The organism is Marinococcus sp. LNHM5E3-2.1 (genome assembly GCF_056034365.1).
The window spans coordinates 115,343-173,013 of record NZ_JBQLIB010000006.1; the positions used below are offsets into that span (position 1 = coordinate 115,343).

Annotated in this window: 57 protein-coding genes (2 of these 57 running past the window's edge); 19 read left to right on the forward strand and 38 right to left on the reverse strand. The window is 46.3% G+C overall.

The features are described from left to right. The 4 genes from ACTRXH_RS09050 to ACTRXH_RS09065 all read right to left on the reverse strand — a co-directional run. Nucleotides 1-1,142, reverse strand: the 5' portion of a protein-coding gene (locus ACTRXH_RS09050) for a transglutaminase TgpA family protein (RefSeq protein ID WP_474281785.1). Its footprint begins 1,012 nt before the window's first position; only the first 1,142 of its 2,154 coding nucleotides appear in the window; it begins with the start codon at nucleotides 1,140-1,142; its stop codon lies off the left edge, out of view. 15 nt (nucleotides 1,143-1,157) lie between these two features. Then, nucleotides 1,158-2,342, reverse strand: coding sequence for a DUF58 domain-containing protein (locus tag ACTRXH_RS09055; RefSeq protein ID WP_474281787.1), 1,185 nt, complete (start codon nucleotides 2,340-2,342; stop codon nucleotides 1,158-1,160). Next, a complete protein-coding gene (locus tag ACTRXH_RS09060; RefSeq protein ID WP_474262584.1) occupies nucleotides 2,339-3,298 on the reverse strand; it encodes an AAA family ATPase in 960 nt (319 codons plus the stop codon). Before ACTRXH_RS09060 ends, ACTRXH_RS09055 begins: the two co-directional genes overlap by 4 nt. A 90-nt stretch (nucleotides 3,299-3,388) precedes the next feature. After that, nucleotides 3,389-3,838: an Lrp/AsnC family transcriptional regulator gene (locus tag ACTRXH_RS09065; protein WP_474281789.1), complete on the reverse strand. Its 450-nt coding sequence runs from the start codon at nucleotides 3,836-3,838 to the stop codon at nucleotides 3,389-3,391. A gap of 153 nt (nucleotides 3,839-3,991) precedes the next feature. Here ACTRXH_RS09065 and ACTRXH_RS09070 point away from each other — a divergent pair, with 153 nt between their 5' ends. Further along, complete coding sequence (locus ACTRXH_RS09070) at nucleotides 3,992-4,627, forward strand: YitT family protein (RefSeq protein WP_474281791.1); 636 nt, start codon at nucleotides 3,992-3,994, stop codon at nucleotides 4,625-4,627. 34 nt (nucleotides 4,628-4,661) lie between these two features. Here the strand turns inward: ACTRXH_RS09070 and ACTRXH_RS09075 are convergent, their stop codons facing one another. After that, nucleotides 4,662-5,234, reverse strand: coding sequence for a Fic/DOC family protein (locus tag ACTRXH_RS09075; RefSeq protein WP_474278825.1), 573 nt, complete (start codon nucleotides 5,232-5,234; stop codon nucleotides 4,662-4,664). Between the two features lies 1 nt (nucleotide 5,235). Continuing rightward, the gene (locus ACTRXH_RS09080; protein ID WP_474262484.1) at nucleotides 5,236-5,442 is read right to left on the reverse strand and encodes a hypothetical protein; all 207 of its coding nucleotides are present in this window, start codon (nucleotides 5,440-5,442) and stop codon (nucleotides 5,236-5,238) included. Between the two features lie 243 nt (nucleotides 5,443-5,685). Here ACTRXH_RS09080 and ACTRXH_RS09085 point away from each other — a divergent pair, with 243 nt between their 5' ends. Next, entirely contained in the window at nucleotides 5,686-6,594 is a 909-nt protein-coding gene (locus tag ACTRXH_RS09085; protein WP_474281793.1) for a VOC family protein, read from the forward strand. 56 nt (nucleotides 6,595-6,650) lie between these two features. Here the strand turns inward: ACTRXH_RS09085 and ACTRXH_RS09090 are convergent, their stop codons facing one another. The 5 genes from ACTRXH_RS09090 to ACTRXH_RS09110 form a co-directional block, all read right to left on the reverse strand. Next, complete coding sequence (locus tag ACTRXH_RS09090) at nucleotides 6,651-8,171, reverse strand: glycoside hydrolase family 32 protein (protein WP_474281795.1); 1,521 nt, start codon at nucleotides 8,169-8,171, stop codon at nucleotides 6,651-6,653. Next, complete coding sequence (locus tag ACTRXH_RS09095) at nucleotides 8,168-9,847, reverse strand: glycoside hydrolase family 13 protein (protein WP_474281797.1); 1,680 nt, start codon at nucleotides 9,845-9,847, stop codon at nucleotides 8,168-8,170. The genes ACTRXH_RS09090 and ACTRXH_RS09095 overlap by 4 nt, the downstream gene beginning before the upstream one ends. Nucleotides 9,848-9,893: 46 nt before the next feature. Beyond that, the gene (locus ACTRXH_RS09100) at nucleotides 9,894-10,715 is read right to left on the reverse strand and encodes a carbohydrate ABC transporter permease (RefSeq protein WP_474262586.1); all 822 of its coding nucleotides are present in this window, start codon (nucleotides 10,713-10,715) and stop codon (nucleotides 9,894-9,896) included. A gap of 5 nt (nucleotides 10,716-10,720) precedes the next feature. Next, nucleotides 10,721-11,581 carry a carbohydrate ABC transporter permease gene (locus tag ACTRXH_RS09105; protein WP_474262488.1) on the reverse strand — a complete coding sequence of 287 codons (861 nt, stop codon included), beginning with the start codon at nucleotides 11,579-11,581 and terminating at the stop codon, nucleotides 10,721-10,723. 71 nt (nucleotides 11,582-11,652) lie between these two features. Further along, on the reverse strand, nucleotides 11,653-12,927 hold the full coding sequence (locus tag ACTRXH_RS09110; protein WP_474281799.1) for an ABC transporter substrate-binding protein: 1,275 nt from the start codon (nucleotides 12,925-12,927) through the stop codon (nucleotides 11,653-11,655). 267 nt (nucleotides 12,928-13,194) lie between these two features. On the opposite strand from ACTRXH_RS09110, the gene ACTRXH_RS09115 reads away from it, so the two are divergent. The 4 genes from ACTRXH_RS09115 (at nucleotide 13,195) to ACTRXH_RS09130 (ending at nucleotide 17,265) form a co-directional block, all read left to right on the forward strand. After that, complete coding sequence (locus ACTRXH_RS09115; RefSeq protein WP_474262490.1) at nucleotides 13,195-14,187, forward strand: LacI family DNA-binding transcriptional regulator; 993 nt, start codon at nucleotides 13,195-13,197, stop codon at nucleotides 14,185-14,187. Between the two features lie 163 nt (nucleotides 14,188-14,350). Beyond that, nucleotides 14,351-15,391: a FecCD family ABC transporter permease gene (locus ACTRXH_RS09120; RefSeq protein WP_474262491.1), complete on the forward strand. Its 1,041-nt coding sequence runs from the start codon at nucleotides 14,351-14,353 to the stop codon at nucleotides 15,389-15,391. Then, entirely contained in the window at nucleotides 15,392-16,426 is a 1,035-nt protein-coding gene (locus ACTRXH_RS09125; protein WP_474262492.1) for a FecCD family ABC transporter permease, read from the forward strand. A gap of 29 nt (nucleotides 16,427-16,455) precedes the next feature. Then, nucleotides 16,456-17,265 (forward strand): ABC transporter ATP-binding protein, encoded by an 810-nt coding sequence (locus ACTRXH_RS09130; RefSeq protein ID WP_474281801.1) that lies wholly within the window; start codon nucleotides 16,456-16,458, stop codon nucleotides 17,263-17,265. Between the two features lie 37 nt (nucleotides 17,266-17,302). On the opposite strand, the gene ACTRXH_RS09135 is transcribed toward ACTRXH_RS09130, so the two are convergent. The 4 genes from ACTRXH_RS09135 to ACTRXH_RS09150 form a co-directional block, all read right to left on the reverse strand. Beyond that, the gene (locus ACTRXH_RS09135) at nucleotides 17,303-17,776 is read right to left on the reverse strand and encodes a GNAT family N-acetyltransferase (protein ID WP_474262494.1); all 474 of its coding nucleotides are present in this window, start codon (nucleotides 17,774-17,776) and stop codon (nucleotides 17,303-17,305) included. Continuing rightward, nucleotides 17,773-18,621 (reverse strand): phosphotransferase family protein, encoded by an 849-nt coding sequence (locus tag ACTRXH_RS09140; protein WP_474278837.1) that lies wholly within the window; start codon nucleotides 18,619-18,621, stop codon nucleotides 17,773-17,775. Before ACTRXH_RS09140 ends, ACTRXH_RS09135 begins: the two co-directional genes overlap by 4 nt. Before the next feature lie 124 nt (nucleotides 18,622-18,745). After that, on the reverse strand, nucleotides 18,746-19,054 hold the full coding sequence (locus tag ACTRXH_RS09145) for a hypothetical protein (protein WP_322526122.1): 309 nt from the start codon (nucleotides 19,052-19,054) through the stop codon (nucleotides 18,746-18,748). A 175-nt stretch (nucleotides 19,055-19,229) separates the two neighbouring features. After that, complete coding sequence (locus tag ACTRXH_RS09150; RefSeq protein ID WP_462865071.1) at nucleotides 19,230-19,541, reverse strand: hypothetical protein; 312 nt, start codon at nucleotides 19,539-19,541, stop codon at nucleotides 19,230-19,232. Between the two features lie 213 nt (nucleotides 19,542-19,754). On the opposite strand from ACTRXH_RS09150, the gene ACTRXH_RS09155 reads away from it, so the two are divergent. Both ACTRXH_RS09155 and ACTRXH_RS09160 read left to right on the forward strand, forming a co-directional pair. Then, nucleotides 19,755-20,759: an acyltransferase family protein gene (locus ACTRXH_RS09155; RefSeq protein ID WP_474281803.1), complete on the forward strand. Its 1,005-nt coding sequence runs from the start codon at nucleotides 19,755-19,757 to the stop codon at nucleotides 20,757-20,759. Between the two features lie 103 nt (nucleotides 20,760-20,862). After that, nucleotides 20,863-21,849, forward strand: coding sequence for an alpha/beta hydrolase fold domain-containing protein (locus ACTRXH_RS09160; protein WP_474281805.1), 987 nt, complete (start codon nucleotides 20,863-20,865; stop codon nucleotides 21,847-21,849). Between the two features lie 73 nt (nucleotides 21,850-21,922). On the opposite strand, the gene ACTRXH_RS09165 is transcribed toward ACTRXH_RS09160, so the two are convergent. From ACTRXH_RS09165 to ACTRXH_RS09225, 13 genes are all read right to left on the reverse strand, one after another. Beyond that, the gene (locus ACTRXH_RS09165; protein ID WP_474281807.1) at nucleotides 21,923-22,624 is read right to left on the reverse strand and encodes an SDR family NAD(P)-dependent oxidoreductase; all 702 of its coding nucleotides are present in this window, start codon (nucleotides 22,622-22,624) and stop codon (nucleotides 21,923-21,925) included. Nucleotides 22,625-22,748: 124 nt separating this feature from the next. Beyond that, nucleotides 22,749-23,048, reverse strand: a complete 300-nt coding sequence (locus tag ACTRXH_RS09170) for a hypothetical protein (RefSeq protein WP_474281809.1) — start codon at nucleotides 23,046-23,048, stop codon at nucleotides 22,749-22,751. A 42-nt stretch (nucleotides 23,049-23,090) separates the two neighbouring features. Further along, entirely contained in the window at nucleotides 23,091-25,970 is a 2,880-nt protein-coding gene (locus tag ACTRXH_RS09175) for a DEAD/DEAH box helicase (protein ID WP_474262501.1), read from the reverse strand. 29 nt (nucleotides 25,971-25,999) lie between these two features. Next, nucleotides 26,000-26,386: a (deoxy)nucleoside triphosphate pyrophosphohydrolase gene (locus tag ACTRXH_RS09180; RefSeq protein ID WP_474262502.1), complete on the reverse strand. Its 387-nt coding sequence runs from the start codon at nucleotides 26,384-26,386 to the stop codon at nucleotides 26,000-26,002. A gap of 124 nt (nucleotides 26,387-26,510) precedes the next feature. Next, nucleotides 26,511-27,497 (reverse strand): ring-cleaving dioxygenase, encoded by a 987-nt coding sequence (locus tag ACTRXH_RS09185; RefSeq protein ID WP_474262503.1) that lies wholly within the window; start codon nucleotides 27,495-27,497, stop codon nucleotides 26,511-26,513. A 71-nt stretch (nucleotides 27,498-27,568) separates the two neighbouring features. After that, a complete protein-coding gene (gene wrbA, locus ACTRXH_RS09190; protein WP_474262504.1) occupies nucleotides 27,569-28,186 on the reverse strand; it encodes an NAD(P)H:quinone oxidoreductase in 618 nt (205 codons plus the stop codon). 132 nt (nucleotides 28,187-28,318) lie between these two features. After that, nucleotides 28,319-28,927: an alpha/beta hydrolase gene (locus ACTRXH_RS09195; protein WP_474262505.1), complete on the reverse strand. Its 609-nt coding sequence runs from the start codon at nucleotides 28,925-28,927 to the stop codon at nucleotides 28,319-28,321. Nucleotides 28,928-28,939: 12 nt separating this feature from the next. Then, nucleotides 28,940-29,863: a ring-cleaving dioxygenase gene (locus ACTRXH_RS09200; protein ID WP_474281811.1), complete on the reverse strand. Its 924-nt coding sequence runs from the start codon at nucleotides 29,861-29,863 to the stop codon at nucleotides 28,940-28,942. Between the two features lie 68 nt (nucleotides 29,864-29,931). Further along, complete coding sequence (locus ACTRXH_RS09205; RefSeq protein ID WP_474281814.1) at nucleotides 29,932-30,384, reverse strand: MarR family winged helix-turn-helix transcriptional regulator; 453 nt, start codon at nucleotides 30,382-30,384, stop codon at nucleotides 29,932-29,934. A 192-nt stretch (nucleotides 30,385-30,576) separates the two neighbouring features. After that, complete coding sequence (locus ACTRXH_RS09210) at nucleotides 30,577-30,828, reverse strand: hypothetical protein (protein WP_462865091.1); 252 nt, start codon at nucleotides 30,826-30,828, stop codon at nucleotides 30,577-30,579. Between the two features lie 67 nt (nucleotides 30,829-30,895). Next, the gene (locus tag ACTRXH_RS09215; protein WP_474281816.1) at nucleotides 30,896-32,101 is read right to left on the reverse strand and encodes a LysM peptidoglycan-binding domain-containing protein; all 1,206 of its coding nucleotides are present in this window, start codon (nucleotides 32,099-32,101) and stop codon (nucleotides 30,896-30,898) included. Between the two features lie 228 nt (nucleotides 32,102-32,329). Next, nucleotides 32,330-33,343 (reverse strand): UDP-glucose 4-epimerase GalE, encoded by a 1,014-nt coding sequence (gene galE / locus ACTRXH_RS09220; protein ID WP_474278853.1) that lies wholly within the window; start codon nucleotides 33,341-33,343, stop codon nucleotides 32,330-32,332. Nucleotides 33,344-33,453: 110 nt separating this feature from the next. Further along, nucleotides 33,454-34,140 (reverse strand): glycoside hydrolase family 191 protein, encoded by a 687-nt coding sequence (locus ACTRXH_RS09225; protein WP_474281818.1) that lies wholly within the window; start codon nucleotides 34,138-34,140, stop codon nucleotides 33,454-33,456. A gap of 382 nt (nucleotides 34,141-34,522) precedes the next feature. Between ACTRXH_RS09225 and ACTRXH_RS09230 the strand changes: the two genes are divergently transcribed. Genes ACTRXH_RS09230 through pelG form a run of 5 tightly spaced genes read left to right on the forward strand, consistent with a single transcriptional unit; the run spans nucleotide 34,523 to nucleotide 41,389 of the window. Further along, complete coding sequence (locus ACTRXH_RS09230; RefSeq protein WP_474281820.1) at nucleotides 34,523-35,758, forward strand: hypothetical protein; 1,236 nt, start codon at nucleotides 34,523-34,525, stop codon at nucleotides 35,756-35,758. Beyond that, entirely contained in the window at nucleotides 35,748-36,683 is a 936-nt protein-coding gene (locus tag ACTRXH_RS09235) for a tetratricopeptide repeat protein (RefSeq protein ID WP_474281822.1), read from the forward strand. The genes ACTRXH_RS09230 and ACTRXH_RS09235 overlap by 11 nt, the downstream gene beginning before the upstream one ends. Then, the gene (locus ACTRXH_RS09240; protein WP_474281824.1) at nucleotides 36,680-38,518 is read left to right on the forward strand and encodes a DUF2194 domain-containing protein; all 1,839 of its coding nucleotides are present in this window, start codon (nucleotides 36,680-36,682) and stop codon (nucleotides 38,516-38,518) included. Before ACTRXH_RS09235 ends, ACTRXH_RS09240 begins: the two co-directional genes overlap by 4 nt. After that, nucleotides 38,515-39,936, forward strand: a complete 1,422-nt coding sequence (gene pelF / locus ACTRXH_RS09245; protein WP_474281826.1) for a GT4 family glycosyltransferase PelF — start codon at nucleotides 38,515-38,517, stop codon at nucleotides 39,934-39,936. Before ACTRXH_RS09240 ends, pelF begins: the two co-directional genes overlap by 4 nt. Next, a complete protein-coding gene (pelG, locus tag ACTRXH_RS09250) occupies nucleotides 39,917-41,389 on the forward strand; it encodes an exopolysaccharide Pel transporter PelG (RefSeq protein ID WP_474278863.1) in 1,473 nt (490 codons plus the stop codon). The genes pelF and pelG overlap by 20 nt, the downstream gene beginning before the upstream one ends. A 48-nt stretch (nucleotides 41,390-41,437) precedes the next feature. On the opposite strand, the gene ACTRXH_RS09255 is transcribed toward pelG, so the two are convergent. From ACTRXH_RS09255 to ACTRXH_RS09280, 6 genes are all read right to left on the reverse strand, one after another. Continuing rightward, nucleotides 41,438-42,853 carry a right-handed parallel beta-helix repeat-containing protein gene (locus ACTRXH_RS09255; RefSeq protein ID WP_474281828.1) on the reverse strand — a complete coding sequence of 472 codons (1,416 nt, stop codon included), beginning with the start codon at nucleotides 42,851-42,853 and terminating at the stop codon, nucleotides 41,438-41,440. A 91-nt stretch (nucleotides 42,854-42,944) separates the two neighbouring features. Next, a complete protein-coding gene (locus ACTRXH_RS09260) occupies nucleotides 42,945-43,373 on the reverse strand; it encodes a hypothetical protein (RefSeq protein ID WP_474281830.1) in 429 nt (142 codons plus the stop codon). Between the two features lie 24 nt (nucleotides 43,374-43,397). After that, nucleotides 43,398-43,880, reverse strand: coding sequence for a DUF4188 domain-containing protein (locus ACTRXH_RS09265; protein WP_474281832.1), 483 nt, complete (start codon nucleotides 43,878-43,880; stop codon nucleotides 43,398-43,400). After that, nucleotides 43,870-44,037, reverse strand: a complete 168-nt coding sequence (locus tag ACTRXH_RS09270; RefSeq protein ID WP_474281835.1) for a hypothetical protein — start codon at nucleotides 44,035-44,037, stop codon at nucleotides 43,870-43,872. The genes ACTRXH_RS09265 and ACTRXH_RS09270 overlap by 11 nt, the downstream gene beginning before the upstream one ends. After that, complete coding sequence (locus tag ACTRXH_RS09275) at nucleotides 44,018-45,064, reverse strand: GGDEF domain-containing protein (RefSeq protein WP_474281837.1); 1,047 nt, start codon at nucleotides 45,062-45,064, stop codon at nucleotides 44,018-44,020. The genes ACTRXH_RS09270 and ACTRXH_RS09275 overlap by 20 nt, the downstream gene beginning before the upstream one ends. A 216-nt stretch (nucleotides 45,065-45,280) precedes the next feature. Further along, nucleotides 45,281-46,360, reverse strand: a complete 1,080-nt coding sequence (locus tag ACTRXH_RS09280; protein WP_474281839.1) for a citrate synthase — start codon at nucleotides 46,358-46,360, stop codon at nucleotides 45,281-45,283. 114 nt (nucleotides 46,361-46,474) lie between these two features. Here ACTRXH_RS09280 and ACTRXH_RS09285 point away from each other — a divergent pair, with 114 nt between their 5' ends. After that, entirely contained in the window at nucleotides 46,475-47,338 is an 864-nt protein-coding gene (locus ACTRXH_RS09285; RefSeq protein WP_474281841.1) for a LysR family transcriptional regulator, read from the forward strand. Nucleotides 47,339-47,380: 42 nt separating this feature from the next. On the opposite strand, the gene ACTRXH_RS09290 is transcribed toward ACTRXH_RS09285, so the two are convergent. After that, nucleotides 47,381-48,706, reverse strand: a complete 1,326-nt coding sequence (locus ACTRXH_RS09290; protein WP_474281843.1) for a DUF2252 domain-containing protein — start codon at nucleotides 48,704-48,706, stop codon at nucleotides 47,381-47,383. Between the two features lie 154 nt (nucleotides 48,707-48,860). Here ACTRXH_RS09290 and ACTRXH_RS09295 point away from each other — a divergent pair, with 154 nt between their 5' ends. Continuing rightward, nucleotides 48,861-49,964, forward strand: a complete 1,104-nt coding sequence (locus tag ACTRXH_RS09295; RefSeq protein WP_474281845.1) for an AbrB family transcriptional regulator — start codon at nucleotides 48,861-48,863, stop codon at nucleotides 49,962-49,964. Between the two features lie 46 nt (nucleotides 49,965-50,010). Here ACTRXH_RS09295 and ACTRXH_RS09300 read toward each other — a convergent pair whose 3' ends face one another. Continuing rightward, nucleotides 50,011-51,957, reverse strand: a complete 1,947-nt coding sequence (locus tag ACTRXH_RS09300; protein WP_474281847.1) for a DNA/RNA helicase domain-containing protein — start codon at nucleotides 51,955-51,957, stop codon at nucleotides 50,011-50,013. A gap of 59 nt (nucleotides 51,958-52,016) precedes the next feature. Continuing rightward, complete coding sequence (locus tag ACTRXH_RS09305) at nucleotides 52,017-52,622, reverse strand: TetR/AcrR family transcriptional regulator (RefSeq protein ID WP_474281849.1); 606 nt, start codon at nucleotides 52,620-52,622, stop codon at nucleotides 52,017-52,019. Nucleotides 52,623-52,824: 202 nt separating this feature from the next. Here ACTRXH_RS09305 and ACTRXH_RS09310 point away from each other — a divergent pair, with 202 nt between their 5' ends. Beyond that, nucleotides 52,825-53,586: an SDR family oxidoreductase gene (locus tag ACTRXH_RS09310; RefSeq protein WP_474262544.1), complete on the forward strand. Its 762-nt coding sequence runs from the start codon at nucleotides 52,825-52,827 to the stop codon at nucleotides 53,584-53,586. A 66-nt stretch (nucleotides 53,587-53,652) separates the two neighbouring features. Here the strand turns inward: ACTRXH_RS09310 and ACTRXH_RS09315 are convergent, their stop codons facing one another. After that, nucleotides 53,653-54,525, reverse strand: coding sequence for a YihY/virulence factor BrkB family protein (locus tag ACTRXH_RS09315; protein WP_474281851.1), 873 nt, complete (start codon nucleotides 54,523-54,525; stop codon nucleotides 53,653-53,655). A 749-nt stretch (nucleotides 54,526-55,274) separates the two neighbouring features. Between ACTRXH_RS09315 and ACTRXH_RS09320 the strand changes: the two genes are divergently transcribed. The 3 genes from ACTRXH_RS09320 to ACTRXH_RS09330 form a co-directional block, all read left to right on the forward strand. Next, nucleotides 55,275-55,973, forward strand: coding sequence for a Na-translocating system protein MpsC family protein (locus ACTRXH_RS09320; protein ID WP_474262548.1), 699 nt, complete (start codon nucleotides 55,275-55,277; stop codon nucleotides 55,971-55,973). Between the two features lie 287 nt (nucleotides 55,974-56,260). Further along, complete coding sequence (locus tag ACTRXH_RS09325; protein ID WP_474281853.1) at nucleotides 56,261-57,328, forward strand: ATP-grasp domain-containing protein; 1,068 nt, start codon at nucleotides 56,261-56,263, stop codon at nucleotides 57,326-57,328. Between the two features lie 52 nt (nucleotides 57,329-57,380). Beyond that, nucleotides 57,381-57,671: the 5' end (the start) of a M20 family metallopeptidase gene (locus tag ACTRXH_RS09330; RefSeq protein WP_474281855.1), read on the forward strand. Its footprint extends 807 nt past the window's final position; only the first 291 of its 1,098 coding nucleotides appear in the window; its start codon is at nucleotides 57,381-57,383; the stop codon falls past the right edge of the window.

Here is a 57,671-nt window from a genome sequence, read left to right on the forward strand (position 1 = left end):
ACGGGGAAATCCGCCGTTTCATACGCCACCGTATAATTCGTTAACGACGCCGGCTCCCCGCCAGTCTCAAATTCCGCCTGGGTTGTCCAGGTATCTACCGATGCTTCTATGTCTTCTTCAATAGAAAGAAACGAACCCGGATAAAAGGCAAAATCAAATTCCTGGGTTTCTGCCATTTCAACGTTTACTTCCTGTTCTTCCGTCTCGATACCCTCATTATATAAGCCGGCCTCAGAAGACGTCTCATCAGGGGCATCCACTTCCCACCCAAGACCGGTGTAAACATTTTTAGCTTCGCCCCGCCAGTAGCCGTTAATATCACCGGAGGCAGTAAACACCGGCATATCACTCATTTGAAATCCGCCGCCCAGGCGTTGATCGGTATCGTCATAGCCAATCTTCTGTACGCCCTGGCTGCTTCCGGTGCTGCTTTCTCCCCACGTTAAAAACGGAACGGGGTCAGGCCACCTTGGTTCACTTTTGGGAGCAAGCACGCCAACGCCCCCGGCGATAATCAAAAAGACAGCCATAATCAGCATCCACCGGCTAAAGACCTTTCTCTGTGCCTGCCTGTCTTCCGCACGTGATACGATACGATCCCACTGAAGCAGTCCTAAAAGCAAAAATCCTATAACAAACGTACGGATTACCGCAAACATTCCATCGTATTCGAAAAAAGTATCCATCACGCCAATATAAATTATTGTAAACGTCAGAAAAAATAAAATTCGGCGGGATTGAACTACCCAAAAATAAATCAAATAGCTCATAATAGCGAGCAGAAGCATAAACAACACACTGCGGAACATATCAGTTAATGCGTACCACTGGCCGCTGATAATATAACCAATATTTGTCTGTACTTCTGCAGCCAGGGAAACCAGCCAGCCCGGCTGCAGCAGCGACTCCTCATAAAAAACAGTGTTTATGCCCGTCAGTATAACCAAAAGTACGATGCCAATAATCGTCCACCAGGGTGGACGCAGATAAATGACAACAAAAAAGGCGGCAGAAACAACCATAAATACAGTAACTGAACCTGTCCCGGTAGCTTCCGGCAGAGGCAGCAGCCATTCTGCCAGCAGGAAATAACCAAGAATATAAACAATCAACTTTTTCCAGGTATGCTCCGGTTTAACCAAATAATTATGCCTCCTCTATAACAATTCAAAACCAGCCTCGCCCGGCTGAATATAGTAGATATGAATATTGGTATGCCGCAGTGCTTCCACACCTTCGCGGCGCGAGACTCCGCTCTCATCAGAAAGCAGCGCTACAATGATGGAACGCTTCTGGCCGGCCCACTGTTTTAATTCTTTAATTCTAATTTCAGAAAGTACCGGGGTAACATAAATTAATGCTTCAAGCCCCGGGGCCTGGCGTAAAAACGGTGAGGTCCCTGCTTCTGTATTCAATTCTACATACGCCAGACTCTGATAAATACGCTGAAAATGCTCTTTCGAGGTTCCTGGTTGCTGCAGGACCTGTTCGGAAGCCGTGACCCCGCAGCCAATCGGCATTTTCATCTGATAGGCATACTCCGTCAAAGAAGCAGCAAATTCCACCGCGGTTTCAAATAATTCAGACGTTATATCAACGGCGTTTTCAAGCAGCAGAAAATAACCCTCTCCTTTTTCGGATTCAAATTCTTTCGTGACAAGCTTTCCGGCCCGGGCCGTTACCTTCCAGTCAATGTTTGCCATCCGGTCCCCGGGGGTGTAATCGCGAACTCCTGCTACATTCACAGATTCGCTTTGCAGCCGCTGCGACAGCGATACTGCTTCCGAGGAGTTATCTGCCGCTGTATTCCAGTTCGCTAATTTTCTCATTCTTGGAAGCACCACTACCGTGGAAGAAACTGGAATATCATAATCCTTTTCCACAAAGCCAAACAGATCACCGGAGCGGACGCGGAGATAGTCGATGGTGTGCTTTCCCCGCCGTCTGCCCCTAATACTATAAGAATAGGAGGCCTCTCTTTGAAAAAAAGGGAACACCAGAGTTTCAGCGGACGTTTCCCAGTCCCTGATTCCGTACGGCTGGTGATCCCGGATTTTTACATATATCAGTGGAAATGGAATTCTTTTTTTCAGCGTAACCTCGACTTCTGCAGAGCCGTTAAATGAAAGCATCTCAGCTGTCAGCCTGCGCTCTGCCTTTAAAGAACGAAGTGGATAAATTAACAATAATAATTGCATTACCGCAAGAGTTGTCACACTGTAAAATAAAAACCAGCTGACAAAGCCTCCCTGAAACATAGCGTAAATAAATAATACAGCTAATGCAGCCACAACAGCTGCCAGCTGCATTACTTTTCTTCCGATTTTTAAAAACCGAGTCATGGGCGTACCGCCGAATCACTGTCTGATGCCGGCACACGCACACTCGATAAAATGTCCCGCACTACAGTTTCCCCGTCTTTATCCGCCATCTGCTGGTCTGTCTGCAGAATAAGACGGTGACCCATAACAAATGGCGCAAGATACTTCACGTCATCCGGAGTCACATAGTCTCTTCCTCTCACAAAAGCATATGCCTGTGACACCTTCATCAGCGCAATTGACCCTCTTGGACTGACGCCAAGATAAATATCGCGGTGGTTTCTGCTTTCCCGCACGATGGAAACAATATACTGTTTCACTGACTGGTCTACATGCACGTTTTTCACGAGTTCCTGAGCCTTTAAAACGTCTTCAAGACTCATTACAGAGGAAAGCTCGTCAATCGGATGGGTGAATTCCACGCGCTCGAGCACTTCTATCTCCTGCTCTTCTGTCGGATAACCGAGCCGGAGCTTAAACAGGAAACGATCGAGCTGGGCTTCCGGCAGAGGATACGTCCCCCCGTACTCTACCGGATTCTGTGTGGCCATTACAAAAAATAAACGTTCGAGGCTTCTCGTTTCGCCGTCCACTGTTACGCTTTTTTCCTCCAGCGCTTCGAGAAGGGCTGACTGCGTTTTCGGGGAAGTACGGTTAATCTCGTCTGCGAGCAGAACGTTTCCCATTAATGGACCGGGACGGAATTCAAACTCCATCGTCCGCTGGTTATATATAGACACACCTGTAACATCTGATGGGAGGAGGTCCGGGGTGAATTGTATCCGTTTAAAACTCGCGCCAATGGATTTGGCAATTGCCCGCACCATCATCGTCTTTCCCACGCCAGGCACATCTTCAAGCAGGATATGCCCACGGGCCAGGAGCGCTGTCAGGCTTAATTCAATTTCAGCTTTTTTTCCGACCACGACCTGCTGCACGTTTTCGATGACACGCTGCAACGCTTCACGTTCGTTCACCAATATCTTTCTCCCCCTACTTTATATGCTCTCGCTCTCTAAATTATATTAATCTTATCACAATTACCCACCCCCTAGAAAGAAAACCGACTATCCCTGCTCCCGGTTTTCGGGCAGTATTTTTCTTCGCTCCACCGGTGATTTCAACACAATTGACGTATTAATATTTCCGTAGGAAATCAGGGTATCAACAAGCTCTCTCAGGCTGTCCATTCCTTCTACCGCTGCTTTAATAAAATAGCTTACTTCCCCAGTTACCCGGTGGCATTCCAGTACCCGTGTATCCTCTGCAATCATTTTTTCAAAACGGGGGATCGTATCCTTCAGTTCGCTCACCTGGATCATCAGAAGCGTATCCCGGCCCACAGCTTCTGGGGAAACCACTGCACTGAAGTGATCAATAATTCCTCTCTCCTGCAGCCTTATCATTCGTTCAGAAACACTTGGACGGCTTAAGTTTAATTTCTTGGATAAATCACTTACTGATATTCTTCCATCCTCCTGAAGTATCTCGAGCATTTCAACATCAATATGATCCATTCAAACGCACTTCACCTTTCTTTTTGAATGTAAATTATATGATATGTATTCATTTTTAATATTTTTAAGCTTTTTATCCTTCATATAATTATTCAACCTTGGAATCTTTTTCCTTATACTAGAAGTATCCTATTGTTGAAGGGGAGACGACCGTTGATAAACATAACCAACATACTACAAGTCCTGGCCGGATGTTTGTTAGCTGCCTTCGGCATTACTCTGCTCCAGCACGCTGATTTAGTCACCGGAGGCACGGCAGGCCTGGCGCTCGGCTTGACTTACATTCTGCCGCTGTCTTTTTCGGCTGTATTTTTTATCATTAACCTGCCATTTTATGTGTTTTCTGTTGTGCATATGGGATGGAAATTCACGCTGAATACAATCGCCGCAGTGTCTCTGCTTTCCGCGCTGACAAGCCTGAGTTACTTTCTTCCTGCTTTCAGCATCCATCCGGCTGCTGGAGCCATTTTCGGCGGTGTCAGCATAGGCGCGGGCATATCGATACTATTTATGAACAACACCTCGCTCGGCGGCGCTAACATTCTCGCATTATTTCTTCAGCGCCGGCTCCAGTGGAATCCCGGCAAAGTCAATTTATCCTTTGATGTACTCGCTGTAGCCGTTGGGCTTGCTTCTGTCGGTTTAATCGCAGGCGCTTATTCCACACTATCCATTATTGCTACTGCTTTTGTGCTCAGCATAGCTAAAGGAAAGATCGCCGCTTCAAGGCCCGTTCCTAAAGCGAAGCCCCGTTCCTCACGCCAGGGTGCACTGATCGAAAAACAATAAATCAAAAGCAGCTTCCCCGTGGGAGGCTGCTTTTTCAGCTTTCAGTCAGGCCCTCCGCCAGTGCTGCAGCTGCTTTCTTTTCATCATCAGCCACAGAAGCTTCAAACAGCTTTTCCTGCTGAAGCGGCGTGTACTTCATGTCAAAGCCATGGTGCCAGGCAATTTGGCGAACGAACTCCCGCTGTGTTCTGCCATTTCCTTCACGGAATGGATGAATGTGATTAAGGTCATTATAAACTGGGGCAAAGGCTTCGGCGAAAGCTTCTCTGTCTCTGTACGTCAGTTTATTTTTTTCCTGGACGGAGTCTCTTAGATGACGCAGACCTCTGTCGATAAATGCTGCAGGCAGAAAGGATGTTCTTCCTTTAGCAAGATCCACCGTCCGAAATTCTCCAGCCCAGGCGTATACATCAGAAAACAGCCGCCGGTGAATACGCCGTATATGCTCTTCGTCAAAGGAGCCAAGCACCTTTTTTGCCGTCATCATCTGCTGCAGACGGTACGTTGTAATAATCTGCTCGATTTTCTCTGCCTTGGCTGCTTCCCGAAAATTCATTTTGTTTATAAGCACTCCGCTGTCTCCATACGTGTAATAGGATTCGCTCATATTATAAACGCCCTTCCGCTACAGAAGCTGTCACTTCTTTAATCGTCATTTGCCCGTCGCGAAGCTTCCGCACGGCTTCGATATCTTTTTCTGAAAAAACAAAACCTTCTACTTCTGCAGAAACAATCGCGTTCTTAAGCTCCTGTTCTTCGGGCGTATCCGGGAAATCGTATTTGTCCACTGCGGACAAGCCGTGTTTTTCATGCATTGTTTGCCCTCCCCTGCCTGTAATGAAACTATTTTGCTTTCTTCTCGTTTCCTCCCGCTCTCTCCTGCCCAGGGTAAAAGAAAATCCTTTTTTTGAGCGGTTTTTCAGGTGCGGCCTTCGTTAGTATCGTTTGGGATACTATACCACTTTAAAGTGGGTACTTCCATGCCTGAGCCTTTTCCTAGTATGATGAACTCTACATACACCTGCATACTATAATAAAAATTAGAGGAGTGTTTACGCATGACTAATGTGATTGATCCCGCTGTTTCTGTCGGGCCTGTGCAGCTCCGCGTGCAGGATATCGGACGGGCCGCTGCTTATTACGAAAACGTGATCGGCCTCCGGATACTCAGACGCTCATCTTCTGCCGCAGTTCTCGGCGTGCCGTCAGACGAACTCCCTCTCGTCATGCTTCGGGAAGTGGAGGGTTCGATCACTCCCCCGCGCACATATGCCGGGCTGTACCACTTTGCTGTTCTTCTTCCGGACCGTGCGTCCCTGGGAGCTTTCATCCGTCATCTGCACAGCATTGGTGAGCGGTTCGGAGCCTCTGATCACAGTGTCAGCGAAGCTCTCTATCTGACTGATCCGGACGGAAACGGTATCGAGGTTTACCGTGACCGCCCCCGAACAGAATGGCTATATGACAGCAACGGATTCGTGCACATGACCGTGGAGCCCCTTCATGAACAACAGCTGCTTCAGGCGGGAAAAAATACGCAGTGGCACGATATTCCTGCCGGAACTGTGATGGGACATGTTCATCTTCATGTGCACGACATGGAGGAGGCTTATCATTTTTATGTAGAAGTGCTTGGACTTGGACTGACCGCCGACCCGCAGAAATTCCCTGCTTTTTTTGTTGCTGCCGGCGGCTATCATCACCATATCGGGCTTAATCCATGGGCAGGAGCACAGGCTCCTAAAGCATCTATACGAAATACCGGCATCGATATGTACACACTTGCGCTTCCCTCTGACCGGGCTCTGAAGTCTGTTGCCGACAGGCTGGAGGCCGCCGGTTATCCTTTTCACCGCGAAAAACATGCTTTTTACGTTACCGATCCTTCGGGCATTGTCGTATGCCTTACCGTAAATTCCCCGAATACCGCCCTGTCTTCTGCTAAGATAGTCCAGCTGACTGAATAACCTTTCGCAGTGCGCACGATAAAAAGCAGCCGCATCTAAAAATACGGCTGCTTTTATTATTCATTTTTTGATAACAGCTGCATATCAAATGCTGCGGCCGATATACTTTTTGAAAGCTCCCATTTCCGGATTTCAACCAGCTCTACTGCCCTGTCACTGAAAAAGCGGATGCCGGTAGAAGCTTCTGCCGGGTAAACGCGGGCACTCATCACCTTTTCCCCGTCCTGCATAAATACTTCTACCGTGGAGTGATCGATAAAAATATGCAGATACAAGAGGCCTTTTTCCAGAACAACGTCTGTCGTTCTTGTTCCTCCGGGCCCCCTGCCGGACTTTTCACGATCAAGCGTTATTTTTTGCTCGTGTGTATTATATACAAGCTTCGTTTTTTCCCCTGTACCTTCATTTGCGAGAATGTCCAAACCACATTCTTCTGCCTTTAGCGGATCTATGACAACCTGAAGCTCCAGACAGTTTCCTTCGACACCTTCCATCTGTCCTTCATCTTCAATGATGACGCCGCGGTGTTTCACTTCTTCTCCGCGCAGGTCTGCCAATTCCGGCAGAGGCCGGCTTTTCCATAGGCCCGCTTCACAGGACAAAACGCGCGGCAGGCTCATCGCGCCAGCCCACAATTCTTCTTTTTCCGGCATATCACTTTCCCACATCGCAAACCATCCGATAACGATTCTGCGCCCAAAGCGGTCCAGCGTTGTCTGCGGGGCGTAAAAATCAAAACCATGATCGAGCGGGTGGAACACGTCAAAATCAAACGTTCCCTCCTCGAGGTCCAGGTCACCTACGGCAAACACCGCCTGGTGCAGATTATGATACCGTTCCCCTTCCGGGAGCACGCCCTGCGGGGAGATCACAAGCACCTCAAAGCCGTCAAGCCGTAAAAGATCCGGACATTCCCACATATAGCCCATATTTCCCCGGCCTGCTGCCAGTATGTTCACGAATTCCCAATCCAGAAGGTCTTCTGACCGGTAAAGAAGCACCTGGCCGACGTTATCTTCTGTCCGGGAGCCAAGCACTGCATAATAATAATCATTTTCTCTCCACACTTTTGGATCCCGGAAATGATTCGGATGTACTCCTCCTGCAGGGGCTTCTGATATAACAGGATTTAGAACGTGCTTTTCAAACCGGAGACCATCTGAACTTGTGGCCAGACACTGAACCTGCTTTAAATCTTCATCCGGGTCCGGGCCCGTCCACACATTACCTGTATACATTAAGACTAACTGTCCGTCCGCCTCCACGGCACTTCCCGAAAAGCAGCCATCCATATCATATGGTTCGCTTGGCGCCAGCGCGGGCGGAAGATGCTCCCAATGGACAAGGTCCGGGCTTTTAACATGGCCCCAGTGCATGTTATCCCATTCCGGTGAGTACGGGTGATACTGATAAAACAAATGATATTCACCCTTAAACATACTGAAGCCGTTAGGATCGTTCATCCAAGATACAGGCGCCGTAATATGAAAGGCGGGACGCCAGTACTCCTTTTTGTTTTTCTTTTGTATGGATGCAATGCCTTTCACTGCTTCGTTTATTTGCTGCTGATGATTCATGTACCGGCACCCCCTAAAGCGTAAACGACAGCTTCAAACGGCCGCAGGGTGATTTCCTTTATCCCCTCTGCCCGGGTATCTCCGTAATTATTTAATATCAGGTCCGGAGCCTGGACTGCAAATTCCCCGGGGAGCTCACAGCTTGTTTTAGTATCGTAAAGATTCACCATAATAAGCATTCTGGTACCCTCAAGAGTTCTTATATACGCCATAACCTGCGGGTGGTCCGGAAGCGCAAGGTCAAATGAGCCGTATACAAGCGTTTTCCATTTCTGACGCAGCCGTATTAATGTTTGATAGTAAGTAAATACAGACGGGGATCTCTTTTTTTCCTGTTCGACGTTAATCGTAGAATAATTCGGATTAACCTTCAGCCAGGGCGTGCCTGTCGTAAAGCCGGCGGACGGACTGCTGTCCCACTGCATCGGGGTGCGGGAGTTGTCACGGCCGGTCTTCCAGATTGTTTTCATAATATTTTCGTGCGGCGTTCCTGCCTGACGTTCCTTATGGTAAAGGTTCCGAATGGCAATATCATTATAATCTTCAATGGACGGGAATTCGACGTTGGTCATACCGATCTCCTGCCCCTGATAAATAAACGGGGTTCCCTGCATGAAAAAGTACATCGTTGCAAGCCCCGTGGCCGTTTCATACCAATAGTTATCTGCGTCCCCCCATGTAGATACTGAACGCGGCAGGTCATGATTCTCTAAAAACAAAGCGTTCCAACCGATACCGTCCAGCCCCTTCTGCCACTTAGCAAAAATTTCTTTCAACGCAAAAATGTCCGGCCGGCTGTCGCCTCCTTTTCCCCATAAATCAACGTGGTCAAATTGAAAGATCATATTAAATTTGCCGTTTGTCTCCCCAACCCATGCGTCCGCTTCTTCAATTGTTACTCCGTTGGCTTCTCCGACAGTCATAATATCGTAATGGTCGAACGTTTCTTTCTTCAGTTCCTCAAGGTATGCCTGAATGCCTGGCTGGTTTAAATGACCGTCGAATGAAGGCGGATAGTCTTCATTATTCGGATTTGGTACGTCCGGAAGGCCGGGTTTCTTTTTAATATGGGAAATAGCATCTATGCGAAATCCATCAATTCCTTTATCGAGCCACCAGTTGACCATATCGTACAGATCACGGCGGACATCCGGGTTTTCCCAGTTCAGGTCCGGCTGCTTACGGGAGAAGATGTGCAGAAAATACTCTTTGGAACCCTCGTCCCATTCCCAGGCCGACCCTTCAAAAATGGACCCCCAATTATTTGGCTCCGCGCCATTTTCCGGCTGCCGCCAGATGTAGTAGTTCCGGTATTCACTCTCTTTGGAAGAACGAGACTCCACAAACCATGGATGCTCATCGGACGTATGGTTAATGACCAGATCCATGATCAGGCGCATTCCCCGCTGATGCACTTCCCCGAGCAGCCTGTCAAAATCCTCCATCGTCCCAAACTCCGGCATAATCGCCTGATAATCACTAATGTCGTATCCATTGTCGTCATTAGGCGAGGCATATACCGGACATACCCATATCACCCCGATACCAAGCTCCTGCAGATAGTCGAGCTTCGAAATAATTCCAGCGATATCGCCAATCCCGTCCCCGTCTGCATCCATAAAGCTTCTCGGGTAAATTTGGTAGACGACCGTTTCCTTCCACCATGTCTGCTCCATTGTTCATACGCCCCTCTGTAAATAAAAATGGTAGTATTGCGGCTTTTTATTTCACCGCGCCTTCCGAAACTCCTTCGATAATTTGTTTTTGAGCTATAAAGTAGAAAATAATAACTGGGACCACTGCAAGCACAAGACCGGCGAGTGCCAAATGCCACTGAGTCGTATACTGGCCGAAGAAATAGAACATTTTCAGCGGAATTGTTGCATTGTCCTGGCCGAGCACCAGTGACGGCAGCAAATAATCGTTCCAGATCCAGATAACATTTAAAATGGCAACAGTTACTGTGATCGGTTTTAACAGCGGAAAGATAACAAACCAAAACATTTGAAAACGATTGGCTCCGTCAATAATTGCTGCTTCATCCATCGATTTTGGAATGCTTTTGAGCGCCCCATGGTATAAAAATATCGCCAGACTCGAACCAAAACCAAGATACATAAAAATCAGGCCGGCTCCGTTCAGCAGGTTCACCTGACCGAAGATCGATGTAAGAGGAATCATTACGGACTGAAACGGAATAAGCATAGCGGCCACGAATACAAACAGCAGCGTCGTGCTGAGCCTGCTCGGATTCCGGGCGAGTGCATAGGCTGCCATCGAGGAAAATATAACAATCACGGCGATGCTCACACCGGTAATCATAACAGAATTAAATAAGGATTTTAGAAACTCGAGCTCCTGAAAGGCTGTAATGAAATTCTGCCATACAAAGGTGCCAGGCAGAGCCATCACGCTTTCAAAAATTCCGTCCGGTGTTTTAAAAGCGTTGGTAAGCATCAGATAAAAAGGAATTAACCATAGCACTCCAAGGACTATTCCCACAATTTCAAGCGGCACCAGTCTGCGTTTTTCGGCTTTGGTCATACTCATTACATTTCAACCTCCCGGCGTTTGTTGTAGTAAACCTGGGCGAGTGCAATCGCCGTTACGATAATAAAGAAAATCACAGCTTTACCCTGGGCATAAGCCATATCGTTTTCGACGAATGCCGTCCGCACGATGTCCATGGCAAGCATCTGGGTGGAGTCGAACGGGCCGCCATTTGTCAGTGACAGATTCTGGTCATAAAGCTTAAAACCAGTCGAAAGCGTTAAAAACATGCTGACCGTAAAGGCTGGAGCGAGCAGCGGAAACAATATACTTTTGAAGCGTTCAAAAGCCCCTGCCCCGTCGATTTTTGAAGCTTCAATCAAATCACCGGGAATGCTCTGCAGATAAGCAATATAGATAACCATGATATATCCGGACATCTGCCAGGCGGTAAGAATCACAAGCCCCCAGAATCCGGTGGCGGTCGTAGAAAGCCACCCCTGCATCGCTTCAATATTTAAAGCCGTTCCTATTTCACTGAACACGTTAACGAAAATGAACTGCCAGATGAAGCCAAGAATCAAGCCGCCAATCAGATTCGGCATAAAGAAAACAGTCCTAAGCAGATTGCTGCTTTTTAAGCTTCTGGTCACGAGCAAAGCAAGACCGAGACCAAAAATATTCAGCAATATGACTGTCGCGACGGCAAATAAAAGTGTGAACCAAAAGGCGTTGCGGAACTCACCGTCCTGAAAAAGGCTGATGTAGTTTTCCAGTCCGACGAAGCTGCTGATGGACACCCCATTCCAATTGGTAAATGACAAACCGAATCCGTATAAAAACGGGAGAACAACCACTGCTCCGAGGGCAATGAGTACTGGGGCCAAAAATAACCAATATGCTAAACTCCGATCATTCATCGTACTCCTCCTGACATTGCTCATAATGTATCTTTTATATATTCTTTATGAAATTACCGGTTTTTACCGCTCTATTCTGTCGAACGTTCTTCTTTCCATTCTTCCTTCGAAGCTTCTATCGCTTCGTCCCACGTATAATCACCGCTTAAGTAGCGCTGCATTTGAGAGCCGAGGAAACCATCCCATGCATTTGGATAGCTCAGTTTAATCCAGTTCAGTGTTTCATCGTTCTGAATGCTTTCGTTTACCTGCTGGGATAAGGGATCGGAAATTTGCGATGTATCGTAATCTTCATAGGCCGGTACAAAGTTAAAGTCATTTAAGACAGCATCTTTGCCGGTTTCAGAATTGTTCATCCAGTCCAGAAACGCCTCTGCTTCCTGGATGCTTTGATCATCGTTATCCTTGTTTACTGCCCAATAGTTCGGGACGCCGACCGGTATTTCTCCTTCATGCCCTTCCACCGGAATCGGCATCATGCCTATATCTTCGTTCGCAAACTCTTCATCTGCCTGAGCAAGCGACGGATACACCCAGTTCCCCTGCTGGATGATCGCGGTATCACCCTGGGCAAAATATTCCTCCACCTGCTGGGCATAGGTCATGCTGAGAACCGGAGTAATCGAATATTCCGCCTGTAAATCAAACATCCGCTGATACTCATCTTCGCGTTCGAAATCTACTGTTTCTGCCTCATATGCTTCTGTACCGCTTTCATTAAATTCAGGCGACAGATAAGCGTTGCCAAGATCGCCGCCAATGACCCAGGATTCTTTTCCTGGAAAAGCGAATACTCCGTCAATACCAAGCTCTTCTTTTTGGCTGTCCATTGTCTGTACCGCTGCTTCTAAATCTTCATATGTCTGAATGTCATCAGCATTAACTCCGGCCTCTTCAAAAATACGCTTATTATAAATCAGTCCATAGCCTTCGTAGTTGAACGGCAGTCCGTATATTTCGTTTCCTTCACTTACCTGCTCCAGAGTGCCATCAAGAGCTGTTTCAGCTGACTCGGTGTCCGATAAATCCTTCACATACTGATCAAACTGCTGCAGTTCCTTTGGGCCTCCAACACTAAATACATCCGGGGCATCTCCCGAAGAAAAACGTGATTTCAGCGTGCCCAGATAGTCTGATCCTCCGCCGACACTTGTAATCTGAATATTCACATCCGGATTTTCTTCTTCGTATTTCCTGGCCAGTTCTTCAAAGGCATCGTTAATTTCTACTTTTCCCGTCATGATTTCTACTTCTGTACGGTCATCATCTGCTCCAAACGATTCAAACGAGCAGCCGCTCAGTCCTAAAGCTGAAAAAGCGATTAAACAGAGGGCAGGTTTTTTCACGGTGCACACTCCCTTAGGCGTTCATTTTTTGTAAGTGCTTTCAAGTTGAATTATACGTATTTAAAATTATATGTCAAACGTTTTCATAAAAATAAGTCATATTATTCTCCTTCACTGTTTTTATTTTCATTAAAGCCTTTACAAATAAGCATTTTTAATAGATTATTTAATTATAAATTATAAGTTAACGTTTTCATAAAAGATGCCCTTGTGAAATAAGTTATAATAGAATTAGAAGAATGTTTGTTTGAGGGAGAGAAGGTGCCTATGTCCAGCATCAAAGATGTCGCAAAATTATCCGGGGTTTCCGTGACCACTGTTTCAAGAGTTATGAACAACCGCGGCTATATTGGAAAAGAAACAAGAAACCGGGTGGAAAAAGCTATGAAGGATCTTGATTACCAGCCGAACCAGATCGCCCGGTCGCTGCAGCGCAGCCGTTCGGGGTTAATCGGCGTAATTGTGCCGGACCTGGCACATCCATTCTTTTCTGAACTGATTAATGAAATTGAAGCTTACGCAATTGGCCGGCATTACAAAATCATCGTCTGTAATTCTCTGCACGATGCCGAAAAGGAAGCCAATTATATAAATATGCTCCGCCAGAACCGGGCGGACGGTATTATTGTATGCAGTCATACATTGTCTACCGAAAAATATGAACATGAAGAAATGCCGGTTATCTCCTTTGACCGCGTGATTTCCCCTTCTATTCCCTATGTCGCCAGTGATAACTATCAGGGCGGAGAGATTGCCACCAGACACCTCATTGAGAGCGGGTGCAAAAAAATCCTTCATATTTCGGGACCGCTCGAATACGACCTGCTTGCCAACCGACGCAAGGACGCCTTTGAATTAACAGCTATGAAAGCAGGCGTCGCTTATAGGAGTATCGAAGGTGCCTATATTGAAGCGACCTTTGAAGATAATTATAAATTTATTGAAGAACAGATCAGTACTGTTCTTAAAAATTATGACGGCATCTTCTGCAGTAACGATCTGCTCGCTTACGCGTTATATGTTTATGCCTCAAGACATCATATCCATGTACCTGATGAACTGAAAATTATCGGCTATGACAATCACAGCTTCACCCGTATGCTGCAGACACCCAGGCTGACTACCATTCAGCAGCCACTCGATAAATTGGGAGAATCGCTTGCGTTTTCCTTAATCAATAATATTGAACGGCAGGATGACCGTAAGCATAATCAAAACATCGTCCTCGACGTTCAGTTGATTAAAGGTGACACTACCTGAAAAATAATAAAACAACTTCCCTCTTGGAAAAGGCGGAAGTTGTTTTATTTGCTCTGCTTGTATAGGAAAACATGGACAGAAAGAAATTCAGCTGATATGATAAATATTGATTGATAATGATTATCACTACTGAATGACTTTTTAATGTTGAAAGAGGATAAAAATGCGTCAACAAACGGAACCCTCCACCTATAAAGACGATATTACTTCACGTCCTGTAACAGCTGTACTAATGTTTATTGCCGGCCTTCCTATACTTGGATTTATTTTTTTGCTTTCGATTTCTGTCGGCGCTGCAGACGTGGAAATTGGTACTGTTTGGAACGCATTGTTTCACTATGACGCTTCCCTGAATGATCACGTCGTGATCCGTGAGCTTCGTCTTCCAAGGGCTATCGCAGATATTATTGTCGGCGCCTGCTTCGCCGTAGCCGGAGCCATTATGCAGGGAATGACAAGAAATCCACTGGCCGAATCCGGGATTCTCGGCATCAACGCAGGTTCAATTTTTATGGTGGCAGTCTGTTTTGCATTTCTGCCGGGCCTTTCTTATAACCTGCTGATCGTTTTTTCTTTTTTAGGCGCGGCGATCAGCATGGGACTGATTTTTGGCATTGCTTCGCTTTCACGCATCGGCCTGACGCCTCTTCGTATGGTACTTGCCGGGGCGGCGATTAACGCCCTGTTCACTGCGTTAAGTGAAGGCATTGCCATTCACTTTGATCTCAGCCAGGATATTGCTTTCTGGTATGCCGGCGGACTGTCCGGCGTCCGGTGGGAACAGCTGCTGCCAGCCCTCCCGTGGATGGGGGGAGCGCTTGTATTTGCAGTCGCCCTATCGAGGTCTGTCACTATTTTAAGCCTTGGGGATGATATCGCTTCGGGTCTTGGGCAGCGTGTCGGCCTGATCAAATTACTCTGCACACTTGCCGTTTTGTTTCTCGCCGGCATTGCCGTGTCTATTGCGGGTCCTATTGGATTTGTCGGCCTCGTTATTCCTCACGTTGTCCGGTTTTTCGTAGGAGTCGACTACCGGGCTATCATTCCGTGCTCAATCGTCGTGGGCGGGATTTTTATGTCGCTCGCCGATATCGGTGCCCGGATTATTAATCCGCCGTACGAAACCCCTCTCGGCTCTTTATTCGCGCTTATCGGTGTGCCGTTCTTTTTATACATTGCGCGCCGCGAGAGGAGGGAGCTCTAAATGCATTCTATATTTTCCGGCGAATGGGAACGCAAGCGCCGCCGACGGCGCATTTTCGTATTCAGCTTCCTCGCCATTCTAATATTTATCGTACTGCTGTTCAGCATGAATTCCGGTGTTACCCCGCTGGGACCGTTTGAAGTGTTAAAGACGCTCTTCGGGTTTGGCGACAGCAACCAGAACCTCGTCCTATTTCAGTTCCGTCTTCCCCGGATCGTTATCGCGCTTCTTGTCGGAGCGGCTCTTGCCGTTTCAGGATGCGTACTGCAGGGAATCTCCCGTAACAGTCTGGCCGATCCGGGTATTCTCGGTATTACTACTGGAGCCGGTTTGTTTGTAGTTTTATATATTTCGTTTTTCAGCTCGATTGACGCCGCTTCTCCGTATCTACTTCCGGTATTCGCGCTTTTTGGCGGCCTGCTGGCTGCGGCATTAATTTATATTCTTGCCTACGACCGACAGCTCGGCCTCGTACCGATGAGAATGATACTGACTGGCATCGCAGTAGCTGCCGGGCTGAATGCACTGATGACCGTTCTCATGCTGCGTCTGCAGCCGGAGCAGTTTGACTTTGTCGCTATATGGCTGGCTGGAAGAATTTACGGGTCCACCTGGCCTTATGTATATTCGTTTCTTCCCTGGTTTATTATTTTATCGATTTTCATTTACTACCGGTGGCGCGCGCTCGATACTCTCACATTCGGCGAACAGATGGCAAAAGGGCTCGGCCTCCGGGTGGAAAAAGAGCGTCTTTTACTTACCTTCGCGTCAGTGGCGCTTGCGGCATCGGCTGTTTCTGTCAGCGGCGGCATTGGCTTTGTCGGACTGATTGCTCCTCATATAGCACGGAGGCTGATCGGCCCCAATCATGCGCTGGCTCTCCCTGCCTCGGCGCTTCTCGGAGGTCTTCTGCTTTTGTTTGCGGACACACTCGGCCGCACTATCATTCAACCTTCGGAAATTCATGCAGGGATTGTCGTTGCCGTTATTGGCGCTCCTTATTTCCTATACCTGCTTGCCAGAAGCAATGTCTAACTTTATCACCCTGAAAGGATGTTTATGCGATGATCGAAACAGATCAACTCCATATTGGTTATGATCAGCAGACAATCGTAAACGATTTAAATATTGAGATTCCTTCTGGTAAAATTACTGCGCTCGTCGGCGCAAATGGTTCCGGAAAGTCTACCATTCTAAAGGCCCTGTCCAGGCTGATGAAGCCCTCGAAGGGTGTCGTTTACTTAAACGGCAGCTCCATTCACAGCCAAAAAACAAAAGAACTCGCCAAACAGATGGCCATTCTTCCCCAAAACCCTGAAGCGCCGCAGGGCTTAACGGTTACGGAGCTTGTAACATACGGGCGGGCCCCCCATCAGCGCGGTTTTGGTTCCTTAAAAGCCCATGATAAAGAAATGATCGGCTGGGCAATTGAAATCACCGGCATGCGCGAATTCGCCAACCGCCCAATTGATCATTTATCCGGCGGGCAGCGCCAGCGGGCATGGATTGCCATGGCTCTGGCACAGGAAACCGACACCCTGTTCCTGGATGAGCCTACCACCTTTCTTGATATGGCCCATCAGATGGAAGTGCTGAACATTCTTGAAAAACTGAACGTCCAGGAGCACCGGACAATCGTAATGGTCGTGCATGATTTGAATCATGCCAGCCGCTACGCCCACCATATTGTTGCCATCAAACACGGTAATGTTGTAAAGACCGGCACTCCTCACGAGGTGATGGAAGCAGGAATTATCGAAAAAGTGTTTGGCATTAAAAGCGATATTATTAAAGATCCCCGTTCCGGAATGCCGCTCTGTCTTCCTTATAATTTATGCGAGGAACAGGGAGCCTCCCCAATATTTGGATCCTAAAAAGAGAGCCGTGCATTATTATGCCGGCTCTCTTTTGCTATAACCATTTTCTCAAATGCCACTCATCCCGGATAGTTATTCCGTTCACACCGACAAGCGGGATGGAGGGCTTATCCTCCCGGGCTCTCCTCGCAGCATCAACATGTACACTCGCCAGCTGAAACCCCCGGCGCCGGTAAAAACGAAGCGCGTATTCATTCTCATTTGTAATGACGACCCGCAGGTCTTTCACTCCCGCTTTTTTTAAATACTCTTCTGTATACATAAGCAGACGGCTCGCATGTCCCTGTTTCTCAATTATACTGTCCAGAGACACAATTAAACCGATGCTGCCTTCGTATGTATAAGTAATCGCTGCGGCAAGTACGCCCTCTTCCTGGACACAGAATCCTTCAAGCTCCGGCAGTACATACGTTTGATTATTAACATGCATTTCATTTGTTTCCCAGCAGGTGGCAAAAAAATCCTTTTTCTTCTGCCAGTCAATTTCTTTCATTGGTTGAATGTTCACAGCGTTTCCCCCTTTTCCCAATTGCTGGTCAATGTCCATTCCAGTCGTTTGATCCATCGGCGTTGAATAGCTTCCGGAGAACGTTTTACCCGGCCAAGTGCCCGGTAAATCACAGCAAGACTATAGGCTTTAATGTTTTCATCTGTAATCTTCATTGTACGAATATTTACGTACGTCTCTAAAAATGCACGACGGAGTTCTCTGTACCTTTCAGGGGCGTGGAATGCTGCGTTCCATAATGCCCAGCTGATGTCTATCATCGGATCGTTCCATCCGGCCCACTCCCAATCGATCAGGACTGCTCTATGGTTTTCGTTCAGAATCATATTGTGCGGCCCCGCATCTCCGTGAACAAACGTAATTTCCCCAGGTGTCCGTGCCTCCCAGGCTTCTACAGCCTGCTGATGCATGCCCCGTGGAGGCAGCGTATCTATACCCAGCTGCAAAGGCTCCGCATTCCGGTCATACTCCCGAACCTTCCCAGAGCGGCTGTGTACCTCAGAAGCAAGCACGGCAGCAAGCTTTTTATAGGCTTCAAGCCAGAGGGAAGAGTGAGGCGGCAGTTTAGAGATATTTTCTCCGCGGTGATAGCTTTGCATAAATGAAAAATAGCCCTCTGAATCCAGACAGCCCGCTGGAGCCGGGAGAAAGGATCCGCCCTGCAGCTGTTCGAGCACTTCATACTCCCTGCGCAGATAACTGCCGCGTCCTTTCTCAATTTTCAATACACGCTGTCCCGACGTCTGGGTAACCAAAAAGGTGTGGTGGCTGAACCCTCCCGTCAAACGTTCGCTCGCGAACGGGCCAATGATTTTTTCCCATTCCTTTTTTATATCTATCAGCATGTGTCATCTTCCATTCTGTCATTCTCTGTGTTCTGCTTTTTTCTTTCCCGTTCAGGCCCTTCCAGAACCATTTTTTACCCAAGGAGCAAAAAAAGACCCGGGACATTTCCCGGGCACCGGCTGTTTAACTTCCTACAAGCTTTAATGCTTCTTCGCCCTTAATACTGACGCTTACCTTCCCGTCGCTTTTTAATACCCTGGTAATGTTCGCTTTGCCAATCCGTGCACTGTTTCGTTCTGTATAAAAAATCATGCTGCGTACATCACAGTTCTCATACATTTCTTCAAACAGTTCGATGTGATGAGGGTTTTCAAGCTCTACATACCACACTTCTGCCGGCTCGTAATCATATACAGTTAAGAGTCCTTTATCGAACGTCAATGGTGTTTGTGCGTGTTCAAACTTCAGTCTCGTTAAGCGATACTCTTTCATCGGTAACGCCCCCCTTAATGAGTTCCAAAGACTTCTACTCCGGGTCTGTGTTTTATTGTTTTCCCTATTTTCACACATTTTAAAAGTGATTTAAAGCGCTTACATGCTTTTCTATCTCTCAGCTGTGTGCAGGGCAGCCGGTATAAGCGCTCATTCAGTCCCACAGGTATTTTTATTACTGTTTGCTTCCCAGGAGCCTCAGTTCTCCACTTCCTTTAAAGCTCACACTCACTCCCGAGCTGCTTTCTGTTACTCTGGTGACTTTAGCGAAGCCGATTCTTGCGCTGTGGCCATCAGTAAAAAACACCACTTCCTCTTCTGTATCTTTTTTTTTCCATTCATGTAATAATTCCAACTCTGAAGGCTGTTCAATCTCGGCATACCATATACTGGCTTCATCGTCATAAATGGTCAGCGATCCCCGTGAAATATTGATCGTTTTTGCTGAATGTTCGAGCTTTATTTTTGTGAGACGGAATTCCTGCATGAGGTTAGAACCCTTTCTGCGATTATTTGCGGTATTGCTTCAGTTCGTCGTATACAATGGCAGTATACAGGGTATGTGAGATAGTATATTGTTTTTGATATCAGCTCCTTTTACTTTTTTACATACATTTGCGATAGTTCTCGCTTTTTCTCCGTGATATGCTGTATCTTTCAGCATTTCTGACACTAAAATTAACAGTTGACGCAGGTGATAATGATGAATCAGCACTTTGAATGGGTGAATATCGCCAAAGGTCTCGGCATAATTCTCGTTGTCCTCGGGCACGCTCCTATTGATGATATTCTACGCCAGTATATTTTCGCCTTTCATATGCCTTTGTTCTTTCTTTTATCCGGGGTTACATTTAAAGGCGGTTATACTGATCTTCGGCCGGTCGATTTCGCCAGGAAAAAAGGCCGCTCACTGCTTATACCTTATTTTACCTTCTCCATCATTACATATACATTCTGGTTTTTTCTCGAGCGTCCTCTTCTGGGTAAAGATGACGTTGACGCTATTATTCCCGCTCTTGGCATCTTTTACTCTGCCGGAGACAACTACCTGCTCACCTACAATCCGGCTATATGGTTTTTGACCTGCCTGTTTGTAGTCGAGGTTGGCTTTTACCTGCTGCTCAAATACGTGCCGTGGAACATTGTCCGCGTTTTCAGCATTGTTGCTGTCGCTGCGGCAGGATATTTTTCCACGCGCTGGTTTGACTCTATGCTCCCCTGGAGTATTCAAGTAGCTACTGTGGCTGTATTATTTTTTGGACTCGGTTATTTATTAAAGGCCCACACAAAAATATTCGAACACTCCTTCGGCTGGGTGGCGGCGGCCGTAACACTGAGTTTGATTTATCCGCTCATTCAATTTACAAACCGGATCGACATGCGCTCCGGGGAATACGAGTCTATTCCTTTATTCATTTCCACTTCTCTGCTCGGCATTGCGGGTATTTTATTTTTAAGCTTCCGTCTGGCAGGAAAAAGCCGCATCCTCAGTTATTTGGGACAGAACTCACTGATCATTTTCGCTTTACATTTTATGATTTTCGCCATCATTCGTATCACGCTTCAATACGGCTTCAGTATTGAAGGCAATCCTATGCCTATTACTTCTTTATGGGGAATTATGTTTACTGTAGTTACGCTTATCATCAGTGTGCCATTCGTATATTTAATTAAAAACAAAGCTCCATTTCTTATCGGCAAATAACACCCCGGCCTCCTTCTGGACCGAAAACTGTAAACAATCAAATACCTGTGTTAAGATAATACGTATTGGCTCTTACGAAGCAACTTTTAAGGAAGGTCGATGCATGAAAAGACAAACACCAAAGAAAAAATTACAATACTGGATTTTAAGCCTTTTGGGTCTTTTCGCTGCAGGATTTTCTGCGTTTATCCTCTACACAAGCTGGCACGAGGACCGCTCGGTAATGTCCGTAGTGACAAACCTTGCTGACGGCTCAACCGGCAAAGACGGGCCTTATCCGGACAGGCCGGAGTACCAGCTTCCCGAAGAAACTGAGGCCCGTTATGATTACGAAAAAATGACATTAAACGGCATGGACAACTATGTACTCGATAACGAACAGCCCGCAGAAAAGAAAATCATTTATCTGCACGGGGGCGGCTATGTCAGTCAGCCGAACCCCCGTCATTTTCAGTGGCTTGCAGGAGTGCAGGATAAGACCGACAGCACGGTAATGCTTCCTGTTTATCCGAAAGCCCCGCAGCATCAATATGAAGAGACCTTCGAAAAGCTGGTGCCTCTCTATATGCAGACACTTGAGAACACAGAAGCTGAAAATATTATCATTATGGGGGACTCCGCCGGCGGGGGACTGGCTCTTGCACTTGCCCAGGAGCTAAACCGCCAGGGCATCGAACAGCCGGGAGATATTATCATGCTTTCTCCGTGGCTTGACGTCAGCATGACAAATCCCGGCATCCAGGATTTAACTTCGGTAGATCCTTTTCTTGATCTGGAATGGCTGCTGAACGCCGGAGCTTCCTATGCCGGAGACGCCGATTTGAGAAATCCGATGGTAAGTCCGATTTATGGAGATATGACCGGACTTGGAGATATGACTTTAATTGTTGGCACTCATGAATTGTTTCTTGCGGATGCCCGGAAGTTTTCTGAGATTACCGACGAGAAAAACATTCCCATCAACTACTATGAGTATCCGGAAATGCCTCATGTGTTTCAGCTCCAAGACACCGATGAAGGCCGCCGGGCCACACAGCAGATAGTTAACATCATTAACGACGATGCAGAGGATACCTCCACCACAAATTAAGGTGGAGGTATTTTTGTGGTTAATGAGAGAATTTTTTTCAATAAAAAAACGCACTCCGGGAGGTGCGCCTGCTTTAAAAATCCAGTTCGTCCTTATCACGGAAAAACTTTCCGTTTGGTCCATCTTCGTCAAGCTGGGCAAGCCACAAAATACCTTCCATTGCTTCAGCCGGCTTTCGCTTAGCTTTTTGTCCGCCCAAATCAGTCTGTACCCATCCCGGGCTGACCGAATTCACTTTTACATCTTTTTTCCGTACCGCTCCGGCGAACAGCCGTGTCAGAGCATTTAATCCATATTTAGAGGATTTATACGCGCCACCCATCGGGGCATCCATAGTGCCGGAAACTCCGATTTCAGCAGCTATATTTACGATACGTCCATAGCCTGCTTCGAGCATGGAGGGCATAAAGCTCCTCATCGTAAAAAACGGTCCGAAATAATTTGTTAATTGAATGTCTTCGAACGTCTCTGGTTCAATATCAACGATAGACTGCTTTTGATCCGGAAAAATTCCGGCGTTATTTACAAGCACATCGAGTTTTCCGTCTTCGTCCAGAATGTGTTTTTTCACCGCCTCCACCATATCAGGGAGACCGACATCGAGTGCAATAAACTGCACGTCGAGGTCTTCGTCCTGTAATGCTTTTGCTGCTTCCCTGCCCGCATTTCCGTCTCTTGCTCCAAGCCATACTTTGAAGCCGTTTTGAGCTAACTGCCGGCAGGCTTCCAGTCCAATACCGCGATTCCCGCCAGTCACCAGGGCGTTTTTTTTCATTATATACTCCTCCTCCCAGTCTACATGCTCCCCTATACCCGAAGGAAGAGCAGCCTAGTCCGGGAAGCAGGGTAATAAAATAGATATATTCCATGTACGTTAAATCTGAAAACAGCAAGCTGTTTTACATACTTCCAAGGCCATGGGCCGCCCAGGCGAAAAAGCTATTTAAAACAGCAAGCATCAGCAGCACCCCTGAAAATCTTTGGTTATTTCTCCACTCCCATGCAGCGCCAATAAAACCTACGCCGGCGGAAACCACCCAGACAGAAATGAATATTTTTTCCACTGCAGCCTGAGGCAGTATAGTATAAAAACCTGTAAGAAACAGCGCCCACTGCGTAGCAAGTATACCTAACGCTGCAATGCTGAACTTTTTTATTTTCCCACTTTTTTGAACTGTCTGGTATGAACTGCCGCACATGACATTTCCTCCTAATTAAATCAGCTGGCAGAATTTTATCTTTTAATCACTATGCAGGTAACGGTATAGATCGGTATCGATTTCTTCCTTTAATTGAAGCTTCAGCCGCACAACTGGAATTGATTTTCCGTTTTTATCCTGCATGGATGTATCTTCTGCCGTATGCTTCAGCGGGCTTGCTTCGCCCATGTAATAAAACTCACGGCCCTCGTCATCGTCTTTTTTCACAAAGATATAAATGCGGTTACCGTGTTCATCCGCATCGATAATTTCCTGCACTTCCCTGGAGGCAGTGGTTCGGTTGCTCCTTGTATACCACTGCAGCTCTTTGCGGCTAATAAACTCATCCTCGTAATTAATATTTGCTTCCACATCTTCCGGCTTATGGTACGTAATAAAAATAGGGGTCGTGCCGTATTTCGTTTTATAGCCATATATGGTTGAGCTTTCATCGTTTTCCCAGTTCAGCAGCCGGCATACGTCCTTACGTGAATACTTCTGGTACAGCGTAAACGGCGGCCTGCCGTATTGTTCATTCTTCATCTCCGCACAGGAGAGCACGTCTGCCGCAAGCACACTGAACCAGGACGAACCGGCGAGCGCTTCTTTCATCGCAGTGTGCCATATGATTGTTCCTCTGTCCTCTTCAATCAGTGGGGTTCTGCCGTACCTTTTCTGATAAGGCTCTGTGAAAAAATCCGTTGTTAAAAGCCTCTTCACTGAGACGGCCGCTGCCTTTGGACCAACGTCCCCCGACGCCTGCACAATACGCTCTATTTCTGCTGTCGTAATGCGGCCATGCTTGAGAAGATGCCGCAGTACCTCCATTTCATGCCGGCGTTTTCCGTTAATAAATTCCGCCGAAATGAGGTATAGGAGCTGATCCTCAAGCGGAGACAGCCGCGGGACCTCTTCCTTCAATTTGACCAGAAAACGGTGATAGCTTCCATATTTAGAAGTGATCACTTCCGGATCCACGGCATTCTGCTGTAGAAAATCTTTTAAAAGTGGCATCCGTCCGATACGCTGCTTTACATTCGTATAAGATTCCTTCAGCTTTCGCATTTCCTGTAGGTTCGTCTGATCGATAGCAGCAAACACCTTTTTTTTAGCAACCTCTTCAAAATTAATGGAGGAAACTCCCTGCACAAAGCTATTGGTCTGCATCCGCCGGCGGATATGATCTTTATTCAGCGAACGGTCGCCGGAAAGTGCCACCGGAATCAGATAGTTATTTTTATAATTGCCGATAAAATCCACGACGGTTACGAAATCCTTAGTGGGGGCTTTGCGGAGTCCTCTACCAAGCTGCTGGGTAAAGACAATGCTCGACTGCGTCTGCCGGAGCATGACGACCTGATTCACACTCGGTATATCAATACCTTCATTGAAGATGTCCACGGTAATAATGTATTCAATCACGCCGTTCTCAAGACGGTTCACCTGCTTCCACCGCTCGTCCTGCGAATGAGCCCCGGTCAGCACTACGGTGCTCCGCCCTTTTTGGTTCATGAGGGCAGAAAGCTCTTCTGCCTCCCGGTTGCGGCTGCAAAAAATCAGGCCACGCACTGTCTCCCCGGAATGACCATAATAATGAATTTTTTCGAGCAGGTGTTCTACTCGCTCCTCCGAGACAAGCCGGCTCAAATCTGTCGTCTGATCAATCACTTCTCCGTCCTTCTCATAATCGGTCACCCCAAAATAATGAAAAGGGCAGAGCATTTCTTCTTCAAGCGCTTCCTGCAGCCGTATTTCATACGCCACCTGGTAGTCAAACAGAGCGAAAATATTCACATCATCGCTTCGCTCCGGTGTCGCTGTCATACCAAGTAAAAATGATGGCTGAAAATAATCGATAACTTTTTGATACGATGCAGCCCCTGCTTTATGTACCTCATCGATTAAAATATAATCAAACGCTTCAGGGTCGAACCCGTGCAGATGGATATCTCTTGAAATTGTTTGTATCGTTGCAAACATGTACCGGGCCTCCGTGTTCTGGCCAGCGCCGGTATATAACCCGAAATCCTCTGTGCGGCCGCCGAGAACTTCGGCGAAGTCGTCCTTTGCTTTCCGGAGAATCTGCTCCCGGTGTACGATAAACAGCATCTTCCGGGGCCGGTACTTTCTCACATCGAACGCGGCCAGATACGTTTTTCCGGTACCTGTTGCTGAGATAACGAGCCCCTTTTGCTGCCCCTCTGTTCTCAAGGCCTCCAGTTCTTTCAAAGCCGCCTGCTGCATTTTATTCGGCTTGATTTCCAGTGCTTCCTTCATTGCGTTCCGGTCAATCCAGGCTGGAGAAAGCTCGGCAATCTTCTCCTGGGCCTGCGGGCGATACAGCTGCTGATACTTTTCTATCCATTCCTCCGTTAACGGAATCGCCTGCGACCAGGTATCCTCAAACTGCTCCCGGAAGTGATGAATCACTTCTCCATTTTCATGAGAATGCAGCTTAATGTTCCATTCATAGTTCACCTTCAACGCATGCACCGTCAGATTTGAGCTCCCGACCATCAGTGAATAGTGGTCGTTATGCTTAAATACATATCCTTTGGAATGAAACCCGTCGATTTCAGCTAAGCGCACTTCTACATTCGTAATTTTCAGCAGCTCCTGAAAGACCTTCGGCTGATTAAACTGAAGAAAAGTGGACGTAAGTATTCTTCCATGCACACCGCGCTCTTTCAGCTCCAGCAGGTGTGTTTTCAAGGTGGCCAGGCCGCTTTCCGTAATAAAGGCGACGGAAAAGAAAAAAGATTCACATCGTTGCAATTCATGAACAAGTGTAGCAAGCACCTCCTCATGCTTTTTTTTATCATTCATCAAAAGCTTTGGTGCATAAGGGCTGCGCTCGTAGCTGTTCTGGTCAATAAAGCCGCGGTATAACGATTCCTGTAATTGACGTACTGTATCCATCATCAATCTCCTGCCTATGTTTGTAATAAAAACTACTGAGTAATTTTATGAATGGCAGGAATATCTGCCGGCGCCCAGTCCAATTCATGCAGACTTTCTTTATGTACCCATTTGATTGTACGGTGTTCCGTAAGTGTCGGTTCTTCTCCAGTAAGCCTGCAATAAAACGTGGTTAAGTGCACAATCCCGAAATCGTATTCATGCGTTGTTTCCTCAATTTTGCCTTCAATACTGATACCGCATTTCATTTCTTCCCTGATTTCTCTTTGCAGCGCCTGCTCCGGCGTTTCCCCTGCTTCAATTTTCCCGCCCGGGAATTCCCATTTCAATGGAAGAGTTTTCGTCTGCCCGCGCTGAGCGCAAAGAATCCACTCTTTGTCGTAAATGACTGCTCCCACCACATAGATATCTTTTTTCATTTTACCTCTGCCCTTCTGAATGGAGATGCGTTCTGACTTCTTTTTACCAGCTTACTATACTTTCCATTTTTCAGGCAAAGATGATTCATAAAAAACCTCCAGCCCGGAGGCCGAAGGCGTTGACTTAGTCATTGTATTCTTTTTCAAATGTTTTCGTGCTTCTTACTGTATCAATCGGCCGCACAGACGCCTCGATCTGTTCGCGCTGCGGTTCGAGCATCGGCGGCAGGGCGAGATTTTCTCCGAGGGTCTCATATGGTTCATCTCCCATGAATCCCGGTCCATCCGTCGCAAATTCAAATAAAATCTGTGGTGCCACCTGAGAGTAAAGTGATTCAAAATAATGCCGGTTCACGTACCCAGATGTACGGAAGCGGAAATCCGCCATTCGCTGGATCCAGGCGTCGAGCTCCTCGCGATCCTTCACCCGGAATGCCGAGTGATGCACAGTGCCGTAGCCCTGACGTGCCGGCGGAAGAACCGCATTGTATTCGACGATCACCTGGGCGCCGTTTCCTCCTTCTCCGACCTCAAATAAACGAAATGAGCCGTCATGTCCGATTTCTTTAAACATGAGCACTCGCTCCATCATTTCTTTAAAATAGTCAATGTTATCGATACGGACATAAATGGGCCCAAGCCCCGTAATCGCGTACTCATCTGGGATAGGACCGCTTTTCCACGGCTTTCCTGCCGGCACTCCTTCATTATTTTCATCAGAAACAAGTTCATACTGCTGTTCATCAAAATCAACGAATGGGAGACGTTTTTTGCCAAAGCGTTCGTAAATGCCCTGGTGCTTAACATCTTTTCGGTCAAATCGTTTTTCCCAATATGCCAGAGCCTCATCACTTGGCACCCGGAACGATGTTCGCGCGATCTCGTTTGTGCCATGTGTGCCTTTAGGGATACCTGGAAAATCAAAAAAAGTCATATCTGTGCCGGCATTTCCTTCATCATCAGCAAAAAACAAATGATACGTCTGAATATCGTCCTGATTGACGGTTTTTTTGATAAGTCTCATGCCTAATACGTACGTAAAGAACTCATAATTTTTTTCTGCACTGCTCGTAATAGCTGTTACATGGTGCAGTCCTCTGATTCCTTCCACCCTGCGTTCCTCCTTTGTTCCTAATGCTTTATTAGATTCCATATAAAAGGGGCGCGTGCGCCCCTTTTTGACTACTGCTGCTCCATACCTTTTTTCACCCATGAAGCTACTGTCACTGTACGCTTCGCCTGATGCTTGACAGCTTCTTCAATGTCTTCCTGCATGTTGCCCTCCTGGTCGACCGTTACACTCGTCCCATAAGGGTTGCCGCCGGAAGCGAACGTGACTGGATCTGTGTAGCCCGGAGAAGCGATAATGGCTCCCCAGTGCATCATCGTCGTATATAGGTTTTTCACTGTGGCTTCCTGTCCGCCATGTGGGTTCTGGGCGGAGGACATGCCACTTACAACTTTATTGACCAACTGACCATTCATCCACAGGCCGCCGGTAGTATCAATAAACTGCTTCATCTGCGCCGGCAGGTTGCCAAAACGCGTCGGCATACTGAAAATAAAGGCATCTGCCCATTCCAGATCAGCAAGTGTGGCCTCAGGAATGTGGGAGGTATCTTCGAGATGCTGCTTCCACGCCGGGTTTGCATGTACCGCTTCGTCAGGAGCAAGCTCCGGAACACGGACGAGCTTCGCTTCCGCCCCGGCTGCTTCTGTACCTTCCACGGCCCATTGTCCCATTGTATAGTTTGTGCCTGTTGCGCTGTAATAAATGACTGCTACTTTTACGTTTTCCATTGCTTCATCGCTCCTTGTATTTTGTTTCAAAAAATCAAATAGTCCCACTTTCGTGCACCACCATTTCTTTTATTCCTGCATGCTTTCTGGTATAAGGATGCGTGCTCCATTCACACACGAGAGTCAATTAAGTTAAAGTACCGAGCGTTTATACCAGGCAGCCGCCTGCTCCACTTCTTCTCTTGTCAGCTGATGGCCGCCGGCCTCCCAATGCAGGGTGACTTCAGCACCAGCTGCTTCAAGCATTTTCGCCAGTTCCTCTGTTTCTTCCGGGCGGCAGATCGGGTCATTTTTTCCCGCTCCTATAAACACAGGCAGGCCTGTTAAATCCGGAAGCTGTATGCCTCGGCGGGGCACCATCGGATGAAAAAGAGCCGCCCCTTTTACCGGCTCTTCGTAATGAAAAAGCAGGTTCGCAGCAATGTTGGCGCCATTGGAATACCCAACAGCCACCACGTTCTTCCGGTCAAAGGAATGCTCTGCAGAAGCGGTATCTATAAATCCATAAAGCTCCTCCGTCTGTTTCATTAAATCTTCTTCATCAAACACGCCTTCGGCCAATCGTTTAAAGAATCTTGGCATGCCATTTTCCGTAATATTTCCGCGCACCCCAAGCACCGAAGCGGAATCATCTATCATTCCCGCCACCGGTAATAGATCGTTTTCTGTTCCCCCTGTCCCGTGAAGAAGCATGAATGTTGGTTTGCTCTGGTCAGTTCCCTGCTGAAAAATGTGTTTCACTATAATCCTCCTTTATTCTGATGCATGCACCGGTTCCAGTGACGCTTCAATCTGCTCCCGCCTTGGCTCCAGCCAGACCGGCAGCTTCAATTCCTCTCCCAGCTGTTCGAACGGCTCGTCCCGGGTAAACCCCGGGGGATCGGTCGCAATCTCAAACAACAGACCACCATGCTCCCGGAAATAGAGGGCTTTGAAATAATCACGGTCCTTCACTTCCGTAGTTGCGTAGCCATGGGCCGTCATGTGCTGCTGCCATTCGAGCTGGTCCGCGTCGTCCTGAGCCCGGAAAGCTATATGGTGCACAGTACCTGTCCCGAGTTCTCCCCTTGGAACGGGTGCTGTACTGATCTCAATGGTATTCCCGAAAGGAGCTTCGGTCTGGAAACGGAGATACGTCCCCTCCTGGCCCACATACTTCATTCCCATCACCTGCCCGAGAAGATCAGCTGTCTGGTGAGGTGCCCCGGAATTCAGTACCGCCCCGGCAAATCCCTGTATAGCGTAACCATCAGGCACCCTGGAAGAACTGTTCCCCGCCGGCGGACGTTCCGTCAGCTCCAGATGAAGACCGTGTGGGTCCTGAAAGCGAAGGTACGTTTCGTTATATCTTCCGAATTGTTCGACTTTCACCCCGAGAGCGGTGAGGCGTTCTTTCCAGAAGGTAAGACTCCCGAAAGGTACAGCAAACACTGTGGTATCCACCTGGCCGCTGCCAGTCCGGCCTCTATGTGCCTGATTCCAGGGGAAAAACGTCATAATGGTGCCCGGCGAACCTTCACTGTCACCAAAATACAGATGATACGTGCCGGGATCATCAAAATTTACGGTTTTCTTAACAAGCCGTAAACCAAGGACTTCTAAATAAAAGGAAATATTTTCTTTTGGATTTTCTACGATAGCTGTAATGTGATGAATACCAGCGGTTTTTTTATTCATATTCATCCTCTCTTCACTATTATTTCGAAACCATATATCTTTAATTCAAGATATTAATGTAAAAAAAATTATTTTTCGAGAGAGAGACCTAATTTTTTCAGCATAGCTATAAATGTTTCTTTTTCCTGGTCATCAAGTACACTGAACATCTCCTGAATAGCTGCCTGGTGACGGGGGAAGATCTCATCCATCAAGGCAGAGCCTTCTTCTGTAATACGTACATTAATAATTCTCCGGTCTTCCGGACACCGGGTCCGAAAAAGATATTTTTTCTTTTCGAGTTTATCAATAACGTAGGTCATGCTTCCACTCGACAGCAGAATTTTTTCTCCGATGCGCTGAATGGCCTGTTCTCCTTTGTGATACAAAAGCTCAAGCACAGCAAATTCGGTAGGATTCAAACCATGTGCACGTATATCCTCCCTTATTTTTTCTTCTACTGCATGATTGGCTCTTGATAACACGACTAATGATTTTAAAGCGAGGTCCTGCCCGCTCATAGGATTGCTCATGCTCATCATATCCTTAATTCAATTATCTTTAATTAAAGATAATATTACGCTTTGTTTTTTTATGTGTCAAGAAGGAAACGAGTATTTTAAGAAAAAGCTCGTTTGTTTAAGAACCAGCGTGGCTTTGCTGATTAAAGAACGCCCTTAGTTGTAATCATTTTTCCTTTTAAATAAATAAAACCGGCTGATTTTTCAGCCGGTTTATTCGTTTTCTCCTTTTTCAAGCGTACCATCTAAATTAAAAACAACTCCACGCTGCTCTATCGTTGTTTGTCCCATTTCAAATAGTACTGTTCCAGCCTGCGGTGTAAGCCGGTCCTTCGTTTCGTAATTCACGTGTACAGCCCGTTCGTTATTTTTTTCCACGAAATTGATCGTGTACTGAATGTTATGACCGTCGCTGCTTTTCGTAGTGTGTGTGCCTTTTTCTGGTTTGAACGTAATTTCGGTCATTAGAAAACCTCCCTTTTCTTACGGTCTGCTTCTCTTTACCCGTACAGGGCTTACGTTCAACCTTTTATTACGAAGCGATTTTTAATTTCTGACCGATACTGATTACACCAGTATTGGAGATGTTATTGTCTGCAGCGATTTTTTGGACAGTAGTATTGTATCTTCCTGCGATGCTGTACAACGTATCACCTGACTTTACGGTGTACGTAGTAGATGAGGCTGGCGGAGAGACTGTGCCTTTACCCGGGATTTTCAACACCTGGCCGACCCGGATAACGTTCGAGCTCGTCGGAATGCCGTTCGCTTTTTTCAGCTCCGTCACGCTCACATCGTTGCGGTTCGCGATGCTGTACAGCGTGTCCCCGGATTTCACGGTATACGAGCCGGATTCAGCAGGAGGTGGAGTAGTAGTCCCTTTGCCCGGGATTTTCAATACCTGGCCAACCCGGATAACGTTCGAGCTTGTCGGAATGCCGTTCGCTTTTTTCAGCTCTGTCACGCTCACATCATTGCGGTTCGCGATGCTGTACAGCGTGTCCCCGGATTTCACAGTATAAGAAGCTCCCCCGGTCGATGGCGAACCCTGGATTTGCAGAAGCTCAGAGACCGTTACAAATTTGTATCCCTGCGCTTTTAGTTTGGTAATCATTTCCGGCAGTGCAGCTGGCGTGCCAGGCGCTCCTGCCCCGGTGTGCATTAATACGATGGAACCTGGTTCAATATTATTGACTACTTTATTCAACACCTGTGTTTTTGAAAGTCCTCTCCAGTCAATCGTATCAATATTCCAGTGAAGAGTATGCGTATAGCCTGCATCTCCCACTGTTTTAAGAACTGTAGAGTTAGTGGCGCCAAACGGAGCCCGAAAGATTGGCTTGGTTGATTTACCGGTAGTGCTTTTTACCAGGGCTTCAGTATCTGCTAACTCCTTTTTCATTTTCGTTGTGGAAATGGTAGTGAAATCAGGATGGGAATATGAATGATTACCGAGTTGGTGCCCAGCAGCTGCGATATTTCGAATAGACTGCGGGTGATCTTTCGTACCAGTACCAGTTAAGAAAAACGTAGCTTTTACATTGTGGGTCGACAGTGTCTGAAGAATTCTGGAAATATTCGTGCCATCCGCACCGTCATCAAAAGTCAGCGCCACCACTTTACTCGAAGTGTTGCCTTTCACTACGTACTTTGAGCTCGCAGCATCCGCCTGAACCGGGAACGAGAAACAGGTAACAAGCAAAAATACCAGAATGACAGCGGCTTTAAACCACTTCATAACCATCCTGCTCACCCCATTTATTTAGTTATGCCGGTCCCCCGGCATATGTATGAGTGAACATCCATTCATTATTTCCTTTATTATACTGCAAATCCAGCAATAAGTACCGTGCTTAAAGAACTATATTTTATACATATAAAGTACATTTTTTTAGAAATTTCTCTTAAATTTAGAAATATAAGCAAAAAAAGCCTGGCATACCAGGCTTTTTTAAGTCATTACTATTTACACAGACGGATAACCCTCTGGATTATTTTTAATCCAGCGCCAGGAATCCTCACACATATCCTCGACTCCTTTTTGAGCGGTCCATCCCAGTTCATTACGGGCCTTGGCCGGGTCGGCATAGCAGACAGCAATATCACCCGGACGCCGGTCCCGTATTTCATACGGCACGTTCTTGCCGGATGCTTTTTCGAAGGCCTCCACCAATTCCAGTACACTGTAACCCTGGCCGGTGCCAAGATTAAACTCTCCAATACCCGGCCCTTCCATCGATTTATGCAGGGCGCTTAAATGACCCTTCGCAAGGTCGACAACGTGAATGTAGTCCCGCACTCCTGTACCGTCTTTTGTTGGATAATCATCGCCGAACACATTCAGCTGCGGGAGCTTTCCTACTGCCACCTGCGTTATATACGGCATCAGGTTGTTTGGTATACCGCTTGGGGATTCTCCGATGCGTCCACTTGGATGTGCGCCGATAGGATTAAAATACCGTAGAATGGAAATACTCCATTCGTGATCGGACACGTAAAGATCCCGGAGAATATCTTCAATCATCAGTTTTGAATTGCCATAGGGATTCGTCGCCTGCAGCTCAAAGTCTTCCGTAATTGGATTTGTTTTAGGTGTGCCATACACGGTAGCCGAAGACGAAAAAATCATCTTTTTCACATCATATTTTTTCATTGTCTCTAAAAGGATAATACTACCCGTAATATTGTTATGATAGTATTTGAGCGGAACCTCCACAGACTCTCCGACTGCCTTCAGCCCTGCCAGGTGAATGACTGCTTCAATATTAAATTTTTCAAATATGCTCTCCATTCCTTTGCGGTCCAGCAGATCCACATCGAAATATTCAAGAGTTTTTCCTGTGATTTCCTCCACCCGTTCCAACGAAACAGAGCGGCTGTTGGAAAAATTATCAATAACTACTACTTCGTGACCTTCCTCCAATAGTTCTACACAAATGTGGCTTCCTATATATCCCGCACCGCCGGTTACCAGAATCATCGCTGATCTCCCTCCAAAATTTGGTTATTTATTATTTTCAAACTACATCATTTTCTTATTAATAACAATACTATTATCTGTAAAACTCTTTACTGCTTTGATTTTCTGCTCTATTCCCAGACATTATATCCACGCGGGGAATGAAAATGGCAGAACCCTTTAGATTCTGCGTACTGCCGGCTTTCTTTCTCTTCACGCCCCGACACCGTCAGTACTTGAATTTTGTGTTTTTTCCGCAGCTTTTTTAATTTGGCAATTTTCTGCTGCGCCCATTCATCCCCTACAATTGCTGAATACTCAAACCCTTCCCACATGACGGCGTTTACAAACGGATACGTAACAGAACTGAGCGTATCAAATCCCCAGTTTTGAATGAGAGTGAGGTGCGGATGCTTATCTTTAATGCTTTGCATAAACACAGCCATCGCGGCACGCTGCTTACGCAGTATTTCAGATTCGTTTTCATGCTCGTCATCGATGTTTCCCACCGTGTCTAAAAATACACCGTCACACCCTTTGGCGTAAACCTGCTTTGTGACTTCATTCAAAAGGACTTGCCGGTAATGCTCTTCGTCCATATTCATAAGGTAGGAATCCCACTGTTTATAATATACGCGGCTTCCATGGCGGTGAAAAAAATCTTTTTCCTCCATCTGTGTATACAAAGCCTCATTCCATCGATCCGCTTCCATTGCATTAATATAACCGTAAACTTTCGTTCCCGCCTGTTGAATGGCTTTTACCTGCTGTCTGGAATAATACACCGGTTCAATGATTACCACATCATAATTTTTCATTTCCCTGATTATATTTTTGTTTGGGGAATCGTAAAAAATTTTGTAATTTTTCATTTTCGTCAGCGGGAAAGTACCGCTAGAAGCGGGTTTTATTTTAGTTAGAAAAGACTCATAAAAAAATAGAGAAAAATTTGTAACAAAAATCATTTTTTGTGAGATAATACCCATAATGCTCCTCCTTATAGATAATAATCAAGCTTTGAAGCACAGAATTAGGACCGGTCCTTTTTAAGTGCAGGGATTTATGAACCATGTCATTGAACCCTTATCATCACAGTTTCAATTCTTTTGTAAGTACAAAGTTTCATTAATCTTACTCTGATGGTGCGGTAATGGCAATATGGTACATAAATCTAATATAACTTTTTGAAGAGGTGATGGGATGATTTACACGCAGAAAAATGTGTGGAGAAAAGTTGTGGAGCTGCTCGTTGTCGTTCTTGTACTGGGGATCATCGACCAGGTATTCCAGCTGGGAATGCTTGATTGGACACTTAACCCATTTTTGTTTGTTATTTTGTTTTTCTCTCTGCGGTACGGCATTAATATTGCCATCCTGAGTTTTTTCACTATTCTTGTGTATCACATTATTGCCACATTTACAGCAGGGGATGATCTGTTCCTTCTGTTTTATGATACCGGGGACTACCTTTATTTATTGTTTTCCCTGCTTCTCGCTGTTATATGCGGCCTCTACAGCTCGTCCTACCGGGAGCGCTATGAAAGTCTTACGTACACCCAGGATGAATTAAGGGATGATAATAAAGAACTGACCAAAACCATTAAAGAACTCGAGGATTCCCAACGGGTTATGCAGGAAAAAGTACTGGACTCCGAGCATACTCTTGCTCAGATTTACCAGGTCGGCATTAAGCTCGACCAGCCTACGCCGGAGCTTGTGCGAAATGAAGCGATCGCGATTATCGCAGATTTATTTAAAGCTAATGATATTGCGATTTATCATGTGGATTCGTCGAAAAGATCCCTTCGGCTGAGAGTGCGTCAGGGAAGCTCCCAGATACTGCCGCAAACTGTATTTTTAAGCGAAGAATCATCCTTTTACCAACGCTTGTTTACGGAAAAGGCAATCACGCTGCGAAACGTCAAAGACGAAAAAAATGCCCCGGTAATTGCAGGGCCAATCGTTTATAACGAAGAAATCCAGGAAGTACTGATTATCGACCAGCTCGATTTCTCCCGTCTTACTACTCATGAAATCCAAATCATGTCCTTTGTGCTTGACTGGATTTCCAACCGTATTGAAAAAGCACGTGAATGGCAGGCCAAGGACGAAGAGAAACAAATGCTTCCCGGAACAAATGTCTACTATAAAGATGCCTTTGATGCTCATGTGGCCCAGCAGGAGGTGCGCCAGGAAGAGTACGGCGTTCCTTACAGCACAGTAGCCATTCAGTTTGACCGCTTCGAGAGAATGTCTGTTGCTGAAGCTGAAGTTATTTTGCGGACCTACCTGCGTGAAATAGATATTATCGGCTTTGATGCCAGACAGAGTATTCTCTACTTCCTCCTGCCCGGCACCGATGCTGAAAACGCTCAAGTGGTTGAAAAACGAATCAAAAAAGCCTTAAAAGAAAAAGGAGGCACTCATGCTGGGTAACCTTATACAGCCAACGATACTCGTGATTCTTTTTTACATCGTTCACGCCTGTATTTTATTTGCTGCGGCGAAGGCTGCGAAAAAAAGACTCCAGGCGGATCAGTACGGAGCCGTTATCTGGATTGTGCTGATCAGCTGCTTTCTTCCTTTGCTCGGGGAGGCTTTCGGTCTTCTTGCCTGGTGGGCTTCGAGGCGGGTGGATTCAAACAAAATTGTCTCTGATTATACAGAATACGTGAAGTTTCAGCCGATTAACCTGGAGCATCTTCGCTATGAAGCCAAAGACAATAAAAACCTCACTCCCTTGATGGAAGCATTTACAAACGATAACCAGCCGGACCGCAAAAGCTTAATGCTGAAGCTGATTAACTCCAATATCTCGGATAAAGGAAAGTATTTGAATCTCGGACTCAACAACGATGATTCAGAGACCGTCCATTATGCTGCGACGACAATGAATCTGCTTGTCGACCGCTATGAAAAAAGTCTTGATACAGCAAAAACGAAGCATGAACACCTTCACAGCGAAGAGACTCTCAGCAGATTGATGGGAGTGTACCGCGGCTACCTCGACAGCCGCCTGCTTGACGATCATTCGCAGGAGCACCTCCGCTATGTGTATCTTCAGTTTTTAGAACAGGCGGCCAAAGACTTTCCGGATCATATGGAGGTTTTCAACCAGCTTGGAGACATCTATCTGCAGCAAGGTTCTCCAACACAGGCCGTCAATACGTACATGTATATGCTTCAGGCTTTCCCGCATGAAGCCGATGGTTATTTAAACTTAATCGAATACTACTATAATCAAAAAGACTGGGCCGGGATAGAGCAAGTTCTCTCTCAAATGAATGAACATGTAGCTGCAGAAAAAATACCGGAAAACCGCCAGTATATTGTCCGGCAGATGGGAGGAGTCGTTTCATGAAAAAACAGATGATGAAGTCAACGATCGGGCTCTTCGTCGTTATTTTAAGTATTCTTCTTATTCTCCAGTTTATCCGGCTCGAGCGTTTTCAGCTGTGGCTCCCCCATCAGGCCTCAAACACAGCGGAAGAAACAGAAACGATGGATTCCGGCAACGCGGAAACGGCGGGTGAAGAAATGAATGTCTACATTCACAAAAACGACAGTGACCTTTCTGAAAATACGTTAAATAACTTTGAGCATGCCCTCGATTATGCTAAAGTGCCGCATACCGAAATTTCCCGGGACGAAATTGCAGATCTCGAGCCTTCTCCTTACAATGTGCTTGTTCTCGCCGGCGAGCATGCTGAAGAATGGCCGTTTGAAGAAATAGAATCCTTCGTCGAAGAGGGCGGCCGTCTCTACATTGGCGCTCGTTTTATTGATACAAGATATAATGAAATGCTCGGCATTGACGACGTGAATGATTTTAGCAACCGGCAGGGCCTTACCTTTGAGCAGGAGCTTTTTCCGGGCTATACCGATCTTGGTTCTGATTCTACCCTGTTTTCCCACAGCATCGCCAACATAACACTGCGTGAAGGAGCGGAACCTTATTTATCCACCGAAGGCGACCCACTGATGTGGACAAATGAATACGGGGACGGAAAAACCCTTTTCTGGAACACAACTTCCATGGAAATAAAAAACTCACGGGGTATGATGCTGCAGTCACTATCTATTCTGCCTCCTGCTTTTGCAAGCAGTCAGGCTGACATTAAAATGGCCCATATTGACGACTTCCCTGCTCCCGCTCCGACAGAGGAGAACGAACAAATTGCCAGTCAGTACAATATGTCTGTGGAAGATTTTTACGCTGATGTCTGGTGGGAGGATATGAAACAAATCGGCATGGACCATGACCTGACGTATACTGGATTAATCATCGGGACATATGAAGATAGAATGGATGCTACGGCCGAAGAGCTTATTGAAAATGACCGCTTTCCACTGCTTTTCTTCGGCAGAAATGTCTACCGCCACGACGGGGAGATCGGCCTGCACGGGTACAATCACCAGCCGCTCGTAACCGAAGACGAACCGATGGATCCCGAGCTTTTATACCGACCTTGGGAAAGCCAGGAGAAAATGGAGGAGTCACTGACACGGGTAGAGGAAGTATTTCAGCATTACTACCCTGAAGAGGAATTTAAAACGTACGTGCCTCCTTCCAACGTACTGAACAGAACCGGAATTGAAGCGATTCATGAAGCTCTTCCAAGCATTAACACAATTGCTTCTCTCTATACCGGCGAAGGCGAAGGAAGCTTCATTCAGGAGTTTGAAGAAGATGAAGAATATCCTTCGATTTACCATTTCCCGCGTGTCTCCAGCGGGTATTGGGAAAGTCCCGACTCTCAGTTCATTCAGGCAGATGCAATTGCAAACTTCGGTGTCTTCTCCCACTTTATTCACCCGGATGATGTGCTTGACCCGGACCGGGCTTACGGGGAAGGCTGGGAGGATATGAAAGCTCAGTTTGAAGACATGGCAGTTTTTGTCGAAGACACTTATCCGTACCTCGACAGCATGACCCAGGCACAGGCAACCGAACGAATGAAAAGCTATCAGGCTTCAAACATTGACGTTATGTATCAGGAGGACCGGATTATGATTCAGGGGGAAAGTCTTCTTGAACCTTCCACCATGATGCTTCGTGTTGAAAAGGGGACCTCCATTGAAACAGGGAGCTTTGACTTCGGCTCCATTGAAGCCTACGGTGATTCCGGCACATTGTACCGGCTGACCCTCGAAGACCCGCAGGCTGAAATTCCACTAAAGGATGATGCGTCATGAAAATAGGCATGGTTGTAGAAGGAAGCTATCCGTACGTCAGCGGCGGGGTGGCCAGTTGGGTGCAGATGCTCGTAAAGCAGATGCCTGAGCATGAATTCGTCATCATCGCTATCACTCCGGAGCCGATCTCCCCGGAAGATTACCGTTATGAGCTGCCGGGCAACATTTCGCAGGTCCTGAATCTTCCGCTTAATATGCAGCAGCCGAGACGGCAGCGGAATTTCCATTTGACGTCGGAGGATGAAGAAGCCATTACCGAATGGATGATGTTTGAGTCAGTCCGTTCGGACGCTCTTCTTGCTCTCGGACAAAAGCTCGGGGGCACAGAAAACTTTTTCTCAAGCAGCCTGTTCTGGGAAATAGTGCAGCAGAGCTACGATAAAGAAAAGCAGTCCGGTTCGTTTATCGATTATTTCTGGATGTGGCGCGGCATGTTTGCGCCCGTGATCGAACTGCTTCAATTTTCTTTTCCCGAGCTTGATATTGTGCATTCAGCCTCGACAGGCTATGCCGGTATGGTAGCTGCAGCTATTAAAAAACAGCAGGAAATTCCCTATCTTCTGACCGAGCATGGCATTTATTCCCGGGAGCGTGAGGAAGAAATTCTTCAGGCTGACTGGATACCGGATTACTACAAACAGCGCTGGATCACGTTTTTCCACCACCTTTCCCGTCAAGCATACAAAGAGGCGGATGATGTAATCACCCTGTTTGCCCGCAACGGCGAACTGCAGGAGGATATTGGAGCTGATCCGTCTAAGATTGAAATCATCCCAAATGGAATTGACTACTCCCGCTTATCGCTTGTAGAAAAAGATAAGCATCATCGATCCTATGTTCATATCGGAGCCATCGTGCGCGTTGTGCCTATTAAAGACATTAAGACGATGATTCATGCCGGTAACATCTTAAAAAGCCGTTCTGTCCCATTTAAACTCACTATTATGGGGCCTCTGGATGAAGATCTCGAGTATGCCGGTGAGTGCCGGCGGCTCGTCGACCAGCTTGGGCTCCAGGACCACGTCTTTCTAGTCGGAAAAGTAAACATTACCGATTACCTGCCAACGTTTGATGTATGTCTGCTGACAAGTATTTCTGAAGGACAGCCACTGGCCGTTCTTGAAGGGATGGCTGCGGGCCTCCCTTTTATCGCTACAAATGTAGGCTCCTGCTCCGAGCTGATTCACGGCCGGGAAGGCGATCCATATGGGCCGGCCGGCTTTGTGGTGCCGCCGGTGAACCCGGAGCAGGTCGCCCAGCGCTGTGAATGGATTTATCAGCACCCGGAAGAGGCCGAAAAGTTCGGCCGCAACGGGCAGAGCCGGGTCGAAGCGTATTACCAGATTCATCAGTTTATTCAGGAGTACACAGAACGTTATCATCAAAGGGGGCTCGAATATGGCCGGCATAGGGTTTAAACTCCAGCAGTTGTTTCAGGAAGATTACTTTTCCTCCAGAATGAAAGCCTATGCTTTTGCCGGCCTCGTAACCGCCGGGCCATGGATTGTAGTTATCGCCACGATTGCGATGATCCAATGGTTTTCCATGGTTTTTCTGCCTGTAACGCTGCAGGAACGGGAGCTTTTCAACTTATCGATTTCCTATTCATTTATATTTTCTCAGGTGCTGTTTGGTATCCAGCAGCTGGTAGTTACGCGATATGTCGCGGATCTATTTTATGAGAAAAAGACAAATAAAGTCTTTCCAACCTTTCTCGGAATGACAAAAGTAACTCTGCTTCTCGCGGTTACTGCCTGGCTCATCTTTATATGGATCAGCTCTCTTCCATTTTTGTATGAGCTTTTGCTCCTCGTATTGTTTGTAACCATTAACTTAATCTGGGTGCTGTTTTTATTCTTAAGTGCCGCAAAGTTTTATCAGGCTGTCGCCTACAGCTTTTTATCCGGGGCAGTGGTTGCGGTGGGAATGGTATTTCTCCTTGGCCGCTCTGCAGAAGCTTTTGCATTCATTCCACACGCTACAAGCTTTATGCTTGTACTCGGATTTACGAGCGGCATGGTTATCACCTTGTTCGGGCTGCTGTTTTCGATGCTGCTCACGTTTCCTCTTCATACATCTGACAGCCAGTTTCAATATATCAGCTATTTCGACAAATACCCGACCTTGTTCTGGACCGGATTTTTGTACAATGTCGGTATCTGGGTGTGTAACTGGATTATCTGGTTCGGGGAAGGAAGGTCGATTCTTCTCGACTCGTTCGTCTATAACCGGGTGTATGATACCGCGATCTTCTGGTCGTATCTGACTATTATTCCTACCCTGATTATCTTTGTTGTATCGGTGGAGACCCGCTTTTATGAGCGGTATCGTTCATTTTACGGCTATATCAACCAGGGAGGGACGCTTCAGCAGATCAAAACGTCGAAGGAATCTATGCAGTACGTCTTGAAGCAGGAGCTTGAACGGCTCGTTCGCAGCCAGGGCCTGATTTCGATTGTAATCATTTTATCGATTGGCTACGTTACCTCCTTCGTGGCAATTGAGGACGATATCATTTCGATTTTCCGTTTTACGACGGTCGGAGCCTTTTCAAACGCGATGGTTCTTGTGCTGACGCTCATCCTTCTCTATTTTGAAGACCGGCGCGGTGCGATGATTACTTCCATCCTGTTTTTCTCTTTAAATGCGGTACTCACCTTCCTGCTGCTTCCTTTTGGATTTAACGGCTACGGATTAAGCTTTGCTCTTGGATCGAGCGGGGCCCTGCTGTTTGCTCTGCTCCGTCTCACGTACTTTATCGAAAAAGTCGATTACTTTGCTTTTTGCAATCCGAATAATCTTGAACGTCCAAATCCTCCGACCCTATTTACTAAATTGAGTCAGTGGATGAACAAACGCACCATTCTTTAAAAGCATAAAAGAGCCGGACGGATAAACTGCTATCCGTCCGGCTCTTTTTTATTCAATGACATCACGTGCGGGGGAATCCTGCGACAATTCAAAGTTGTAATTAGCGGCGTTTTTATACTGCGGATTCACGTAACGGGAATCGTTATTACTGCCAATCAGGGACTGAAATTCATTAAGCGTCGATACCTGCTCGTTTTCCCAAATCCAGATGCCTTCCTTGCCCTTCTCCCGGTGGTACACATTCTGGTCAAATTCGTTGTTCGTGTTATCTTCAAAGTAATTAGCCACAAACACCCGGGAGCTTCCTGCTGTTAATATATTGTTTTCAATCCTGTTGTTTTCCGTATCATTCTGCAGCAGCAGCTGTCCTCCGTCCAAATCGTTTGTATCATTACGGTATATAATGTTTTCTGTAATCGTGCTGTCTTTTGTCCCGCCTCTTTTTTCGTCATACCCGCCGATGGAGATACCGGTAAAGTTGTTTTCATAGACGGTGTTCCCGGTAATCCGGATATTGTCCGCCTGTTCCCCGTCCTGCTCTGAGGTTGCTTCAATACCCAGGTCATTCCTGTATACCGTATTGTTCTGAATATCAATGTCGCTGCCGCCGTCTACATAAATGCCTCCTGCGGCATAAACATCCCCCTCGCCATACGCAGGATTGCCATACGAAGAGTTGTCGTAGACGGTGTTGTTTTCCACTATTCCATTCCGTGTGTAATCAAGATCCGGGTCGTCTCCGACCTCCTCGTAGCCGATCATGTCAATTCCAATGTTGTCGTTATGGCGTACGGTATTCGAAGCAATCGTAAAATCTTCTACATTTCCATTTAGCACCACCGCTTCGCTTGAGCCGAGTATAAGATTTTCCACTGTATTGTTAATAATTTCGACATTGGTTATCGCTTCCCGGCCGTATACCGCAATACCGTGAGCATTTCCGCTGTCTGCGTTTGTTTCAATCCCGCGAATATGGTTGTTATCGAGTGTAATTCCTTCGGCGCTGTCATGAACGAAAATACCTACTGGTGTTTCGTTGCTAATTTCTGTCGATAAATTCTGGATGGTGAATCCACGAATGGTGATATGATTCTGGTTTTCTATACGGATCATTGCTGTTATACCTGCTTCATCTTCCATTTCTTCACCGCTTAAAATGACTTCTTCGTCTTCATATGCCTCAAACGTAACCGGATTCGATGCGCTGCCGCTTTGTGATACCTCCAGCGGTTCTTCGTACGTGCCCCCTCTGACATATACGATTGTTCCAGGCTCCGCCTGTTCAGAAGCTGCGTTCAACGTCTGCAGCGGTGCTGATCTGCTGCCGTCATTACTGTCGTCCCCGTCCGTCGCTACATAAAGACAGGAGCTCGCGGCTGCCTGAGTGCATTCCGAAAAAATTAATACTCCGGCAGTAATACCCGCTGCAATAAGAAGCGTCAGGGCTATCCATAGTTTTTTCATTTAATCTGCTCACTTTTTGTCAAAGTTACCCTGAGTATTCTGCACAGGGATGATACTGTTATTTATTATACGTCATAACAAGAGTTTAGTCCTAGTCCCTGCCTGGAATTTTATTTTTTATTAAGCCGATTCCAAGCAATATTAGCCCGAGGGCAAGGAGTACTGCCCCGACGTAAGCAGCATATATAAATGCGTTTGGCTCTGTAGCTTGTGGGTCCAATACTGAAAAGAAAAAACCGGCTGGCAGCAGTATGGCTGACATCGGAATACTGTGGCGTATAAAGCGTTTCGTTTTTGACCCATAGGAAGTATAGTCCACATATAAAAGTATGACCAGTGAAAGGATAAGAAGCACTCCTGCGTGCGCATGTCCGGCACGAAAGAAATCCTGCCGGAGCGTATTCTCTACATAACCTGCATCCTTAAAAACAATCATTTGAAGCAGACTAACGCCTCCGTAAATAACTGCAGGTAATACTATCACCAACCATCCTGCTGTTCTGCGGCTCTCTTCTTCCACTTTTTCTCCTCCTTGTGCACCTGGTTATTTTCCGGCTGTCCGGTTCAATCGTTCTTTGGCTGTACCGGTCGCTTTGGTTACTGGCTCAGTGCTAAGAGCTTTGCCGAGCCCAAAGGACGGCATGTTTACATAAATCGATTCGTATGCCCCTTTTGGCACTATATACGTTTCGTGGTAAATCCCTACTGCGTCATTTCCTTTAGTTCTTTTATTAAACGTCCGCCACGCCTTCAGATGCTTCGGCGCCTTTGCGTATGCCAGCAATTGTTCTTCGGAATTCCAGTACTGGATCATCATCGTTGCTGGCAACTGGATATAGCTTTGTAAGCCCATGCAGCCAAGTTCTTTGTTTATTGATAATTCTTTGATCATTGGAGGCATTGCAAGCAGTACCGGCAGCCATTTATGCACCGCCCGCCATTTGTTGATTCTCATTCCTATTACAAACACAGTCACTTCCTGGTCCCCTGTCGTGGTATACCTGCCGGTCATAATTTCACTGGTCATTCTTTTCTCCCCTTTCGCTGTAGTTCTCCCGAAAATGACAAGCTTTGCTCATCTTTTCTTTATCATACCCTCTTTTTTTTGATGCGGCTTCCTTTTCATAAAAAAACTCTTCAGCTGTTTTAGCCGAAGAGCTATTATTAGATTTCCACCACTTCATGTATCGTTGTCCGGTTCCGCCCTTTTTGTTTCGCATTATATAACGCACGGTCCGCCTCGTTAATCACCTCTTCAGTATCCCGGCCTCTTTCCCATTTCGCTATCCCGATTGATACCGTTACCGGCACCGGTTCTCCGCAGTGGTGCAGGGCTTTTATATTCATCTCCTCTTTTACCGTCTCTGCCAGCCTTTCCGCTTCTTCATCACCTGAAACGTCTGCCGCTGCCAAAAACTCCTCCCCGCCCCAGCGGGAGACAAAGCCTGTATTCTTGAGGTTTGCCGTAATAACTTCCGAGACATGTATGATAGCTGCATCTCCTACCGCATGCCCGTATTGGTCATTTATTGATTTAAAACAATCAATGTCGATCATCATGATATAAAAGGAATCGTTCTTTTCCATTTTTCCAGACATCAGTTCATACATCTTCCGCCTCGTAAAAAGCCCTGTGAGTGCGTCAGTTGCGGCCATATGTTCAAGCTGCCGGTTCATTTGATATAAGTTCTGGATCATTTGATCAAAATTATTACGGAAAATCGAGCCGAGCAGCGCTATAATACAAAGCGCACCCACTATATTTGCTTCCGGCAAAACGAAAGCCACAATATCATTTTCCACAGGAGGCATGCCTGCAGTAATTCTGTATAATCCCATATACAAAATTATAATAATTACAAAAGCCATAGGCTTTACCCCGCGAATCTGCGGAAAAAAGAACAGAACATAGGCAGTAACAATCATGTAATAATGAAAGCCCGTTCCCCAGCCAAGTACCAGCGTAGCCACAACAGCATGGGCCATGACTTCTGTAAGTACGAGGAAAAAACATGTTACATATTTTCTTTTTTTCATTAAATAATAGGCAATTACATATGCAAGGCAGCTGATTACATTCACAGCAGCCATCATCTCAAATTGCAGCCACCAAAAGCCTAAGAGCCACACCATATGAACAGTAAAGGCAACGTACACACCGTACTTGATCGTTGTATGATATAACTGCACTTCTTTATTTTGTCCACTCAAGAGTCAGCCCTCCCCTCAGCCACAAACTGCGAACGTTACAATTCTTTTCTTAACAACAAAAAATATACTTAGTACTTTATTATAAATTATATAGTTCTTTAGTCTTATAATATCATTATTATTACCCATTGTCTTCTAATTCAAACGTTTCGTATGAAAATTTTTTCATACTCAACCATATAAAAAACCGCTTTTCAGCGGCTTTTTACCTTTTATTTATTTGCCAACATACACAGACTGAGGCCGGATGATCCGGTTATCTTTTCGCTGCTCTTCAATATGGGCACTCCAGCCGACACTTCGTGAAAGGGCGAACGTTGGAGTGAATAAACTTTTAGGAAGCTTGACGGCTTTTAAAACAGCGGCTGCATAGAATTCTACATTAGTATAAAGCTTTCTTCCCGGCTTGTATTCCTCCAGCAGCTGTACCGCCTTTTGTTCCACATAATACGCAGTATCAAGCCAGTCATTTTCACCTGCAATGTTTTCACATATTTTCTTTAACGCTTCTGCTCTCGGATCTGTCGTTTTATATACCCGGTGGCCGAACCCCATCAGCCGCTCCCCGGACTCTATTTTCGCCCGCAGCCACACTTCTGCGTTTTCTTTCTCTCCTATAGCTTCAAGCATATCAATGACCCCTCCCGGTGCTCCTCCGTGAAGCGGGCCTTTCAGGGCGCCAATTGCTCCGGCAGCAGCCGAAAAGAAATCGGACTCTGTAGAAGCAATCACCCGGGAAGTAAAGGTGGAAGCATTCATGCCGTGCTCCATCGTTAAAATTAAATACGCTTCGAGCGCCCGGATCTCTGCTTCTGCTGGCTTTTGGCCGTGGAGCATATATAAATAATTCGCAGTATGGGAAAGGCCCGAATTCTCCTGAACAATCTCTTTTTGCTGAAGCGAACGATGGCGATAGGCGATAATGACTGGCAGCACAGCAATCAGTCTTTCAGCCTGATCACGCAGCGGTTCTTCCAATGAAGGCTTTTCTGCCAGCGCAGACACTGCAGCCTCGAGAACACTCATCATATTCAGGTCATGAGGAAATTGCTCAATCATCTTACAAATATGCTCCGGCAGCTTTCGTTTTTTCTTCAGCGAGTCTGTAAATACTTGCAGCTGCTGTTCATCAAACTTTTCTCCTTCAAGCAGCAAATAAGCGGCTTCTTCAAACGAAGATTCAAGTGCTATGTCTCCCGCGGGGCGACCCCTGTAAATGAGCCTCCCCTTTTCCCCGTCGACCATACTTACAGCAGTTTCGGCAGCAACTACATTTTCCAGTCCTTTTCCTTCCATTATATTTTCCTCCTTTATGATTGTTACATTAAGTCTAGCGCAGGTATATAATAATAAACATTAAATAAATTCTTCATTATTAATAATATTATGTTATTAAAAAAGGAGGCTATCATGAAAATAGAGTGGCTGGAGACGTTCACTACCGCAGCTCTATATGAGAATTTCCGCGAGGCGGCGGAAATTCTTTTTATTACTCAGCCGGCGGTAACTATCCATATCCAAAATCTCGAAAAGCAGCTCGGATTTAAATTATTTGTTTCCAAAGGCCGCCGGGTCACACTGAGTCCGGACGGACGCCGGTTTCTTCCGCATGCCCAGGCTATTCTTAAAAGTTATCATTCCGGACTCGAGGACATGGAGCAGTGGCATCAGGGTAAGACACGCACACTGACAATCGCCGTTTCCCCGCTCCTTGCGGTATCGATGCTTCCCCGGGTTATACGCAGATTTATAAAAACCTACCCGCATATTGACGTAGTCATCGACGTTCAAGAATCAGCTCTCATTGAACGCCGTCTCCATGATGGCTCTGCCGACATCGGCCTTTCACTGCTCCCGGCTTCTGGAGGCGATACGAACCAGAAACTGCTGCATCAGGAACCAGTGCTTTTAATCGCCCCTCATGACGGAGGTGATGCTGAAACAGCTCCGCCCCTCGACAGCACAGACGTCCTGACGAAAAATGTCATTTTCACCTACAATCACCCCGGTTATTGGGAAATACTGCTTCGAAAGCTGCGGGCCCGCTTCCCCGCTCTGCAGACGATGGAGGTTTCCCAGAGCCACGTAACGAAACGGTTTATCGAAGAAGGTCTTGGCGTGTCTTTTCTCCCCCGTTCTGCAGTGAGAAGGGAACTTGCCGAAGGAAGGGTCCTTCATGTGGACGCCCCGGAATTCGACCTTCCGCAGGCTTCAACCTACCTTTTGTATAAGTACACAAGCGAAGAGGTCCTTCAGTTTCTTGATTATGTATAGAAAAAGGTGCCGGCTTCCCGCCAGCACCTACTGCTTCCAGTATTAAAAGCTTTCCTTCAGCCATTCAAGAAAGAGCTCGTAATCCTCCTCTACCCGCTCTTTGTAAAACCTCGACCATGTAACCATTTCCTCAACAAAAATTTCTTCGTTGTCTCCGATGGCTTTTAAAATTTCATCTTCGCTGTGATAATCAAGCAGCCCCTGGGCAATATCAATATCTGCCCGGGCATGAACTTTTGCTGATATTTTCCCCATGGTTTTCACCGTACGGTGCATCCGTTTCGGCTTCTCCAAATGCTTGCTTTTTAAATCTTTGTCGTACGGTGACCGTTCCCGTACGTAGTAGTCGCGGTGCTGCAGCGTGAAGTAGCCTAAATAAGGGTCAGCCAGATGGTGCATTGCCCGCTGGGTTTTGATTACCCGTTTACCCTGATGCTTATTTGTGGTCCAAAACGTTTCTTCATAAGGAAAAAAGTAAGCTGGAATCGGCGTCCGTGCTTCTTTTGCTTCCAAAATAACATGGTCCTCTCCGCCTTCAATTAAAATGTAAAAACGCTTCAGGCCGGTGGAACCAATGCCGGCTCCGGTCTTTTTCACTATATCCTTGATTTCATAATGCTCTTCGCTCCGGTAGCTTTCCTCTGCCAGACTGCCTAAATATTGATCCCAGATTTTAACTATTTCCTGATACTCTTTGTCAGTTACCGAATCCAGTTTTGACTTTTCTTTCTCAAATACATGGTCGCCGCTGTCATTAATGAAAGTCTGCTTTTCGAGCTCATGGGTGGCTTTTCGGTCCTCAAGCTTTTCGAGCGTCTTTTTTATTGGCTGCTTTGTGTTTTTTGAAGTAAACTGCGTTTTCACAGGATCTTTTTTGCCTTTTTTAAACTTTTTCAGACGTTTATGATAGGCTTCTAAATACGTCCGCACAAAAGCGTCCCGCTCCTCATCATCAAATCCCTGCTGCATCGCAAATAGCCGGATGCTGACCACCATACGGAGTACATCATACAGATAAGAACCAAGATATCCCTCATCAAAATCATCCACATCAAAAACAATTTCTCCGTTTTCATTTTGAAAGCTGCTGAAATTCTCCATATGCATGTCGCCCATAATCCAGGTTGGCTTATCTTCTGGTGTGTGATGCCGGAACGGGATATTTACTACATCGTAGTAAAACAAATACGCACTTCCCCGGAAGAAGCTGTAGGGATCCTGCTTCATCTTGACATATTTCGCCTTGCGGCGCGTTTTGTTCAGGTTCATCAGCCGGTCATCGAATTGATCAAGAATGGTTGCCAGCGTCTGCTTACGCAGATATTTTTTTGTCGTGTAAAAATCCAGTTCTTTATTTTGTTCTGACACCAAATCTCTCCTTTTTTTATGAATTCCATTATTTTCTATCATACCATGTCAAATCGCAGGTATCACTTACCCTCTTTTTCCCTTTCCTATCCTCTCTGCTTTTGTGCTACAATCACTTTAATCTACGCTACTAATCAATAAAGAAGGTCTTTGTATGTTTAATGACTTTAAACGTGTGCAGCCGGCGTGGCTGCGCCTTTTTGTTACTGCAGCAGCTGCCTGCGTTGGCGGCTTCTTCTTTTCCATGCTGACTATTCCTGTGCCCTGGCTGCTCGGGCCTATGGCAGTTGTATTACTTCTTTCAAAGCTGCCGCAAATGCAGATGTATTGGCCACAGCCCCTTCGGAATACCGGATTAATCATTGTCGGCTATACGATCGGCCTGGCTTTTACGATGGAGACCTTTTATCAGATCGGCTCCCAGCTGCCGATGATGATCGGACTGACCATGCTGCTTCTTTTGTTTTCCGGATTAATGGCCTTCGGGTTTGCCTCTCTTTCCGGGGTTTCCCTGCCCACGGCTTTGACCGGGAGCATTCCGGGAGGCCTTTCCCAGATGGTAACTCTCGCGGAAGAAGAAAAGCAGATTGATATTACGGTCGTAACGTTCATGCAGGTGACCCGGCTCATTTTAATTATGTTTCTGGTGCCCGTGCTTGCAGTGAGCCCGCTATTTACAGACGGAAACGCGACGTCCGGAGGAAGTTCCGTTCAGACAGCGGCGTCCTGGGACAACCTTTTTCCTTCTGCTCTTCTGTTTCTTGGCCTCTGCCTCGCCGCTGCCTGGACCGGCCAGAAGCTACGGCTGCCCACCTCCTATATGCTCGCTCCTATGCTTGTAATGATCGGTGTTACGCTTATCGGCCTACAGGCGCTGGCTCTCCCGGTTGTCGTAACGAACGGGGCACAGCTGTTGATTGGTACTTACTTCGGTCTGCTGCTCCGGCCCGAACAGCTTCAGCATAAAGCAAGGATAGGAGCCTTGACCATAGCCGGCGGGGTCGTTCTAATCGCCGGGGCGTTCAGTCTCAGTCTGATTCTTGAGCACCTGCATCACGTTTCTCCCGCTACCGCCTTATTAAGCCTGGCTCCTGGCGGCATGGACCAGATGGGCATTATCGGCCGGGAAGTGAACGCGGACATTTCAATTGTCATCTGCTATCAGCTGTTTCGCATTCTGTTCATTTTTATAGCCGTACCCCCAATACTTCGGTGGCTATTTAAATGGATTAGAAAGCGCGGGTCATTGAAAGTATAAAAATATCCCTTTGCCTTTTATCAGGGCGAAGGGATATTTTTTAATGTTATTCATAATTGGAATAATTTTCAGCTACCTCCAGGTCCTTTTTGAAAAAGCTGCCCGGCGTGTATTCAAGCTCCGTGAGCGCAAGCCTTTCTTTAAAATACTGCTCGAGCTTTTTATCCGTGCAGTAGATAAAGCATCCTTTCTGCCCTCTCGTCATCAACGTCCGGTAGGTGTTCCGGATGATTTCATCGGCAACGTTCCCGGCTTTTTCAGGCTCTTCCTTCATCATTTTTTTGATTCCTCGCAGCGACTGATCCGTTTTGGCCCGTTTCGTATAATCGGTCTGTACTTCTCCGCCCCGATACACGAGATCGTCCCCGATAATGACCCCCACATAATCGAATTCGAGTCCCTGACATGTGTGAATGCAGCCCGCTTCTGTAACTGATCCTTCATCAATGGCCCACGTATTGGAGGTATCGAGGTTCCAGCTGATGCCAAAGCCGTGCTCCGGAAGTGTAATGTCGTAAGCATCCGAAAAAGACCTCTCCTTTTTTGGCCATTCCCAGCAGTAGCCTGCCACGAGCCTTGCCTTGTTCTTTTGTTCATTTAACAAAGCAATCGTTTCGTACAATTCATTTGGATCGCTGAACACCCTGAAATCGTAATCCTTTCTCATGAAATGCTCATTGGCTGTTTCCCGGATGCCGAGCGTATCGTCCACCCAGGCCAGGTAGCCGTCGGAGCCGTTGCAGCGAAACTGGGAGGCAAGCTTCATCCGATGCAGGACGCCTCCTGCCTGCTCGGTGAATGCTTCGATTTCCTTCGTCGTTCCCGCATCCTTTAAAGTAACCCGCTGGTGTTCATCCATAAAAAATACCGCCAGCTTCGACGTATGAATGATTTCTTTCATCTGATTTTCACCGAGATTTTGAAACAAGCCGGACTTTTCATTTAAGCGGTGGGCTTCGTCTACGACAAGCACGTCCAGTTCATCCTTCGGCCGGTCCACATAGCTGCCTGAGCCCTTGAACAAGTTATCGATATGAGTTTTGCGGTAGTCCTGCTTTAGTTTATTGGCATACACATTTCTTGGCGCTGAATTTTTTGTCACATACTGCACAGTTTGATTTCTATTCGTCAACTCCACCAGCAGATTCACCGCAAGTACTGATTTCCCCGTGCCCGGCCCGCCTTCGACTACTAGCACCTGCTTGGTATCCGTACGTTTCGCTTTTTCTGCGAGCTGGAGGGCTGTTTCGTATACGACCTTCTGGTCATCAATCATCAGAAATTCATCGTTTCCTGCGAGCATGCTGTTCAACGTATCCTGCAGCGATTTCGACGGCCGGATTTTCCCTTTTTCGATTTTATAAATATTTTCTTTGTTGTCCCCGTGCGTCAGATATTGTTTAATAAATGCGCGGAGCTCGCCGGCCCCTCCCTTTGCAAATACAGGAGCCTGCTCTACATAATAGGTATAGACGTCGTCGGTGAGCGGTTCATTTTCCGACTGTAACAGATAGTTATGTAAATAAGCGCACGGATGCAGCTCAATATGTTCCCTTTGGACATTTTCATTATAATCTTTAATAAGAGAGGCGTACGACCAGGCCTGATAGGAAGGATGAGTTGTTTCCACGAGCCCTCCGCCCATCACCGTTTTAACAATAGCTTCTTTTCCCTCAATTTTTTCCGCCCTGCTCCACTGCTTCAGCTCGACAATAACGATAGAGGGGTCATTGTTATTTTTGCCTGATATTAAAAAATCCACCCGCTTCGCCGTATACGGAATTTTAAATTCAATCGCGACACCGGCATTGTCCGGGATCCCGTCATCCATCAGCACCCGGTACATGTACTGCATCGAATTATCCCAGGACCGCACCTCTGCTTCGTTGATTTTACCTACCTTGGACGTGTAGTTGCTGCATATATTGGTAACGAGTTCATCGTGAAAAACATCTTCCAGAAATTCATGTTTATTTGCTTCGTAAACGATCAAGGCTAAAGCTCCTTTCAGCTTGCAAAATGAATAAAAAATGTTTCGTTATAAGCATTTTATCACTGGTTTTCGGCTTTAAACACGATGGCAGCCGGACGGCTTTGCAGAATTAAAAGCAGCTGTGCTGCCATATAATCCGGTCGGTGTTCAAAGCCTTCCCGCGCCCACTCGACAATCATACCCAAAATGGCGTGGGAGTGATACCCGGCCTGGAGCTTCCGGTCCATGTCTTCGTTATTATCCGCATGTAAAAGATCGCTTAGAACGAGATCCCTGAGGACATCGGCCAATTTGTTCTGAAACCCGTTCAGCATGTTTGAGGCAAAAACAAGTGTATAAAAGCGTTCATGCTTTAACACATGCTCGAATATTTTTACCGAAGAAATCGTTAGTTTTGGCACTTCAAGCACTGCTTTGCTTTTATAAGGCTGCCTGAACGCGTCCTTCAGATCTGCCGTGACCCCGTCCATGATTTCTTCAAGCAGCTGTTCTTTATATTCGTAATGTTTATAAAAAGTGCCCCGGTTGACATTAGCCCGCTCCACAATATTTGTAACGGAAATGGATTTAAAGTCCTTTTCCACCATCCATTCCAGCAGAGACTGCTGCATTGCCTTTTTTGATTTTTTCACTCTTCGATCTGTATTTTCAGAGAATGATTTCATAAGCCACCTCCTCCCTTCTTTTATTTTAAATTTATAAACAAAAAAACCGTCATTTGTTTACTAATCAACAATACATCCTGGTTTTGATGATTGTATTTAAAGACCTGCATCTATTATACTACAAATAGAATCAAGTTATTGAACAGATGTTGAATAAATAATCAATTTGTAAGCGAATACATTAATATTGGGGGGTAAAGTCATGAAATTACAGGCAAAAACGGCGGTAGTAACTGGCGCCGCATCGGGAATGGGGAAGGCAATCGCTGAGCGTTTCGCTGCTGAAGGAGCAAAGGTGATTGTAGCAGACGTGAATAAGCAGGGAGCCGAGGAGGTGGCGGCATCGATTACTTCAAACGGCGGTACCGCCCAGGCAGTGGAAGTGGATGTAACCAGTACTGAGGATATTCAAAACATGATTGATACAGCCGTCAGCGTTTACGGCACTCTGGATATTCTGGTCAACAACGCAGGTATTATGGACGGCATGGAGGCTGCCGGAGATATCAGTGACGAAAAGTGGGCCCTCCTGTTTGATATTAATACGAAAAGCGTCATGCGTGCTATTCGTTACGCGCTTCCTATCTTCCTGGAAAAAGAACGGGGCGTTATTATTAATACCGCCTCGACCGGCGGATTGAACGGCGCTCATGCCGGAGCAGCCTATACAGCTTCAAAGCATGCCGTCGTCGGTCTGACTAAAAATACGGGCTTTATGTATGCAGACAAAGGCATTCGCTGCAACGCCATCGCCCCAGGGGCAGTACAAACCAACATTGGCTCTACAATGAAGGATATGAATGAATTCGGCGCTTCCCGGACCCAGAAAACCCAGTCCCTTATTCCGCGTGTCGGTCAGGCCGAAGAAATTGCGAACGCAGCATTGTTTTTAGCTTCTGATGATGCAGGTTTTATCAACGGCACAGTATTGACCGCAGACGGCGGCTGGACAGCAGGATTTTAAAGTAAATGCAGTCTCATACTAAAAAACGACCCCGATTGGGATCGTTTTTTTAGTATTCATTTGCAATCATGAGTTGGTTTCCCTGCTTGGGGCAGTTTTTTGCTCTCTGCTTTTTCGTACCGTACCATTTTTTCTGCGGTGAAAAATCACGTTCAACTCCGCTCCGATCATGAGTACGAGACCAGTCAGGAAAAACCAAAGCAGCAGAATAATAACACCACCGAGGCTGCCGTAGGTAGCCGAATAGTTTCCAAAGTTGCTGACGTAAAAGGAAAAGCCGAGTGATACGATCTGCCACAAAAGCGCAGCGGTTATGGATCCTACCAGTATTTCCTTCCACTTTAAAGTTTGATTCGGCGCGAACCGGTACAACAGCAAAAGCATGAGTGTCATAACGGTCACAGCAATCACCCAACGGAGCACCTGAAATAAAATCTCTGTCTGCGCCGGGAGACCAAGAACAGAGCTGATCATCGAAATCAGGACATTCCCGAATATCGGAAGCACCAGGGCCACTACGATGGTCAGGATCATACAGATCGTGAGCGCAATGGCAATCAAACGTACCTTGATAAACGAGCGTGTCTCCTCTACGTCGTAAGCTTCATTGGAGGATTTAATAAACGCATTTATACCATTGGAGGCGGACCAGAGTGCGCCGAGCAGACTGACTACAAATAAAATACCGCGCGGCTCCTGTACCAGGGTTGTAATATTTTCCTCAAACAAAGAAGCAGTATCCGAAGGTGCGACAGTGCCTATAAAGCTGACTACGGAGTTAGGATTCAAATTTAATAACGGCAGAATCGTCAACGCGAAAATAAGCAGCGGAAAAATGGAAAGAATATAATAATACGCCTGGGCGGCGGCAAGTAAAGGCACATTATCTTCTTTAAATTCGGTCATCAAATCCGAGATGTATGGCTTTATTTTTTTCACATGTGTACGTCCTTTCTCTAAATACGATAGCTTTCATAAGCACTGGATGCCTGATAAATAAAAATTCCTGAAACAGATTTCTGGCGCTATGCTCCCTCTCCTTTCGTTTATTAATTGAACGCCACGGGGCCGCTTCTGCTTTTTAAGCAATAAAAAAGCCAGAAAAAGAGCATATCTTTTCCTGGCTTACAGAACAGCTGTAACTGTCTGTTGCTGCCGATGCTATTTAGTTATTGCCTGTGTTATGTTTACCTTTCCAGACGACAATCAAAACGTATTATTTTCTGCATATCAAATAAGAAGCAGCGTCTTTTATAAATGGTCCGGGAAATCATTCTTTTCAGTCCCCCATAAAACATAAAAAACCCTTCCTGCCGGCGTAGGAAGAGCTTTTTCTATGGAGAAGCCACCATTCTATGTGCCTTCCATCTATTATGATACGCTCCTCCCCCTTCAAAGTAAAAGAGAACGATTAAAACCGTGGCCCTGTGGATTAAAATGAATCATTCTAATTATTTTTTTGGAACTAACCTGCTGCTCATACAAATTTTGCACTTTTTAATTTCTATGCTTAACAAGATGTTATTTAAAGGGCAAATAAAGGTATTTTCTTATATTCGAAATTTCAAAAGGTATCTAGTTGCAGTTCTTTAGTCGCAATAAATAGAAAGTCTGTATATAAAAAGCTCATTTGATAGTATAATAGTAATCAGTTAAGAAGAATCCCGCTTCTTACAAAAGGAGACTTTATGGAACATCAACAAACTGAAGCCCAAATGATTGCAGCCTACACCGGCAAAGCGTTGAGGGATCATTTTGGAAAAGGCCCAATCAATATTCATGTTTCGTTTAAGCGGCCATTTTTAATTATGTATGTGAAAGATTTTTTAGGACCAATGGAAAATATTTTATTGCAGCAAAATGAAGAACAGCGTATTGCGAAATCAAGAGAATTTATTATGGATGAATTTTGTCCCCGAATTCAGACAGATATTGAAGATATGATAAATGGAACAATTAAAGAATGGTACTTTGACTGGAATTTAAAAGAACACAGCGGTATGATCTGGGCCGTAATGGATGAAGAACCGCCAAAAAAGATGCCATGGCCGGGAGAACTCAGTCAAAAGGCCTTTGAAAGAAAAATCGTGAATCTGAGTATTAAAGGCCAAAAAGAGCCCGACCATACGAAGGCTTATTGGGTTGATGAACGCTCAGTTATCGTTTACCGCTCTGGTGTGTTCGTCGAAATTGAGAAGGAACTCATTCACGCGGGCTTTGAAGAGCAGCTGAAAATTGCCAAACGGCCAATGGAACGGCGGCTGTTTCAGGAAGAACATATGGAGCCGGTGCTGCAGAGAAAAATCACAGACGTATTCACCGACTGGAATTTTCGTGCAGATAAAGGCTATATGGTACTGGCATTGGAGCCGGAAAAAAAGAGATAGTTCGCAGGCATATCGATACTCCGAGCCAATTTCTGGGCTTTTCTATAAAACAAAACGTTTAGGGCGGAAATGAATAAGGTATAAGTGACATTAGTCAAACACTCATTATTGGTGGCAGCAATGTTTTGAAATAAAGCAAAACATGAGCCGGAAAGGTACCAGTGCCTTTTCGGCTCTTTTTTATGCATATGGAAAAAATTAGCTTGGTAACAATTTTTTTCACTGCCGATAGAAATTTTATTAGCTGTTAAGGCTGTAAACTATATATCTAAAATGGAGGTTCCGCCATGAATATACTATTAACCTCGGCAGCACGCCGAATAGATTTTGTTCAGTTTTTCCAGGAGGCGATGAACGGATTAAATATTGAAGGGACAGTCATTGTCACTGATCCGGATCCTGGAGCCCCAGCGATCCAGCAGGCAGACAGATCCTATGTTACGCCGCACCAGACGGATGAAAACTACCTGGACACGATCCTTTCGATCTGTGAAGATGAAGGAATTAAAATACTCATTCCATTAAACGACTGGGAAATCACCAAATTTGCCCAATCCCGTCATGAACTTGAGCAGTTGGGAGTAAGAGTTTTTACACCCGAGATTTCCACCGTACAGGCGATGAGAGACAAGCATCAATACCGGGAACTCCTTGGCAGATTCGGTGTCGCGGCGCCAATTTCCTACCTGACGGTGCAGGAAGCAGCGAAGGGAATTGAAAACCAGGAGGTGACCTGGCCGCTGATTGTTAAACCGCGCAACGGCTCGGCTTCGGTCGGCATTAACATTGTATCCTCTGTTGAAGATATGCAGTTTGCCTACAAGCAGGCGGTAGATGCGGTCAAAAACAGTCCGATCGCTGATGATTCCATTCATGACCCCGAAGACAACATCGTGATTCAGCAGGTCGTGGATGGAGAAAAATACAGTGTTGACATCGTTAATGACTTGGAAGGAAATTATTTAACCACTCTGGCCCTGAAACAGCTCGAAATGCGCGGAGGCGACGTGGATAAAGCGATATCAGTAAAAGACGAAGCACTGATGGAAGTAGGCAGAAAGATTGGAGAAAACTTGAAGCATATCGGCTACATTAATACTGATGTGTTTTATGATGGCCACGACTACTATGTGATTGATATTAATCCAAGATTTGGAGGCGGATACGCCCTCTCCCACGCTGCCGGAGCAAATATTCCTTCAGCCTACATCGCGTTGGCCGCAGGCAAAGAGCTTCATCCGGAATGGCTGAATGACAAAGAAAACATCGAGCTTGCACGGTTTGACCGGGTCGTAAAAATTGATAAAAACAAAGGAATTCATACAGCACCGGATGAGACCTCATCTACCGTGTGAACAATCCCACCTTTTTTCAATATAATAACAAATTTTCGCGAGGAGGCTCAGAGTGAATGAAACGATTCCTCTTTTAAAAGCATTAATCAGCTATAATACGTCGAGTCTGTCCGGCGTTAATGAAGCAATGGAATTTTGCAAAAAGTGGATGGAAGACCGGGGCCTTGCGGTCCAAAAGCATGAAAATAACGGGCATTCCATGCTCGTATGCGAAGTCGGAAGCGGAAGTCAAACCCTGATTTTTAACGGGCATCTGGACGTCGTCAAAGGCAAAGAAGAGCAGTTTGCTCCCTACGAAAAAGACGCGAAGCTTTACGGCCGCGGTTCGGCAGACATGAAAGCC

Coding starts and splice junctions, on each gene's coding strand:
- ACTRXH_RS09055 (WP_474281787.1), bottom strand. CDS start 2,342: ATGACTCGGTTTTTAAAAATCGGAAGAAAAGTAATGCAGCTGGCAGCT.
- ACTRXH_RS09065 (WP_474281789.1), bottom strand. CDS start 3,838: ATGGATCATATTGATGTTGAAATGCTCGAGATACTTCAGGAGGATGGA.
- ACTRXH_RS09075 (WP_474278825.1), bottom strand. CDS start 5,234: ATGAGCGAATCCTATTACACGTATGGAGACAGCGGAGTGCTTATAAAC.
- ACTRXH_RS09080 (WP_474262484.1), bottom strand. CDS start 5,442: ATGCATGAAAAACACGGCTTGTCCGCAGTGGACAAATACGATTTCCCG.
- ACTRXH_RS09085 (WP_474281793.1), top strand. CDS start 5,686: ATGACTAATGTGATTGATCCCGCTGTTTCTGTCGGGCCTGTGCAGCTC.
- ACTRXH_RS09090 (WP_474281795.1), bottom strand. CDS start 8,171: ATGAATCATCAGCAGCAAATAAACGAAGCAGTGAAAGGCATTGCATCC.
- ACTRXH_RS09095 (WP_474281797.1), bottom strand. CDS start 9,847: ATGGAGCAGACATGGTGGAAGGAAACGGTCGTCTACCAAATTTACCCG.
- ACTRXH_RS09100 (WP_474262586.1), bottom strand. CDS start 10,715: ATGACCAAAGCCGAAAAACGCAGACTGGTGCCGCTTGAAATTGTGGGA.
- ACTRXH_RS09105 (WP_474262488.1), bottom strand. CDS start 11,581: ATGAATGATCGGAGTTTAGCATATTGGTTATTTTTGGCCCCAGTACTC.
- ACTRXH_RS09115 (WP_474262490.1), top strand. CDS start 13,195: ATGTCCAGCATCAAAGATGTCGCAAAATTATCCGGGGTTTCCGTGACC.
- ACTRXH_RS09120 (WP_474262491.1), top strand. CDS start 14,351: ATGCGTCAACAAACGGAACCCTCCACCTATAAAGACGATATTACTTCA.
- ACTRXH_RS09125 (WP_474262492.1), top strand. CDS start 15,392: ATGCATTCTATATTTTCCGGCGAATGGGAACGCAAGCGCCGCCGACGG.
- ACTRXH_RS09130 (WP_474281801.1), top strand. CDS start 16,456: ATGATCGAAACAGATCAACTCCATATTGGTTATGATCAGCAGACAATC.
- ACTRXH_RS09140 (WP_474278837.1), bottom strand. CDS start 18,621: ATGCTGATAGATATAAAAAAGGAATGGGAAAAAATCATTGGCCCGTTC.
- ACTRXH_RS09145 (WP_322526122.1), bottom strand. CDS start 19,054: ATGAAAGAGTATCGCTTAACGAGACTGAAGTTTGAACACGCACAAACA.
- ACTRXH_RS09150 (WP_462865071.1), bottom strand. CDS start 19,541: ATGCAGGAATTCCGTCTCACAAAAATAAAGCTCGAACATTCAGCAAAA.
- ACTRXH_RS09155 (WP_474281803.1), top strand. CDS start 19,755: ATGATGAATCAGCACTTTGAATGGGTGAATATCGCCAAAGGTCTCGGC.
- ACTRXH_RS09160 (WP_474281805.1), top strand. CDS start 20,863: ATGAAAAGACAAACACCAAAGAAAAAATTACAATACTGGATTTTAAGC.
- ACTRXH_RS09165 (WP_474281807.1), bottom strand. CDS start 22,624: ATGAAAAAAAACGCCCTGGTGACTGGCGGGAATCGCGGTATTGGACTG.
- ACTRXH_RS09170 (WP_474281809.1), bottom strand. CDS start 23,048: ATGTGCGGCAGTTCATACCAGACAGTTCAAAAAAGTGGGAAAATAAAA.
- ACTRXH_RS09175 (WP_474262501.1), bottom strand. CDS start 25,970: ATGATGGATACAGTACGTCAATTACAGGAATCGTTATACCGCGGCTTT.
- ACTRXH_RS09180 (WP_474262502.1), bottom strand. CDS start 26,386: ATGAAAAAAGATATCTATGTGGTGGGAGCAGTCATTTACGACAAAGAG.
- wrbA (WP_474262504.1), bottom strand. CDS start 28,186: ATGGAAAACGTAAAAGTAGCAGTCATTTATTACAGCGCAACAGGCACA.
- ACTRXH_RS09200 (WP_474281811.1), bottom strand. CDS start 29,863: ATGAATAAAAAAACCGCTGGTATTCATCACATTACAGCTATCGTAGAA.
- ACTRXH_RS09205 (WP_474281814.1), bottom strand. CDS start 30,384: ATGATGAGCATGAGCAATCCTATGAGCGGGCAGGACCTCGCTTTAAAA.
- ACTRXH_RS09210 (WP_462865091.1), bottom strand. CDS start 30,828: ATGACCGAAATTACGTTCAAACCAGAAAAAGGCACACACACTACGAAA.
- ACTRXH_RS09215 (WP_474281816.1), bottom strand. CDS start 32,101: ATGAAGTGGTTTAAAGCCGCTGTCATTCTGGTATTTTTGCTTGTTACC.
- galE (WP_474278853.1), bottom strand. CDS start 33,343: ATGATTCTGGTAACCGGCGGTGCGGGATATATAGGAAGCCACATTTGT.
- ACTRXH_RS09225 (WP_474281818.1), bottom strand. CDS start 34,140: ATGAAAAATTATGATGTGGTAATCATTGAACCGGTGTATTATTCCAGA.
- ACTRXH_RS09230 (WP_474281820.1), top strand. CDS start 34,523: ATGATTTACACGCAGAAAAATGTGTGGAGAAAAGTTGTGGAGCTGCTC.
- ACTRXH_RS09235 (WP_474281822.1), top strand. CDS start 35,748: ATGCTGGGTAACCTTATACAGCCAACGATACTCGTGATTCTTTTTTAC.
- ACTRXH_RS09240 (WP_474281824.1), top strand. CDS start 36,680: ATGAAAAAACAGATGATGAAGTCAACGATCGGGCTCTTCGTCGTTATT.
- pelF (WP_474281826.1), top strand. CDS start 38,515: ATGAAAATAGGCATGGTTGTAGAAGGAAGCTATCCGTACGTCAGCGGC.
- pelG (WP_474278863.1), top strand. CDS start 39,917: ATGGCCGGCATAGGGTTTAAACTCCAGCAGTTGTTTCAGGAAGATTAC.
- ACTRXH_RS09255 (WP_474281828.1), bottom strand. CDS start 42,853: ATGAAAAAACTATGGATAGCCCTGACGCTTCTTATTGCAGCGGGTATT.
- ACTRXH_RS09265 (WP_474281832.1), bottom strand. CDS start 43,880: ATGACCAGTGAAATTATGACCGGCAGGTATACCACGACAGGGGACCAG.
- ACTRXH_RS09270 (WP_474281835.1), bottom strand. CDS start 44,037: ATGAAGTGGTGGAAATCTAATAATAGCTCTTCGGCTAAAACAGCTGAA.
- ACTRXH_RS09280 (WP_474281839.1), bottom strand. CDS start 46,360: ATGGAAGGAAAAGGACTGGAAAATGTAGTTGCTGCCGAAACTGCTGTA.
- ACTRXH_RS09285 (WP_474281841.1), top strand. CDS start 46,475: ATGAAAATAGAGTGGCTGGAGACGTTCACTACCGCAGCTCTATATGAG.
- ACTRXH_RS09295 (WP_474281845.1), top strand. CDS start 48,861: ATGTTTAATGACTTTAAACGTGTGCAGCCGGCGTGGCTGCGCCTTTTT.
- ACTRXH_RS09305 (WP_474281849.1), bottom strand. CDS start 52,622: ATGAAATCATTCTCTGAAAATACAGATCGAAGAGTGAAAAAATCAAAA.
- ACTRXH_RS09310 (WP_474262544.1), top strand. CDS start 52,825: ATGAAATTACAGGCAAAAACGGCGGTAGTAACTGGCGCCGCATCGGGA.
- ACTRXH_RS09320 (WP_474262548.1), top strand. CDS start 55,275: ATGGAACATCAACAAACTGAAGCCCAAATGATTGCAGCCTACACCGGC.
- ACTRXH_RS09325 (WP_474281853.1), top strand. CDS start 56,261: ATGAATATACTATTAACCTCGGCAGCACGCCGAATAGATTTTGTTCAG.